The sequence below is a fragment of the Endobacterium cereale genome (assembly GCF_009617585.1).
In the GTDB taxonomy this organism is placed as follows: Bacteria; Pseudomonadota; Alphaproteobacteria; order Rhizobiales; family Rhizobiaceae; genus Neorhizobium; species Neorhizobium cereale.
Window position 1 is genome coordinate 1 of the sequence record NZ_WIXI01000033.1, and the last position, 50,469, is coordinate 50,469.

Here is a 50,469-nt window from a genome sequence, read left to right on the forward strand (position 1 = left end):
CACCCTCATGCCCTGCGCCGGCTCCAACTCGCCGGGACGCCTCCCGGTGTATCCACGATGGAACACGAGAATTGTAGGCACGGGTTTTGGGAGGGTGGACGAAGCCGGATCCAACTATTTTCCAAGCTATTGATTTGGCTTCGATCTATTTTCAGGGCGCCGTAAACATTGCGGCAAAATGTTCCATTTACGACACCGTGGTCGCAAGCAGGATCCGACCTGGATGCTCCGCATTTCATGCGACACAGCGGTTCAGCGGGAGAGAAACTTCGCTGCCTCAGCTCCAGTAGGAAACGGCGGTAAAATCGCGTTTGCCGAAACCGCGGGCCAGAAGGCAGGTGCGGGCGGCCTTGGCGGCGTCGCAATGGCCGGCAAACCAGACGTGGCAGGTGGCCGGCGTTTCGCAGCATTCCAGCGCTTCCACCAGATTGTCCACCGGCACGACACGGTCGTCGCCGGCAAGCTCGCAGAGATTTTCCTTGGAAACCTGCAGATAAGCTTTCACCTTGCCGGGAGCTGCGGCCAGCATGCGCGAAATCGCCGGCATCGCTGTCTCGTCGCCAAACAGAAGCAGCTCGCTCGAAGCCGGGCATCCGCCGCCGCCGGGGCCCATCAGGCCGACGGTCTCGCCGATCGGATTGCTGTCGGCCCAGTCGGATGTTGGGCTGCCCTGATGGCGAAAGATGTCGAATTCCAGCCAGTTGTCTTCGGCCGCAATGGTCGTGTAGACCGGCTTGTGCAGCGCATCCTCGCCTTCCGGCCAAACCGTACGACCATTGGCGGCGGTGCGCGGCCAGATGGGATTGCGCCCGCGCGGGCCGATCAGGATACGGAAATGCAGGCTGCCCGTGGCAAACCGCTCGGCGTCCGAGCCTTCAAGGCGAACGCGCAGATAACCGGGAGAGCGGCGTGATACCGAAGTCACCGTCATCAGTGACAGGCCGGGCGCCAGGGCACCTTCTTCCACCTTGTCCCACTGGATCGAAAGACCACTGCTTTCCAGCATTTCGGTCACACTGTCTTGCAGCGTGCGCAAAAGTCGTTCTTCCGGGGAGGTCAGTTTGAATGTGCCGCCTTCGCCTTCGAGGCAGATCTGGGCTTTGGAGTTCCAGACGCAAAGCGAGGTGCCATCGTCTTCCAGCGCCATATCCCACAGCACAGCGCGTGCCTTGAGAGCTTCCAGTGCTGCTGCCCCTGTTCCGACGATGCGGCCTTCGGTCTGATATGTCGCTGCCATGATCTCTGCCCGGACTGTCCGTTGCAGGTGTCATGTGCATTCCTGACTGTAAATGTCAAGAATGCGCCCGATCACATCGCATGTAAGCTGACCGGAAAGTGATCAGCGCAGCATTTTTGGTCCGCCCAGAACCTTGTCGTCGATTTCGCCGATCGCATCGAGGTCACGCCCGACATAATCGATCGAGCGCAGGATATGCCGCAGCACGTTGATGCGGGCGCGGCGCTTGTCGTTGGAGAGCACAACAGTCCAGGGGCTCTCGTCCTTGTGGGTCTTGTCCAGCATGGCGTCACGCTTGGCGGTGTAATCGTCCCATTTCGGCAGGCCGGCAATATCCATCGGCGACAGCTTCCATGTCTTCAATGGATCGTGGCGGCGATCGTGAAAGCGCTTCAGCTGCATTTCGTGGCCGATATCCAGCCAGAACTTGAAGAAGTGGATGCCATCATCGACGATCATCTGCTCGATATGCGGCACCGTCTTGATGAAGTCGCGATATTGCTCGATCGTGCAGAAACCCATGACCGGCTCAACCACGGCACGGTTATACCAGGAGCGGTCGAACAGGGTGATTTCGCCGGCACTAGGAAAATGGGTGACATAGCGCTGGAAATACCATTGCCCGGTTTCCTTGTCGGTCGGCTTGGCCAGCGCGACGATATGGGCGGAACGCGGGTTGAGATAGGAATGCAGGTTGAAGATCGTGCCGCCCTTGCCGGCTGCGTCGCGCCCCTCGAACAGCGCCATCATGCGCTTGCCGGTGGATTGCAGTGAATACTGCAGCTTGACCATCTCGACCTGCAGCGCGTGCATCTGCTTGTCGTAAGTCTCGCGCTTCAGCTTGTCTTCGTAAGGGTAACCGCCGGAGGACAGCGCCTTTTCCTCCACCCAGTCGGGCAGTTCGGGGTCATCGATATTGAAGATGCGCTTCTTGCCCTTGATGTCGAGTTCGACAGCGCGGCTCTGGTCAATATCCATCTGTTCCATCCTCTTGATCTGTGGTTTTCGATTTTGAAAACAAAGCTAGTGCAGTGCATGGCTTAATGCCAGTTGGCAAACGCACAGGCGCCTTCATCGTTCTGTTGCAAAGCTGTGCAAAATCACGAGGCAACGGCGTATCGATGCATATCTGTCATGATAGCGCTATAAGACCACCGGTTATCGTTTTGAGGGTGGCGATTTGGGAGCGCGCGTATGAGCGTGGTGGAAGCGGTGAGTAAAGACGGCAGACAGACAGGCATGCAGATGGCTTCGAAATTCCGACGCGGCTGGCCGATCTTCGTTGTCGCCACGCTTCTGGCGATCATTGCCTGGCTCTCGCAGGTCGATGGGCTGATGGTCGCGGCCGGCTGGCTGCTGCTGGTTTTGTCCATCTTCGCCATCCGTATCGGCTCTGCGGCCGTTGCCAATGCGCCCGCGAAAGAGGTTGTCGCGGAAGAGGCGGATGAGCAGCCACTCGACGAGGTGGTGACCGCTTATCGTGCGCTCGATATTCCGATCCTCATTCTGTCCAGCGATGCGACCGTGCTTTATCACAATCCGGCGGCGGAAAGGGCGCTGGGTGAGTTCGAGGTGGGATCGCACCTTTCGGCCCGCCTGCGTTCGCCCGGAATTCTCGACATGGTGCGCGATACGGTGGCGACCGGCGAACCGAACCAGATGGAGCATTCCGAAAGGCTGCCATCCGAGCGGGTCTATATTCTGCGCATCGCACCGCTTCTGGAAGAGGGCGCGCCCGTCGGCTCGTCACGTTTCTACGTCCTGTCATTCCGCGATATTTCAGAACTGCGCCGCCTCGATCGCATGCGTTCGGATTTCGTGGCCAATGCCAGCCACGAATTGCGCACGCCGCTCGCCTCGCTGCGCGGTTTTATCGAAACCATTCAGGGGCCGGCCAAGGGCGATGCCAAGGCGCAGGAAAAATTCCTCGGCATCATGCTCGATCAGGCCACCCGCATGAGCCGGCTGGTGGATGATCTCCTGTCGTTGTCGCGGCTGGAACTGAAATCTCATATCGCTCCTGATCAACGTGTCGATCTCGTCCCGGTCGTGGCTCATGTGCGCGATGCGCTTCTGCCACTGGCAAACGATCTCGGCGTCGATATCCGCCTGCATCTGCCGGAAGGCAAGGTCGACGTCATCGGCGATCGCGACGAACTCGTGCAGGTCGTGGAAAACCTCATCGAGAACGCCTGCAAATACGGTCAGGAAGGTGAGGTGGTCGATGTTCATCTCACCAAGCAGGAAGGGCAGCCGGTCGAATTCAGCGTCGTCGATCGTGGCCCGGGCATACCGGCCGAGCATGTTCCGCGCCTCACCGAGCGTTTTTATCGGGTCAGCGTGGCCGACAGTCGCTCCAAAAAAGGGACCGGTCTGGGGCTCGCCATCGTTAAGCATATTCTCACGCGCCACCGTGCACGGCTGATCGTGAAGTCGGAAATCGGCAAGGGAACCACGTTTACCGTGCGTTTTTGACATAAAAACCCGATGTGAGATTCACACGGTAAAAATAATCTATATAAATCAATAGGATGGATTGTCACAATTGTTTCATCGAAGTGACATAAAAGCTGAGGCCAAGGGCAGCTAAGACGTGCTGGCCGAAAGCCGGGAAGCGCGAAAATTACCGGCTCCAAACGCTTTTACAAACCCATACCGGGAGAACATCGATGAACATGTTGAAACTTTCCGCAGCAGCCCTGGTGGCTTCTGTTGCCTTTGCTGGCGCAGCCGTTGCTCGCGACCAGGTTCAGGTTGCCGGCTCCTCCACCGTTCTGCCTTACGCAAAGATCGTTGCTGAAACTTTTGCCGAAACCTTCCCGAACTTCAAGGCTCCGGTCATCGAGTCTGGCGGCACGGGCGGCGGTCTGAAGGCATTCTGCTCGGGCGTTGGTGAAGGCACCATCGACATCGCCAACGCTTCGCGCGCCATCAAGAAGGACGAACTGGCTGCTTGTAAGGCTGCCGGCGTCAACGACGTTCAGGAAGTTCGCATCGGTTACGACGGTATCGTCTTCGCTGCCGACTCTTCCAACGGCGACATGAAGATCACCCCGAAGGACCTCTACACGGCTCTGGCTGCCCAGGTTGTTGTTGACGGCAAGCTCGTCGCCAACCCGCACAAGAACTGGTCGGACGTCAACGCAACTCTGCCGAAGGGCCCGATCGCTGCCTACATTCCGGGCTCCAAGCACGGCACCCGCGAAGTCTTCGAAGAGAAGATCATGGCTGAAGGCTGCAAGGAAGCCGGCGCCACCGACGTCATCAAGGCTTCGATCACCGATGCCAAGGCAGCAGCCGCTGCTTGCGTTGCTGTTCGTAAGGACGGCGCTGCAGTCGACATCGACGGCGACTACACCGAAACACTCGCTCGTATCGCTGCCAACAAGACCGGCCTCGGCGTATTCGGTCTGGCCTTCTACGAAAACAACATGGACAAGCTGAAGGTTGCGACCGTTTCGGAAGTCGTTCCGTCGACCGAAACCATCTCTTCCGGCAAGTACCCGGTTTCCCGTCCGCTGTTCTTCTACGTCAAGAAGGCTCACCTGGGCGTTATCCCGGGCCTGAAGGAATACGTAGAATTCTTCCTGTCTGACGACATGGTTGGCCCGGACAGCCCGCTGGCTGAATACGGCTTGGTTGCTGCTCCGGACGATCAGCGCGAAGAAGCCCGCAAGGCCTTCGAATCCGGCAAGACCATGTAATTGAACGACCCGGCGCCGCTTTGAAAAAAGCGGCGCCGACTTCTTCTTCTTTGGCCTTTTGGTCGCCCGATCAGGGGCGGTCTTGGAGCGGACCCGCAGTGATGACTGCGTTGTGTAACCGCGAATAAATCGGTTCCGATGGTTGGAATTGTGCGGTAAGCGTGCCGCCGATGGCGGTAGGCCGGGGGATTGTGATGAGCACACCATTGATTTTGTTGGTACTGGCGATCTTTGCGATCGTCTGTTACGTCGTCGGGACACGGCGCGCCTTGGCCATTGCCGGCGGATTGTCCTCGAGGCTGCATTCCCGTCAGGGTTATTATGGCGCTTTTGTTGCCATATGCGCCACTGTGCCGGCTGCGGCTGTTCTTGTGATCTGGCTGATTGCCAGCCCCCTTTATATCAATTCCACCATCCATGACGGTTTTCCCGAAGAGGTGAAGGCCCAGTCGGAAGCGCAGCAGGGCCTCAGCTTCGGCATGGTCAACTCGCTGGCGCGCGGCATGGATGTGCTGACGCTCGAGGAAATCGATGCCGTCGGCGCCAACCCTGCCGAACTGCGCGCAGCGCTCGGTGCCAAGGGCGTGCCGCTGGCTGGCGATCCGGAACCTTGGATGGTTGCGTCCGCCGGTGATCTGAATGCCATGCAGAAGATCAGCAATCGCGTCATGACCGCGATCGTGCTGATGGTGGCGCTGGCCGGTGCCGGCCTCTCCTATGTTCGCATCGCCCCGCGTTTCCGCGCCCGTAACCGCGTTGAAAAGGTCATCCTTTCCGCGCTGGTCCTCGCATCGTCGATCGCCATCGTCACCACGATCGGCATCGTCATGTCGATGCTGACGGAAGCCGGTCACTTCTTCGGCCGCGTCCCGGCCTGGGAATTCTTCTTCGGTACCGTGTGGGATCCGCGCTTTGCGGCTGCTGGTGCAGGCGCTGCGTCGGATGGTCAGTTCGGTCTCATTCCGCTTCTGGCCGGCACGCTCTATATCGGCTTCGTCGCCATGCTTGTCGCCGTTCCGGTCGGCCTGTTCTCCGCCATCTACATGTCGGAATACGCATCGCCACGCGTGCGCTCGATTGCCAAGCCACTGCTGGAAGTTCTCGCCGGCATCCCGACCATCGTCTACGGCTTCTTCGCGCTCACCTCGGTCGGTCCGTTCCTGCGTGACATTTCTGCGCAGATCCAGGGGATCGCTACCGGCGAGTACGCCAACTTCATCCAGGCGCAGTCGGTTCTGACGGCTGGTTTCGTCATGGGCATCATGCTGATCCCCTACGTTTCCTCGCTGTCGGACGATATCATCACCGCAGTACCCCGTGCGCTGCGTGACGGTTCGCTCGGTCTCGGTGCCACCAAGTCGGAAACCATCAAGAAGGTCGTCATGCCGGCAGCTCTGCCGGGCGTCGTCGGCGCGCTTCTGATGACCGCCTCGCGCGCCATCGGCGAAACCATGATCGTGGTTCTTGCCGCCGGCGTTGCCGCCCGCATGCAGCTCAATCCGTTCGAGCCGATGACCACGGTGACCGTCAAGATCGTCAGCCAGCTGACGGGTGACCTTGAATTCACCTCGCCGCAGACGCTCGTGGCTTTCGCGCTCGGCATTACGCTGTTTGCGATCACGCTTTGCCTCAACATCTACGCGCTCTTCATTGTGCGCAAATACCGGGAGCAGTACGAATGACCGACGTGGTTTCTTCCCCCGCCGGCGTGCTCGACAAGCCCGCCCGCCGCGATATCGGCATCAAGCGCCGTTACCGTGCAGAGCGCCGCTTCCGCGCCTATGGCATCGCCGCCCTTTCTTTCGGCCTGCTGTTCCTGGCTCTGCTGCTGTGGTCGGTCGTTTCCAAGGGTTACACCGCCTTCCAGCAGACGATGATCACCGTTCCGGTCGAGTTCTCCGAGCAGATCATCGACAAGGATAATGAGCGCGCCACCGATCCGCAGAAGCTGATGACGGCGAACTACCCGATCGTCGCCCGCAATGCGGTTGCCAAGGCACTCGGTGTTGCCGAAAACGACACCGCCGGCCTTCGTGCCGTCAACCAGATGATTTCGAACGGTGTTCGCGGTCAGCTGCGTGACATGGTCGTCGCCAACCCGCAGATCATCGGTACCACCCAGACGGTTTCGCTGCTCGCCGCCGGTGACATCGACAGCGCCTGGAAAGGCCAGATCAATCTCGATGTGTCGGAAGACAACCGCAAGATCTCCGACCAGCAGGTCGGCTGGATGAAGCAGCTGGCGGAAGCCGGCGCACTCGGCAAGCATCTCAATGGTGGCATTTTCGTCAACGGCAATTCAAGCCGTCCGGAAGCGGCCGGCGTTGGTGTCGCGCTGATCGGTTCGTTCTACATGATGCTGATCGTGCTGGTGCTGTCGCTGCCGATCGGTGTCGCCGCCTCGATCTACCTCGAAGAGTTCGCGCCGAAGAACAGGCTCACAGACCTGATTGAAGTGAACATCAACAACCTCGCGGCCGTTCCCTCGATCGTTTATGGTCTTCTTGGTCTTGCCGTGTTCATCAACTTCATGGATCTGCCGCGCTCGGCCTCGCTGGTTGGCGGTCTCGTCCTGACGCTGATGACCCTGCCGACCATCATCATCGCCACCCGCGCGGCCCTGAAGGCGGTACCGCCTTCGATCCGCGCGGCAGCACTCGGGCTGGGCGCCTCGAAGATGCAGACCATCTTCCACCACGTCCTGCCGCTTGCCATGCCGGGCATTCTGACCGGTACCATTATCGGCCTGGCGCACGCGCTCGGTGAAACCGCGCCGCTTCTTCTGATCGGCATGGTCGCCTTCGTCGCCAACTATCCGACCACCCCGATGGATCCGTCCACGGCCCTGCCGGTGCAGATCTACATGTGGGCAAACGAGGCGGAACGCGCCTTCGTCGAAAGAACCTCGGGAGCAATCATCATCCTGCTCCTGTTCCTCATTGTCATGAACGTCGGTGCCATCCTGTTGCGCCGTCGCTTCGAACGGCGCTGGTAGAAGGAGCTCTGTTATGAACATGATGTCTGAAGCAGCAGTGGAAAAGGCGCTAGACAAGAAAATGAATGACATGTCCTACAAGATGATCGGCAGCGACGTATCCGTCTATTACGGCGAGAAGCGCGCCCTGTTCGACGTCAACCTCAACGTCCGCGAAAACACGGTAACGGCTCTCATCGGTCCGTCGGGCTGCGGCAAGTCGACCTTCCTGCGCACACTGAACCGCATGAACGATACGATCGAAGGCTGCCGCGTCACGGGCAAGATCACGCTCGATGGCGACGATGTCTACGACAAGGAAATCGACGTCGTGGAACTGCGTGCCCGTGTCGGCATGGTGTTCCAGAAGCCGAACCCGTTCCCGAAGTCGATCTACGAAAACATCGCCTACGGTCCGCGCATCCACGGTCTGGCCCGCAACAAGGCCGACATGGACCAGATCGTTGAAGCCAGCCTTCAGCGCGCCGGCCTGTGGACCGAAGTCAAGGATCGTCTGCATGAAGGCGGCACCGGCCTGTCCGGTGGTCAGCAGCAGCGTCTGTGCATTGCACGTGCCGTTGCCGTTTCGCCGGAAGTCATCCTGATGGACGAGCCCTGTTCGGCGCTTGACCCCATCGCAACCGCAAAGGTCGAGGAACTCATCCACGAACTGCGCGCCAATTACACGATCGTTATCGTCACGCACTCCATGCAGCAGGCGGCCCGCGTGTCGCAGCGCACGGCCATGTTCCACCTCGGCCAGCTGGTCGAGGAAAACGACACCGACAAGATGTTCACCAACCCTGATGACCAGCGTACGCAGGACTACATCATGGGCCGTTTCGGCTGATTTGGGTCTCTCGACCCGGATTGCCTGACTTACGACATCAAGGATCAGAAAAATGGTATCGACCCATATTCTTTCGGCCTACGACGAAGAACTGAAATATTTGAACCGCCGCATTTCCGAAATGGGCGGTCTGGCTGAGCAGATGTGCGGCGACGCGGTTCGCGCGCTCGTCAACTCGGATACGGCTCTGGCCCAGAAGATCATTTCCGACGACGTGATCCTCGATCACGCCGAGCGCGAGATCCAGGACAAGGCGATCGTCACCATCGCCCGTCGCCAGCCGGTTGCCGCCGACCTTCGCGAAATCATCGGCACGCTGCGTATCGCAGCCGACCTCGAGCGCGTTGGCGACCTTGGCAAGAACACGGCCAAGCGCGTCATCGCCGTGCAGGGCACCGGCGTTCCACGCAAGCTGGCCCGTGGCCTGGAGCATCTCTCCGAACTGGCTCTGGTGCAGCTCAAGGACGTTCTCGACGTGTTTGCCAGCCGTTCGGCTGAAAAGGCGGAAATCATCCGTCAGCGCGACGAGGAAATCGACGCGATGTACACGTCGCTGTTCCGCGAACTCCTCACCTACATGATGGAAGATCCGCGCAACATCACCTCGTGCACGCATCTCCTGTTCTGCGCCAAGAACATCGAGCGTATCGGTGACCACGCCACCAACATCGCCGAGACCATCTATTACATCAAGACCGGTGCCCAGCTCGAAGGCGAACGTCCGAAGGACGATACGGCAAACACGGTTGGTGCGCTCGTCGAGTGACGGGCGAAACGGAGCAGTAAAATATGCTACCCAAGATCGCGGTCGTTGAAGACGAAGAAGCGCTGAGCGTGCTTCTTCGCTACAATCTCGAAGCCGAAGGATATGAGGTCGAAACCGTTCTGCGCGGTGACGAGGCTGAAATCCGACTTCAGGAACGCGTTCCTGACCTCCTCATCCTCGACTGGATGTTGCCCGGCGTTTCCGGCATCGAACTCTGCCGTCGCCTGCGCATGCGTCCCGAGACCGAGCGTCTGCCGATCATCATGCTGACGGCGCGCGGCGAGGAAAGCGAACGTGTTCGGGGCCTGGCAACCGGTGCCGACGATTACGTCGTAAAACCGTTTTCCACGCCGGAGCTGATGGCCCGCGTCAAGGCGATGTTGCGCCGTGCACGCCCGGAAGTTCTCTCCAGCGTCCTGAAATGCGGTGACATTGAGCTGGATCGCGAGACCCATCGCGTTCACCGCAAGAGCCGTGAAGTGCGCCTCGGCCCGACAGAGTTCCGCCTGCTGGAATTCCTCATGGTGTCTCCGGGCCGCGTCTTTTCGCGCTCGCAATTGCTGGATGGTGTCTGGGGCCATGACATCTATGTCGATGAACGAACCGTCGACGTGCATGTCGGTCGCCTGCGCAAGGCGTTGAACTTCTCCAACATGCAGGATGTTATCCGCACCGTTCGCGGTGCCGGGTATTCCATGGAAGCCTGATTGGTTTCAACGATACTGAATGAAAACGACCCGAATGCGTTTGCATCCGGGTCGTTTGTCATTGTGCAGGCAGCATATTCAGCAAGTGCCGTTATTCGGCAGGAGCTTGCGCTTCGCGCCATTCCGGCAGCGGGAAGATCCTGTCATAGGCCATGTTGAAGACGAAGGCGTAGACCAGGTAGAAGGTCGCAAACGAGATATCCATCACCAGCGCCTGCCAGATGGTAACACCAAGATACCAGGCGATGAACGGCAGGAGCACGATCAGCAGGCCCAGTTCGAACAGGAACGTGTGGGCGACGCGCAGGGGTAGTGTCTTCAGCGTGCTGCCGCGGAATTTCTGCATCAGGTGATCGAAACCGAGATTGTAGACATAGTTCCAAGCCGTAGCGACGGTTGCCGAAACGATGCCGACGACACCGACATGTTCGACAGGAAGGTGGAAAACGAAGGACGCGAGCGGCGTGAAGAGCGCAAGCCCGATGATTTCAAAGCTGATGGCGTGACGAATACGATCGCGTGTGGTGCGCATGGTCAACCCCTTGGGTTTTGGCCGGGCCGTCCCGGTGTTTCATGCCCAATACGGGGGAGGTCGTCCTCGCGAGCAGTAAATAGGTGTTTGCCCATCTATTGGCAAGCGGCGTTACAGCAAACCTGCCTTGCATATAGGCAATTGCCGGATCGGTAGGCGCAAAAAAAGCGGGTCATAAACCCGCTTTTCGATTTCGTCCTCGTGTGTGCTCTTTCCGATCAGGAAGCGCGGGCCGATCAGGAAGCGCGGGCAACCGACTTGTTGCGGCGCTCGTTGACCGGCTGGTAGGCCATGCGGCCATGGTACTTGCAGTAAGGCGAGTTGTCCGGGGATTCAGCGCCGCAGAAGTGGAAGTCGTCCTTGAGGGGGTCACCCATCGGCCACTTGCAGGTGCGCTCGGTCAGTTCGGTCAGCGCCAGCTTGCGGTTGATCGGAACGACGATGTTGCCGGCAGGCTTGTAGACAGCGACTTCCTGCGTCGCGTCCATGTCCATCTCTTCACGCACCATGTTGGCGCCGACCGGACGCTGCACGGTACGGGTCTGCGGACGGGCTGCGAAATTGCTCTGCGGACGCGGTGCGGTCGTTGCTGCGCGCTTGGCCGGACGTGGCGCAGCGCTGGTGCTGCCGCCGGCTTTCGCTCGGCCGGGCAGGTTCAGGCGATGGACTTTGCCAATCACCGCGTTACGGCTTACGCCTCCAAGTTGAGCGGCAATCTGGCTGGCGCTCAAACCCTCGGCCCATAATTTCGTAAGGCGCTCGACGCGCTCGTCTGTCCAGTTCATGCTATCTCTCCGCCGTGAGGTGCTGAACGTGGCTTGAATCGGTCACCGATCCGGCGAATGAATCCGCCAGAAAATACTATATCTATACTTTTGGTGACTAAGTCCGCCGCATGCAGCCTAGTAATTGACGATTAACCTAGTGTGGGGCTGACTCCGTGGCAAGAGTCGGGCGAATCACCGCGAATCGATTTCCCGGTTTTCCCCAACTTGCTCATGGGGAGAGTCATATTTGTCACAGCTTTTGGGCGAGTGACCGTCGCGCGCAATAAAGACCTTTCCAAGGCATTGAAAGCTGTTTTGTTGACAGCACACAGCGAAATGCCGATAGTGCCCGCGCCGCCCTCAAAGGCGGCATTTTTAATTTCGGCGACATGGGTCGCCGTCTGATTTCGGTCAGTCTCAAGGAGTGAATTCGTCATGGCTGAAGCCGCGCTTTTCGACACCTTTGCTAGAGCTCCGCTGCGCTTCGAGCGCGGCGAAGGCGTTTGGCTTGTGACGGAAAGCGGCGAGCGATATCTCGATTTCGGCGCAGGCGTCGCGGTCACCTCCTGCGGCCATTCCAATCCGCATCTGGTCGACGCGCTGAAGTCGCAGGCCGAAAAGGTCTGGCATCTCTCCAACCTTTACGAAATCCCGGAGCAGGAGCGCCTTGCGCGTCGGCTGACGGAAGCCACATTCGCAGACAAGGCCTTTTTCACCAATTCGGGTGCGGAAGCGCTGGAATGCGCTATCAAGACGGCGCGCCGTTATCATTATTCCAAGGGCAATCCGGAAAAATTCCACATCATCACCTTCGAAGGTGCCTTCCATGGCCGCACGATCGCGACGATCGCTGCCGGTGGCCAGGAAAAGTACATGGAAGGTTTCGGCCCCAAGGCTCAAGGTTTTGATCAGGTGCCGTTCGGTGACCTCGATGCGCTCAATGCCGCCATCAACGAAAACACCGGTGCCCTGTTGATCGAGCCGATCCAGGGTGAAGGTGGCGTGCGTTCCGTTCCAAAAGAATTCATGCGCGAGCTGCGTCGCATCTGCGATGAAAAGGGCCTGCTGCTGATCCTCGACGAGGTTCAGACCGGCGTCGGCCGTACCGGCAAGTTTTTTGCCCATGAATGGTCGGGCATCACGCCGGACATCATGGCGATCGCCAAGGGTATCGGTGGTGGTTTTCCGTTCGGCGCCTGCCTTGCGACGGCGGAAGCTGCGTCCGGCATGAAGCCCGGCATCCACGGCACGACCTATGGCGGCAATCCGCTGGCCATGGCCTGCGGCAACGCCGTGCTCGATATCGTGCTGGCCGACGGCTTTCTCGACAATGTCCGTGATGTCGCGCTGGTCTTCCGTCAGGGGCTTGCAAGCCTGAAGGATCGTTTCCCTGAGGTCATCGAGGACGTCCGCGGCGAAGGCCTGTTGCTCGGCATCAAGGCCAAGGTGCCTGCCGGCGATCTCGTCACCGGCATGCGCGATGAACACATGCTGGCCGTGCCGGCTGGCGATAACGTTGTCCGTCTGCTGCCGCCGCTGGTGGTGACCGCGGAAGAGGCCCGTGAAGGGCTCGCACGCATCGAACGCGCCGCGGAAAAGATTTCCGCAGAACGTATGAAAAAATCGGCCTGAGGGGCAGGAGAGGGGACGCCGTTTCGGGTTCCCTCGTGAAGGGAATATTTGAAATGGCATCTCCCAAGCATTTTCTGGATCTTTCTGCAGTCTCGAAGCAGGATCTGCGCACGATCCTCGACGACGCCAAGGTTCGCAAAGCCGCCACCAAGGACGGCACGGCCGACAAGCCGCTGGCCGGCAAGATGCTGGCCATGATTTTTGAAAAGCCATCCACCCGCACCCGCGTTTCCTTCGATGTCGGCATGCGCCAGCTCGGCGGCGAGACGCTGTTCCTGTCGGGCACGGAAATGCAGCTCGGCCGCGCCGAGACGATTGGCGATACCGCCAAGGTGCTGTCGCGCTACGTCGATGCGATCATGATCCGCACCACCGATCACAAGCGCCTCATCGAGTTGGCCGAACACGCCACCGTGCCAGTCATCAACGCCTTGACCGACGACACGCATCCCTGCCAGATCATGGCCGACCTGATGACCTTCGAGGAACATCGCGGCTCCGTTGAAGGCAAGACCTTCGCCTGGACCGGTGACGGCAACAATGTGCTGCACTCCTTCGTCGAAGGGGCTGCCCGTTTCGGTTACACGATGAACATGGCCGTTCCCATGGGCTCCGAGCCGCACGACAAGTTCATGAACTGGGCGCGCAACAATGGCGGCAACGTCAAACTCTATCATGATGCCGAACAGGCGGTTGCCGGTGTGGACATGGTCGTCACCGATACCTGGGTTTCCATGAACCAGGAGCACAAGGCGCGCGGCCACAACATCTTTCAGCCCTATCAGGTCAATGACGCGCTGATGAAGCGCGCCAAGGACGATGCGCTGTTCATGCACTGCCTGCCCGCCCACCGCGGCGAGGAAGTCACTGACGCCGTCATCGACGGCCCGCAGTCGGTGGTCTTCGACGAGGCGGAAAACCGTCTGCACGCACAAAAATCGATCCTCGCATGGTGCTTCGGCGCCGTCTGAGGCCGGTCTATCGAGAGCAATGGCCGCATGCTTGAAACCGGCAGCGGCCCACACCATCTGTGGCACTTCAAGCACGCCGGGCGGCCAGGGTCGCGCCGGCGTTTCAATATATATGAGCGTCGTCTTTTTGCCCGGCCAGCGGTTCCGCTCGGCGGGTGCATATGTCAGATTGGCCAAAAAGACCGGCGCAGAAGGAGCGGAAAATGGCAGAAGCAACCGTTGAACTGAACGATCTCAGCCTTGCCGGTGACGATCGCGTCGTGCCTTTTCAGGTCGAAGGTCTCGATGTGCGTGGTCGTGCGGTTCAGCTCGGGCCGCTGTTGAACACCATCCTTGCCCGCCATGATTATCCGGCGCCGGTTGCGCGCCTGCTGGCGGAATCGCTCGTGCTGACGGCTCTGCTGGGCACATCGCTGAAATTCTCCGGCAAGTTCACCGTGCAGACCAAGGGCGATGGCCCGGTTGATCTTCTGGTCGCCGATTTTTCGACGCCGGATGCGCTGCGTGCCTATGCCCGTTATGATGAAGACGCGCTGGCCGCCGCCGTCGAGGCCGGCAAGACGCAGCCGCAGGAACTGCTGGGCGAAGGCATTCTTGCCTTCACCATCGACCAGGGCATGGGTATGCAGCCTTATCAGGGCATCGTGCCGCTCGATGGTTCAACGCTCGAAGAAATCGCCGGCGTCTATTTCCGCCAGTCGGAACAGATCCCCACCAAGGTACGCCTAGGTGTCGCCGAACTGATCGATCGTGATGAAGACGGCAATCCACGCCACAACTGGCGGGCTGGCGGCATTGTCGCGCAGTTCCTGCCGCAGGCGCCCGAGCGCATGCGCCAGCCGGACCTGCATGGCGGTGACGGCGACGAGCGCGAAGAAACGCACGCCGGCGACGACGCATGGTCGGAAGCCCGCATGCTGGTCGAAACGGTGGATACCGACGAACTGACCGACCCGCAGGTTGGCATCGAACGGCTGCTCTACCGCCTGTTCCACGAGCGCGGCGTGCGCATCTACGATCCGCAGACGGTTTTCGATCGTTGCAGCTGCTCGCGCGACAAGATCAAGGGCGTGCTTTCGGGCTTCACGGCTGAGGAAATCGCGGCCAGCGAGGAGAACGGCCAGATCGCTGTCTCCTGCGAGTTCTGCTCGACCACCTATCATTACGACGTGGCGGAATTCGCGGCGGCCTAACCCAGGCGCGGAATGCAACGAAAAAGCCGGCTGTGATGCCGGCTTTTTTCATGCGGATCGACAGTGCACTTAATTTAGGATGCGCAGCTGCCCCGGTGAATCCAGAGAAAACGCCGGGATATCGACGATCATCGTCTCGCCGTCATCGGTTTCCATCTGGTAATGGCCGAACATCATGCCCGACGGCGTGTCCAGAGGGCAGCCGGAGGAATATTCGTAGCTGTCGCCGGGCTGCAGGTGCGGCTGTTCGCCGACCACGCCGAGACCCTCGACCTCATCGACCAGACCGTTTTCGTCGGTAATGTGCCAATAACGCTGAACCAGCCGCACGGGCCGGGACGAATGGTTGGAAATAACGATACGATATCCCCAGACATAGCGGCTCTCGTCCGGATCGGATTGCTCCTCCAGATAATAGGGCTCGACTTCGACTTCGATATCTTTCGTTCGCGCACTATACATGCCCGATACACCTCATACTGATGTTATCGGTATCGTATAGAGTGTGGCTCACGTCAAGAAATCCCGGCCACATAGGGCTTTTGCGACCGGGATTCTATATATTAGGGATAACTGCCATGGTAAATGGCAGCATATTTGGGTGATACGTGATAGTTACGCGGAAATTTTCGCCAACGCCTGCGCAAAATCCTCAAGCAGATCTTCCGGATCCTCGATGCCGGCGGAGAAGCGCACCGTGCCGGCCGAGATGCCGAGTTCGGCGCGTGCCTCGTCGGTGAGGTTCTTGTGCGTCGTCGTCGCCGGATGGGTGATGATCGAGCGCGTATCGCCGAGATTGTTGGAAATGGTGACCACTTCCATGGCGTTCTGCAGCTTGAAGGCCGCTTCCTTGCCGCCCTTCAATTCGAACGCCACCAGCGTCGAGCCGCCGGTCATCTGCTTGGCGATGATGTCGGCCTGCGGATGGTCCTTGCGGCCCGGATAGATGACCTTGGCAACCTTGTCGCTATCGGCCAGGAAATCGGCGATGCGGCCGGCATTTTCCGTCTGCTGCTTGACTCGGATCGGCAGGGTTTCGAGACCCTTGATCAGCGTCCAGGCGGTGAACGGCGACATGGCCGGGCCGGTGTGGCGATAATAATCCTGCAGATGCTCGGTCACCCATTCCTTGTCGGAAAGAATGACGCCGGCAAGGCTGCGGCCCTGTCCGTCGATATGCTTGGTGGCGGAATAGACGACCACATGCGCGCCCAGTTCCAGCGGCTTCTGGAAAAGCGGGGTGGCAAACACGTTATCGACCACGACGCGGGCACCGACCTGGTTGGCGAGAGCGGCCACGCCGGCAATGTCGATCACTTCCAGCGTCGGGTTGGTCGGGCTTTCGAGGAAGAAAACCTTGGTGTTGGGCTGGATCGCCTTTTCCCAGTTTTCGAGATAGCGGCCATCGACCAGTGTGCATTCGATGCCGTAACGCGGTGCCAGCGTCTCGACGACCCAGCGGCAGGAACCGAACAGGGCGCGGGCGGCAACGATATGATCGCCGGCCTTCAGCTGGCAGAGAAGGGCGGCGGTGATGGCGGCCATGCCGGAGGCGGTCGCGCGGGCTTCTTCGGCGCCTTCAAGTGCGCACATGCGCTTCTCGAACATGTCGTTGGTGGGGCTGCCGTAGCGGGCGTAGATATAGCCCTCTTCCTCGCCCTTGAAACGCGCTTCCGCGGCTTCTGAACTGTCGTAGGTAAAGCCCTGCGTCAGGTAGATCGCTTCGGACATCTCGCCATATTGCGAGCGCAGCGTTCCGCCATGCACGAGTGTCGTTGCAGGGCGCCAATTCTTGTTCGGAGTTTTGCTCATGTACTGACCACCTTCGTGATACAAAAAAAACCGGCCGCATATGCAGACCGGTTTTCAACCCGGTCTTTTTAGCCACTTGTTTAACGTGGCTGCAAGCCGACCGGCCAAATCACCACGGGATAAAATTGGCTTAATCCCGCTGCGCGCTTGCGTCAATGGCTTTGATTTGGTTTTGTCCGCCATTCGAGACAGGGGCTTTTTGAGATGATCAGGACGACGGGAATTCTGGCTGACCGCGCAATCGCGGCGCTGTTCGAGACGAAACGTCTGATCTCAGAGCGCCCGCTCGACAGTGATCAGATACAGCCGGCCAGCCTCGACCTGCGTCTCGGCGCCAAGGCTTTTCGCGTCCGCGCCTCCTTCATGCCGGGTCCGAACAGTCTTGTGTCCGACAAGCTGGATCGCCTGAAGCTGCACGTGGTCGATCTCTCGGAAGGTGCGGTTCTGGAAACCGGCTGTGTCTATATCGTGCCGCTGATGGAACGCGTCGATCTGCCGGCGGACATGTCGGCCTCGGCCAATCCAAAAAGCTCGACCGGCCGCCTCGATATATTTACCCGCGTCATCACCGATTACGCCCAGGAATTCGACAAGATCCCGGCCGGTTACTCCGGCCCGCTCTATCTGGAAATCTCGCCGCGAACCTTCCCGATCGTCGTGCGTCAGGGCTCGCGCCTGTCACAGATCCGTTTCCGCATCGGCAATGCGTTGCTTGGTGAACCGGAACTGGCAAAGCTGCACGAAGACGAAACGCTGGTTGCCTCGCAGCAGCCCAACGTATCCGGCGGCGGCATCGCGCTGTCGATTGATCTGCGCGGCGACAAGGATGGCCTGATCGGTTATCGCGGCAAACATCACACGGCGGTGGTCGATGTCGACAAGAAAGCCCAGCACGACATTTTCGATTTCTGGGAACCGATCTACAGCCGTGGCCGCAACGAACTGATCCTCGATCCGGACGAGTTCTACATTCTCGTATCGCGCGAAGCCGTGCATGTGCCGCCGCTTTATGCCGCCGAGATGACCCCGTTCGATCCGCTGGTCGGCGAATTTCGTGTGCATTATGCCGGTTTCTTCGATCCCGGGTTCGGCCATGAGGCGGCCGGTGGCCGCGGCAGTCGTGCGGTACTGGAAGTGCGCAGCCACGAAGTGCCGTTCATTCTTGAAGACGCGCAGATCGTCGGCCGTCTTGTCTACGAACACATGCTGGAAGCGCCGGAAGGCCTTTACGGCTCAGGCCTCGGGTCGAACTATCAGGCGCAGGGGCTGAAACTGTCGAAACATTTTCGCGCCTGATTGTCGCGGTCATAGCGCTTGACAGTTGCAGTCTTCTGTTGGAAGGCTGGAAGGGCAGGCGGGTGTAGCTCAATGGTAGAGCAGCAGCTTCCCAAGCTGAATACGAGGGTTCGATTCCCTTCACCCGCTCCATTTCCATTGCAAACTTATTATAAACACATTCACTCTATAGACATCCGTCATCGGCATTGCTGATGAGCGCTGAAAAACATTCGCCGCTCGCAATAGCCGCGTCGCTTTAGACATTTGACCACGGATGTACTGGCAGGGTTGGTAAGCGATGATGAGGAAGGTCGGTGCGGTTTCGCCCCGGCCTTTTTTGTTGCCCGAAAATGCCCGCCTTTATCAGGCGGGCCGGGACTCCGTTGCCGATCGGCGTCTTAGAACACCGCCAGATAGCGCAGCAGCGAGATGATGCCGATGATGATCACGATGACCTGCACGATCTGTCGTGCGCGGCCGTCGATCGGAAGGCGCTGGACAAGATACAGCACCAGGAAGATGACGAGGAAGGTGATCAGAATACTGATAAGTACCGACATGAACTTTTTCTCTCCAAATTGAACCGCCCGTCCCGAGCGGTGACGCAGGAGTGGTAAATAGATAACCGGCTAACCACCATTTTGCATGGGATGCAGCAAGGAGTTGAGCGGGTGTTCTATTTCTTCGTCCCGATGGTCGCATCAACGGGGCGATGCGGCGTTTTGTTCCAGAAAAAAGGTTTTGTCCTCAATTCGTTGAGTGCTTTCCAGGCGGCAACGGAGGTCATCATCCAGTAGAGCGGCACAGCCGTCCACCGCCAGCCGACAAGTCGCCGTTCGTGTGAGGTCATCGACCGCAGGCCCAGTTGAACGAGCAGGATATAGCTGCCCAGAATGTTGACGCTGTCGATAATGGTCATCGGGTGGTGCAAAAGCCCGGCCAGAGCAGAAGGCGTGTAAAGAATGGCGTAAAGTCCGGCAGCAAATGCGACGAGCAGGAGCGGATGCAGCAGCGCCGATACCAGCATGCCACCGATCAGAAGATGAAATGCGAGCGCGCCGCGCCATCCCATTTGCCGCAGGTGGTCGGCAGGATTGCGGGTCGTTACCAGCCATGTCTGCATCCAGCCCTTGTACCAGCGTGTTCGCTGTCCCAGCCACACGCGCAGTGATGTCGGTGCGTCCTCAAGTGTCTGCCGATCTATGGTGGCGGTGCGGTATCCGCGCCGGTAAAGTCGCAAGCCAAGATCTGCATCCTCGGTTACGTTGAAAGGGTCCCAGCCGCCCGCATCGATCAGCGTTTTGGTACGGAAGTGATTGGATGTGCCCCCAAGCGGCAGCGGCAGACGATAAGCCGCCAGCATCGGTAACAGAGCACGAAACAGGCCGGAATATTCAAGCGCGAAAATGGCACTGAAGGCGGATTGCTGTGCATTGGTGATGACAAGCGGCGCCTGCAGGCAGGCAATATCGTCGTCGCTTTCACGGAAACGCTGGAATGCCTCGCGCAATTGCTGCGAATGTGGACGGTCCTCGGCATCGTAGATGGTGAGAAATTCGCCGCGTGCAGCCGGCAGCGCATAGGTCAGCGCCTTCGGTTTTGTCCTTGGCTGGCACGCTGGCACATGGACGATTTCGAAATGCGGCTTGAGCGGCAGGGCAAGCAGCGCTGTTATCGTCTCCGTGTCATCTGCCTCACAGATGAGCTTGATGTCGAGCAGGGCCGGAGGCCAGTCCAGTCTCTCAAGGCTATTCACTAGTTGCCCGACGACGTCGGCTTCCCGGTAAAGCGCTACCATGACCGTATAGACAGGCAAATCCGGTCGATCGATATTCGTGGTTCGCGTGGCCGGCCGCCGGCAGCGCTTCAGATGCAAAAGCGCTGCGATGCGCAGCAATAACGAAGAGAGGTAAAGCAGCGACAGAACGATGTGCAGCGCCGACAGGCTAGGTCCAGGCGCAAACAACAGCATGACAGCCAGCGCAACAATCAGGCCACCTGCCATGAAGCCTTGGGCGCCGGAAAGAACGATACGGGCGGAGCCATGCGCATGGGTCTCGAAAAGGTCGCTGACCGCTATCCTCGATCGCCGGGCGGCCCCTGCCAGCCAAACGCCCGAGCGGATCTGTGACGGTGTGGTAACGGCAAGCCCTTGCCGCAGCCCCGGCAGGCGATCGAGAAGTGCGGCGAGCGCAGAAAGCTTTGCCGCCTCAGGCACGATTGCCACTTGCGGCGCCTTTTTCGCATGCGTCAGGCGAATCTGGTTGGGATGCAGCAGCTGGATATCCAGATGATCCATATCGACAATGCTGGCGGGGTCTATTTTGGCAATGAAAGGCAGCCGCAGGAAACGTGCCATCGCGGAAAAATAGGCGTCCTCGCGGATCGACCCGTCGGCCAGAAGCTCGGCCTCGACGCTGGTGCCGTGGGCATCCGCTCGCTTGATCCATCGCTGGATCATCGGTTTGCCGAAACCGAGACCGCTCAAGGCGGCAATTTCTTCGCCTCTGGAACCATCGTGAAACGAGGAGGAAGCGGGCGCGCTGGCAGCCGTTGTGGTATGCCGCACCGGCGGCCCATGAAAATATTCCCCGACACGCATGCTTCTGCTAAACCCCACATAACAATAAGCCCCGGCATGTCTCGTTTCGGATCATACAGATGCACGCACTGGTTACATCCCCAAAAAGCCGGGGGCAGCTCGTAAGCCTGCTGTCCGGGTTCATCGCGGCGCTTGCGCTGACGGTTATCCCGGCCCTTCCTGTCGCTGCGCAACAGGCTGCAAGCGGCGATCTTCCTGTCATGTTCGATGCGCGCGAGCGCTTGCCGCGCCCGGACCTTTCCAATGTGCCACGCATTCGGGCACTGACCACGGTCGATTTTCCACCCTTCAGCTTTATCGATCAGACGGGACGGCTCACCGGATTCCACGTGGATTTCATTCGCGAAATCTGCGCCGAGTTGAAAGTTGAGGCCAAGTGCCAGATTCAGGCCATGCCCTATGCAGATCTTGAGCCGGCGCTGGAAAAGAGCGGTGCCGAACTCGTTCTGGCAGGCGTGGCCGTCACACCGGATCTGCGCCGCAGGTTCTCCTTCTCGCGGCCCTACATGCTCTTACCTGCACGTTTTGCGGTCAGCAAACGGATCGGGTTGACCGAGCACGCTTCGGTTGCGTTATCGGGTCGGCCGGTCGGTGTCGTAGCCGGAACGGTGCATGAAACAATGCTGAAGAACTTCTTTGCGAAGGTGCAGATGCGTCCGTTTGAAAACCCGGATGCCATGCTCGATGCGCTGAAACATGGCAGTGTCGATGCCGTGTTTGCGGATGGCCTGCGTCTGCCTTTCTGGGTGGCAAGCGAAGCGTCGGGCGGATGTTGCGCGCTGTTCGATGGTCCCTACATGTCGCAGCGTTATCTGGGCGAGGGCCTGTCGGCGATGTTCCGCCATAATGACACGGTTCTGCCGGCAGCTTTCGACAGTGCCGTCGCCGCGCTGTCGCGCAACGGTCGCCTGCAGGAAATTTATCAGCGTTATTTTCCGAACGGGCTTTATTGAGCCGCGGCTGAAATTACTGGCTCGCCCAGATGATGCGCGCGATCCACTCGACCTCGGTCATCTCGAACGTGCGGTTGGGATGCGCCGGATTGAGCGAGTTGAGTTCGATGGATTTGGCGCTCTGTCGCAGCAGAACCTTGGCCATCACTTCACCCTCGCGGGTTTTTACCACCACGCGGTCACCGCGCCGCACCTGCGCGCCGGGTTCCACGATCAGCCGGTCACCGTCGCGGTAAAGCGGAAGCATGGAATCGCCCTGCACCTCCAGCGCATAAACCGCTCCGCTTGTCGGGGCAGCTGGAAAATCGACCACGTCCCAGCCCTGACCGGCGGGAAAACCGCCATCATCGAAAAAGCCGCCGGCACCGGCCTGCGCAAACCCCAGAAGCGGAATGCCACTCGCACGGGGCGGATAGGTCACTTCGGATGTCGTTGCCGGTTGCGGCGTATGAACCGGTTCGGGGCCAAGGAAAGCCAGAAACTGATCGATGCTGGAGCCGGTGGCTTCCAGCACCTTGGCGATCGATTCCGTCGAAGGCCAGCGCATGCGGCCATCCGGCCCCTGCCGTTTGGACTTGTTGAAGGATGTCGGGTCGAGACCCGCCCGCCGGGCAAGACCGGAAGGGGTCAGTTGGTGGCGCTCAGCCAAGGCGTCGAGCGCACTCCAGATCGTCTCGTGTGACAGCATCGTTTTTCAAATCCTGCCGTGCCAGGTCCGCACGACATATGCCCGATGGCCATGGCAGCGCGATACGGCTTGTCTGAGGTTCCGCCTTTCCGCAGCGCCGGAAAGGCCTCGAATGCCTGGAACACGCAAGCACAGCCAGACGCTTCCGAACCTAGCCAAAACCGGGACCGGAGTAAAGGTGGAAAGGAATAAAATCCTGTCTTCGGTGCGTGTGATCGACGTGATCACGCGACCATGGCAAGATTAACCTGGCCGAGTTTGATCACAGCCTGTGTTCGGCTGTCGACATTAAGCTTTAACAGGATCGCCGAGACATGGGCCTTGATCGTCGCTTCCGATACGCCGAGCGCGTAGGCGATCTGTTTGTTAAGCAAGCCCTTTCCGAGCATGGTGAGTACCTTGCTCTGCTGCGGCGTCAGCGTTTTCATCCGCTCCATCAGCTCGGTCATGGCCGGGTCCGAACAGTGCTTTTGTGTGGATCCTGCAGCGCCTGTCCAGATACCCCCATCGAGCACGGTATCGACTGCCATGCGGATATCGTCCAGCCCTGCGGATTTGGAGATGAACCCGGATGCGCCAAGTTCAAGCGCCCGGCTGATCGTTGTGCTGTCGTCGCTGGCTGATACGACGATCACCGGCAGGCCCGGAAATTCGGAGCGCAGGGCCGTCAGACCTGAAAAACCGGAAACGCCGGGCATGTTGAGGTCGAGCAGCATCAGGTCGGTGTCCGGTTGATCGCCTGCCGCCTTGCGGGCCGCTTCGAAATCGCCGGCTTCGATGATTGTCTGTATATAGCCGATATCGTTCACCGCCTGTCGCAGCGCGCCGCGAAACAGGGGATGGTCATCCGCAATGATCATTGTCAGTGTGAGTGTCTGCATGCCCACGCCGCCTCCCAACAGCATAGTCTGCCTAATCTCCTCGCCATATTTCTAATACTGCCAGCCGTTCAGCACAAGGGCTTGTGCCGTCAGACTTCACAACTGTCAGTTCCAATCCGAACCGAACCTGACACAGGTCAGGTTCGGTTCGGTGCTGTCTGCTGTCGTTCTTCTTCCTGAAACTCCTGCACGAGCCCAAAGAACCGCCGCATGAAACGCTCCATGATCGACAGCGAGCTCTCTATCTCGTCTTCCGAAGGCAGGCCCGGTTTGGCGGCGGTCGTGCCCTGTCGGCCCTCCAGCGCGGTCACGCGTTTTTCCAGAAGCTCGAGTTCCTTTTCGTAGGCCGCACGCTCATCGGCGGCCATGCGGCAGGTCAGTTGCCCGCCTTCGTCGCGGCACAGCGTCAGCGCGCCGGTTTCCGTGTCCAGCCGCACGAAACCGCTTTCGGTCTTTTCCAGCCGGAACCGGTTCTGGCTGCCATCCTGCGCGAAGGCAGGCAAGGCAGCAGGCAGGGCAAACGCCGCAGCCATGCCAAGGGCGGCCCATGTCGTTGTGTATCGAAACATGTCTGTCTCCTGTTTTTCTAACGCAGTTTGCCGATGGATTGACCTTCGCCATGGACAAACCGCTGCCGTTGCGGCAAAGCCTCGGCAAACAATCATGGCCGGGAACGAATAATGAGCGACGTAATCTACAAGATCGTGACGGAAGACCTGTGGCTTGATGCCAGGGGAAAAGGCGTTTTTGATGGCGCCCCGGTCGATCTTGCCGATGGCTACATTCATTTTTCCACCGCAGCCCAGGCACAGGAAACCGCGGACAGGCATTTTGCCGGTCAGACGGGCCTGCTTCTGCTGGCGGTGGATATCGACCAACTGGGCGACAAGCTCGTCTGGGAGCCGTCACGTGGCGGCGCGCTGTTCCCGCATCTTTACGCCCCGCTACCATTGAATGCCGTGTTGTGGGAAAAACCTTTGGCCCTCGGCGCCGATGGCCGCCACCAGTTTCCGGAGATGTGAACATGATGGGCTTTTTGAAAAGCGCGACCCGCCGCGGTCTTTTCCTTCTCGATCCCGAAGCCGCGCACGGCATGTCGATCACGGCGCTGAAGACCGGTCTCGTGCCCTCCTGTGCGGCCAGACCTGATCCGCGCCTGCGCGTCAACCTCGCCGGTCTCGATTTTCCCAATCCGGTAGGTCTTGCCGCCGGTTACGACAAGAACGCCGAAGTGCCGGAAGCGCTGTTGAAACTCGGTTTCGGCCATGTCGAGGTCGGTACGCTCACCCCGAAGGCACAGGCCGGCAACCCGAAACCGCGCCTTTTCCGTCTGGTCGAGGATGAAGCCGTCATCAACCGTTTCGGTTTCAACAACGAAGGCCATGATCCGGCCTTTGCGCGCCTTTCCGGCATTCGCCGCAGCGGCATTATCGGCGTCAATATCGGTGCCAACAAGGACAGCGTCGATCGCATCGCCGATTACGTCGCCGGCATCCGCCGCTTCAATTCGGTGGCCACCTATTTCACCGCCAACATTTCCTCGCCCAACACGCCCGGTCTGCGCGACCTGCAGGCGCGTGAAAGCCTGGCAGCACTGTTGTCGGCCGTCATCGCGGCGCGAAATGAAGAGGCCCAAAAGTCGGGCCGCAAGGTTCCGGTTTTCCTGAAGATCGCGCCGGATCTGACCGAAGAGGGCATGGACGACATCGCCGCCGAAGTGCTGGCACATCAGCTGGATGGCCTGATCGTTTCCAACACCACGCTGTCACGCGACGACCTGATCGATCAGGCGCAAGCGGGCGAGGCCGGCGGCCTGTCCGGCAAGCCGCTGTTTGCGCGCTCCACCGCGGTTCTGGCAAAAATGCGCCAGAAGGTTGGCAAGGAATTGCCGATCATCGGTGTCGGCGGTGTGTCCTCTGCCGATACGGCCCTGGAAAAGATCAGAGCAGGGGCCGATCTCGTGCAGCTTTATTCCTGCATGGTCTATGAAGGTCCGGCCCTTGCCGGCCGGGTCGTTTCCGGTCTGTCGAAACTGCTCGATCGCGAGCAGGTCAATTCGGTGCGCGACCTGCGCGACAGCCGTGTCGATCACTGGGCGGCGGCAAAGCTCTGACGCGCCTTTGACGGCAGCATGGCGGCCAGAAACAGGCCGCGCATGCCCATGAACAGATTGAGTGCCAGCCACAGGCCGTGATTGCCGTAGGCCGGCACCAGAATGGCCACGGCCACACAGAAACCGGCGAGCGATGCCAGCATCATGTTGCGCATCGCCCGCGACCATGTGGCGCCGATAAAAACACCGTCGAGCTGGAAAGCCAATGCCCCGGTAACGCCGGTCAGCGCCGCCCAGGCAAGATGGCTCATGGCCTCTGCACGCACTGCTGGGGAGGTTGTCAAAATATCTATCAGCGATGAGCCGAAGGCGAAGAAGAACAGTGCCAACAGACACCCCATCGCCAGTGACCACAGGGCCGTCAACTTAAGTGCACGGTCGAAGGCCGGGCGGTAACGCGCGCCGATCGAGCGCCCTGCCAGCTGTTCGGCCGCACCCGCCAGCCCGTCGAGAAAGAACGAGCAGAGCATGAAAATGTTCATCAGAACGGCGTTTGCGGCCAGCGTCACCGCACCGAAGGAAGAGCCCACTCGCGTCATCAAGGCAAAGGCGATGTTGAGCACCAGCGAGCGGACGAGAATGTCCGCATTGAGGTGAAACAGCGCCTTCAGCCGATCACGGTCGAAAACGTCTGTACGGCTGGGCCGATGGCCCGGCATTTTGGCGAATTGCCGGAAGATGACGGTGAGGCCGGCCACCGCACCGATCACTTCCGCACAGGCCGTGCCCCATGCCACGCCATCCACCCCCCAGCCCAGATGCAGCCCGAGATAGATGGAGAGGATGACATTACTGCCGTTGATGATGACCTGCAGCAACAGGCCGAGCGTGCCCTGGCCGCGGCCCAGAACATAACCGAGAATTGCGAAGTTGATAAAGGTTGCCGGGCTGCTCAGCACGCGAATGCCAAAGTAGTGGCGGGTGACATCTGCAACGGCGGCATCGTCGGTCATCAGGCCGGGCGCATAGGCGAGGATCAGCGGCGTTGCCATCAGCATCAACAAGCCAAGCCCGATGGCGCTGATGAAGGCACGCCAGAACACCGCCTGTTCTTCACGGGCGTCGCCGCGGCCGAAAGCCTGTGCGGTCAGGCCCGTCGTCGAGGTGCGGAAAAAGCTGAGGCTGCCAAAGATCAGGTCGAACAGGATGGCGCCAATGGCCAAGCCCGCCAGTGCCGCCGGATCTCCGAGACGGCCAACCACACCGGTGTCGGTCAGTCCGATCAGCGGCGCGGTCAGGAAACCGAGCGTCATCGGCACGGCGATGGAAAGCACGCTTTTATGCGTGACATCGAAGGGTCGCACGGGGGCGTCCTCTACGGATTGTCCGGTGCCCTGCTGCCCCATGTTTCCAGCGCCCCCGCGCAGTTGTAACTTTTTAGCTGGAGAGGATCATCGACCAGTAAGGCCGTCCATCCTTGGCATAGGCCACGGCAACACCAAGTCCGCTATAGGAGCCCAGCATATTTTTGAGGTGTTTTGGGCTATCGATCCAGGCCTGAACGGCACGTTCGACCTCGTTCTGGCCACTGGCGATGTTTTCCGCTGCCGGCAGCGTCACGTCGCTGGCCTTCATGCGATTGTAAAAACTGTCGCCGAGGCCGATCAGGTGCTGCATCTCGTCGGCCTTGGCCATGCGTACGGCCTGAACAGCAGCCGCCTTACGCGACGCGTTGACGCTCGAAAGCGTCGACAGGCCGTTTTTCTTGCGAAGCTCGTTGACCAGCGGCAGCGCTGCCGCCGTCTGGTCGGTGGCGCCCGGCGTCGGCGCCAGAACGCTGACGGTGGAACAGCCAGCCAAGGCAAGGCCCATGCCGGAAAGGACGAGAAAACCCCGCCGGGAAGGCGTCAGAAATGTCGTCATGTCAGCGCCGGAAACTCATCAGTCGCAGCACGACAAAGATCGGGATGACCACGATCGCGCCGAGCAGAAGGTAATTGCCGACAGTGCCGAGCGCCTCAAAGCCGTTGTACCAGATATCGAGGAAATGATAGCGGATGCTGCCGACGATATTGTCGGGCGTATACCCGAGCCAGGCGAGAACGACGCCGACGATCAGGCAGACGACAACGAGCTTGATGGCTGTGCGGCCGGGGGAGTCACCGAGGAAACTGTTCACGGAAGCGGTCATCCTTGTTCATCTGGCTTGTTCATCTGCGGGAGTGCGACAGACATAATGGCCCTGTTGGTGCACCGCAAGCATGTGGGGCTCCTCCTCAGATAGAACTTGAGTTTTTTTATGACTTGCGCGAGATGGCGCAACTCCAATGAAAGTCACGCCGCCCATGAGTGCGAGCCAGTTCTCTTCCGGCGATGTGATTGCCGACCGCCGTGCCGATTATGCCCGCATGCTCGGCGAGAGCGATGAATTTGCAGCCGCCGCCGAACTAATGGAACAGGCACTGGAAATTACCCCGCAATGGGCAGCCGGCTGGTTTCGCCTCGGCGAATATCGCGAAAAGGCAGGCCTCACCGAACCGGCGATCAGCGCCTATCGGCAAACGCTGGCGCTCGATCCGGAAGACGTGTTTGCCGCCACGCTGAAACTGGCGCTTCTGGGCGCGGCAGATGTGCCGGAACAGCCGCCGAGCCGGTATGTCGAAAGCCTGTTCGACGATTATGCCGATCGTTTCGATACGGCACTGGTGGAAAAGCTGGATTATTCCGTGCCCGGTAAGCTGGCGGCACTGGTTCGGCCGCATGCACCTTTTGCCAGTGTGGTCGATCTCGGCTGCGGCACCGGCCTTTTTGGCGCGGAAATCCGTGACGTGGCGACCCGTCTAGAAGGGTTCGATATTTCCGCCAACATGTTGGCCCGTGCCGAACGCAAGCAGATCTATGATCATCTCGGCCAATCCGACCTGACGCTGCCTGCCGACCAATCCGGCCTGTTCGAGGGGCTGCAAAACCACCGCGCCGACCTCGTTTCCGCTGCCGATGTGCTGATGTATCTCGGTTCGCTGGAAACCGTGTTTCCGCTGGTGACCGAGCTTCTGGCGCCTGCCGGCCTGTTTGCGTTTTCGGTCGAGGATGCCGGTGGCGGCAACGGTTTTGTTCTGCGGGAATCGATGCGTTATGCGCATGCCGAGGATTACATTTTCGGCCTTTTGCAGACCTACGGTTATGATCTGATCGAAAGCGAAAAAACCGTCATTCGCATGGATGGCGGCAATGCTATCCACGGCATTCTGTTTCTGTCGCGCAAGGCTGGCTGAACGGCGCTTTCTTGCGTTTTGCTCACTGACGATCACGCCCTGTTGATGGCGCTTGATGAAGGCGCTATCGCGATGCACACTCACCGCAAAACAAGGGGACTATCTTGGCCGAAGAACAGAGCGTGCAAAAACGCCGGCTGGGCTTTTATAGCCTCGATCCGGCACGTCACACCAAGCTGGAAGATGCGCAAGGATTGTTCATCAGTTCGATGGTGGCGGCGCTCGGTCTTTATCTTCTCAGCCAGGCCGGCTTTCTGACCAGCGGCACAGCCGGCGTCGCCTTCCTGCTGCATTACGCTTTCGACATTCCTTTTGGCGTGCTGTTTTTCGTCGTCAACCTGCCCTTCTATTACCTGTCGTTCAAACGCCTCGGCCTCGGGTTCTCCTTCAAGACGTTTGTCGCCATCCTGATGGTTTCTTTCCTGACAGAGCTTGAGAAGAAGTTCATCGTCATCCAGCATCTAGATCCGTTCTGGGCGGCACTTCTCGGCGGCATCCTGATCGGCTTTGGTCTGCTCGGCCTTTATCGTCATCGCGCCTCGCTCGGCGGCATCGGCATTCTTGCCATCTACATTCAGGATCGTTTCAAGATCCCCGCCGGTCTGGTGCAGCTTGCTTTCGATCTCTGCGTCATGGCCGCCGCCTTTTTCGTGGTCAGCCCGATGACGGTTCTCTGGTCGCTCTTGAGCGCGGTTGTCCTCAACCTGCTGCTCACCATCAACCACCGTTCCGATCGATACATCGCGGTGCGCTGACCATGGCAAACGCGACCGACAAGAAAAGCCCGATCGGCTTCTGGGCCTCAACCTCGGAAAAACACTCGATTATCGAGGATGTGCAGGGCGTGGTCGCCGGTTCCATGCTGGCGGCGCTCGGCGTCACCATGCTGTCGGCAGCCCACCTTATGATCGGCGGCACTGCCGGCCTCGGTTTCCTTTTGCGGTATTCGGTCGATATCAGCTTTGGCGCCGCCTTCTTCCTGCTCAACCTGCCATTCTACTGGCTGGCCTACAAACGCCTCGGCCTCGTCTTCACCATCAAGACGTTCTCCGCCGTGGCGCTGACCTCAGTTCTGTCCGGACTGCTGCCAAAGCTGATCGGTTTTTCGACGATTGATCCGATCACCGCCGCCCTGTTCGGCGGCTTGCTGATCGGTTGTGGCATGCTCGTCTTGTTTCGCCACCGCGCTTCGCTTGGCGGTTTCGGCATTCTGGCTCTGTATCTGCAGGATCATTTCGGCTGGCGCGCCGGTTTTGTGCAGCTCGGTCTCGATTGCGTCGTGCTGATCCTGTCCTTCTTCGTCGCTAGCCCTTTCGTCATCGCCTGCTCTGTTCTGGCCGCACTGGCGCTCAATCTGACGCTGGCCATCAATCACCGTACGGATCGCTATATCGTTCGGTAACTGCCCTTCATTTCCGCAAGTGAAAGCTTATCTTTCATCTCGTGGATCGCATCGAACCGAAATCATCCGGCAATCAGGCCGTCACGCTGCCCCGGCCATTCGTAAAATGGTTTTCGGAAAAGGGTTGGCAACCGCGCGCCCACCAGCTGGAGCTTTTGGCCCGCGCACAAGCCGGCGAAAACATGCTGCTGATTGCGCCCACCGGTGCGGGCAAGACGCTGGCCGGTTTCTTGCCGTCGCTCACCGATCTCGTGGCACGTGGAAAAATCCCGCCCGGCTCAGCCTTTACCGGTATCCACACGCTCTACATTTCGCCTTTGAAGGCGTTGACGGTCGATATCGAACGCAACCTGATGAAGCCGGTCACCGAGATGGGACTGGCGGTGACGGTCGAAAACCGCACTGGCGATACACCGCAGGCCAAACGCCAGCGTCAAAAACTCAATCCGCCGGATATCCTGCTCACCACGCCGGAACAGGTGGCGCTGCTGCTCGCCAACAAGGAAGCGACACGTTTCTTCAAGGACCTGAAATACGTCGTTCTCGACGAGCTGCATTCGCTGGTCACCTCAAAACGCGGCCATCTCCTTTCGCTCGGCCTCGCGCGTCTGCGCAAACATGCGCCAAAAATGCAGACGATCGGGCTGTCTGCGACCGTCGCCGATCCGCTGGACCTGCAGCGCTGGCTAGTTCCGCAAGGTGAAACGCCCGCGCCGCCGGCAGGCCTTGTTCATGTCACGGGAGGGGCCGCCCCCGACATCACCATTCTGGGCACCGATAGCCGCATCCCCTGGTCCGGCCATGTCTCCACCTATGCCATCCCGGAGGTTTATGAGGAGATCAGGCGTCACAAGACGACACTGATCTTCGTCAATACCCGCTTTCAGGCCGAACTGCTGTTCCAGACGCTCTGGACCATCAACGAGGACAATCTGCCGATCGCGCTGCATCACGGCTCGCTCGATGCCGGCCAGCGCCGCAAGGTGGAAGCGGCGATGGCGGACAACAAGCTGCGCGCCGTTGTCGCCACCTCGACGCTCGATATGGGTATCGACTGGGGCGATATCGATCTCGTCGTGCATGTCGGCGCGCCGAAAGGGGCTTCACGCCTTGCCCAGCGGATCGGCCGCGCCAATCACCGCATGGATGAACCGTCCAAGGCGATCCTCGTGCCGGCCAACCGTTTCGAGGTGATGGAATGTCAGGCGGCACTCGATGCCAATTATCACGGCGCGCAGGATACACCGCCGGTGGGCGAGGGTGCGCTTGATGTGCTGGCCCAGCATGTGCTCGGCATGGCCTGCGCCGAACCCTTCGATCCGATGGAACTCTATGACGAGATCACCTCGGCCTCGCCTTATGCCACCCTCACATGGGAAATGTACGAGCGTATCGTCGATTTCGTCGCCACCGGCGGTTATGCGCTGCGCACCTATGAACGGTACGCCAAGATCAGGAAAATGGAAGACGGCCGTTGGCGTGTCTCCAATCCGCAGATCGCCCAGCAATACCGCATGAACCTCGGCACGATTGTCGAGGCCGCCGAACTCAATGTTCGCCTCGTCAAGCGTAATGCCAAAGGCACTTTGGGCCGGGGCGGCATGTCGCTCGGCAAGGTGGAAGAGTATTTTCTGGAACAGCTGGTGCAGGGCGACACGTTTCTGTTCGCCGGCAAAGTGCTGCGTTTCGAAGGTATTCGCGAAAACGAATGTCTGGTTTCCAATGCCTTTTCGCTCGACCCAAAGATCCCGGCCTATGCTGGCGGCAGGTTTCCGCTCACCACCTATCTGGCCGATCAGGTGCGCGCCATGCTGGCTGATCCCGATCGTCGTGTGGCCCTGCCGGATCAGGTCCGCGACTGGCTAAATATCCAGCTCGAACGCTCCATGCTGCCCAAACAGGACGAGTTGCTGATCGAAACATTCCCGCGCGGAAAACGCTTTTTCATGATCGCCTATTGTTTCGAGGGGCGGTTGGCGCACCAGACACTCGGCATGCTGCTCACCCGCCGTCTGGAACGCGCCGGCGCGCGCCCGCTCGGGTTTGTAGCCACCGATTATTCACTGGCCATCTGGGGGTTGAACGATCTGGGCGCGATGATCGCGGATGGTTCATTGAGCCTGTCGGACCTGTTCGACGAGGACATGCTGGGCGACGATCTGGAAGCCTGGCTGGACGAGAGCTACATGCTCAAACGCACTTTTCGCAATTGCGCCGTCATTTCCGGCCTGATCGAACGCCGCCATCCGGGCAAGGAAAAGACCGGCAGACAGGTGACGGTGTCGACCGATCTGATCTACGACGTGCTGCGTTCCCACGAGCCGGATCACGTGCTTCTGGAGGCAACGCGGCGCGATGCGGCGACGGGGCTTTTGGATATCGGCCGTTTGGGCGATATGCTGGGACGAATCAAGGGCCACATCACTCACCGTGACCTCGATCGTGTATCGCCCTTAGCGGTGCCGATCATGCTGGAAATCGGCAAGGAAAGCGTGCCCGGCGAAGCGCAGGATGCGGTGCTGCAGGAAGCCGCGGATGAGTTGATTGCTGAGGCGATGTCTTGAAGGCTTGTGCCTGGGTCCTCGGGTCAAGCCCGAGGATGACCAAAGAGAGGGAGTGCCTAATATGGAGACTGCGAGGGAGCACAGCATCCAAATGTTTCGGTAAGCCGCAGCAGTTCTTTGGGTAAATCTATTTCCCTTCCCGTCGTCATCCTCGGGCTTGACCCGAGGATCCAAACCCAAGCACACGAGATCGACCGAAACCGAAAGACGAACCAGCCGTGATGAACCGCCTCGGGCTTCTCGCCCACACCACGATCACCACACCACCCGCCACCGAGGACATTCTCGTCCACGGAATTGCGGCCGTGTGCGATCCGCTCGGCGGTCTCTACCTGCCCGAAACCGGCATGCTGATCGTCTCCGATCTGCATCTGGAAAAGGGCGCCGCCTTTGCCCGTCGCGGCATGATGCTGCCGCCCTATGACACGATCGCCACGCTCAACATCCTCGCCGCCGTCATCGCTCGCTATGATCCCAAAGTGGTCGTCTCGCTCGGCGACAATTTTCACGATCGCCGCGGCTCGGAATTCCTGCCCGCCGACCTGCGCGCGATGATCGCCGAGATGGCGCGCGGTCGCGACTGGATCTGGATCAACGGCAACCATGATCCCGACGGCACCACCGATCTGCCCGGCATCAGCACCGACGAACTCGTTTATGGCGGGCTCGTTTTCCGTCACGAACCGAGCCTGATATCGGGCAGGGGAGAAGTCGCTGGTCACCTGCATCCATCGGCGACCGTGCGTCGCCGCGAAAAATACGTGCGCCGCCCCTGCTTTGCGACCGACGGCCACCGTCTGCTGATGCCGGCCTTCGGGGTTCTGACCGGTGGTCTGGATCTAAACCACAAGGCCATGCAGGGCATTTTTGCACGCGATACACTGGTCGCACACCTGCTTGGCCGCGACCGGATCTATTCGGTCCGCTATGGTAATCTTATGGGGTGAGGCACGATCAGGCGAAGCCTGATTGATCGATCCAGTGAATCGATTAAGGTGCCGAACGCCCTGAGCCAAAGCGAAGGGCCGGGCAGCGCAGCGCAGAGACCCGAGACATTGCAGAGCCACCCTTGTCGGCTCCCTCCGGTGCAATACATCGCCTCCCATGTCGAAATCGAAACCCGCGCCCGTCAAAGCAAAACCGCTCTTTTATCCGTTCGATCACACGCCACCTTCAGCCGAAGCGTGCCTCGATGCCGTCTATGAAGCATTCGACCACTATACGATCGCCGCGCCCTTCTGCCGCCAGTGTTTCGAGCCGGAGCAGGAAAGGGTGATGCTGCTTTCACGGGATACTCGCAGGGCCGACGCCAAAGTCTTCGACATGATCTATTTCGAGCACCCCAATTGTTCGGGCGGCCCGGATACGTTTTGGCACTGGCTGCCGCGTGGGCTGGAACTAAGCTTTTTCGGCGATCTCGGCTCCGCGCCATTTCCGCAGCAGATGATCCGCGTCGGGCTTGCGGCCTTGCCCGAGCAGGAACTGCATGCATTGCGCCGGCTGTTTTGCCGGATCGCCCTCAACTGGCTGCAGAATTTCGATTATGCGCCGCTCGGCGTGCAGGCCGAGATGGATGACGCCGGTCTGCCCTTCTGGCACCGGCAGAGCATCACCGTCGATATCTTTGTCATCCTGATCATGTTGCGGACCGAGCCGAGCGACGTCCTCAAGGTTTTTCTGGATAGCGATCGCAATGAAGCCTGGAGTGTCGTCTGGGAGCTTTTTCAGCAGGGCAGTTTTTTCATCGAAAAGGAAAGCTATTACGCGCTTGACGACAAGGCGGATGAGGAGCCCATGCGCGAGGCCGTGGCCACCCTGCATCGGCGCACCCGTACCGAAGTGTTCCAACTGGTCGACCGCCCGTTCCTCCTGAAAAAATGGATGGCCGCCAGCGAGAGCAATTCCTACCTCGCCGACGATCTCGCCGATCTGGAGGCGCTGTATAACGTCTACCACAACAGCCAGACAGACGAGGAAAGGGCGGAAGACGAACGGCTGATGCGGATCGGTTTCAAGCTCGATCCGCCGCCGTCCTCATGATCGTCACCGATAAACCAGAACCGGCGTCTTCGTCAGCGCCAGAACTTTCAGCGTCACGCTGCCCAGCATGAAGGCCGAAATACCCGAACGCCCGCGCGAGCCGATGGCGATCAGGTCGCAGGCGTGTTTGGCCGAAACATCGACGATCACCTGGGCCGGGTTGGTGTTGGTGATCTTTTCCACGTCGACGCTTACGCCGCGTTGTTCGGCGGCCGCTTTTGCTTCCGCCAGAATGCCGTCCGCCGCCTGATCCACCTGCCTGTCATATTCGGCATAGGCGATTTCGAGGCCGGACGGATTGAGGGTGATTGCCTGAAGCGGCTCCACCACCACCAGAACGGTGGCCCTTGCATTCATCTCGACGGCGAGGTCGAGCGCCTTTTCCAGCGCTTCTGTCGCCAGTTCCGAACCGTCGGTGGGGATCAGGATATGTTTGTACATCGTGTCGCTCTCCTGGTTTGGATAGCAGCATGATCCTGTGGCGACGGATGCTCATTGACATTGCTCAAGTGGCACGCGCCCATGGATCTTCACCATGTTTCAGCCACCGCAGCGTATCACGCCAGAAACCATCGGCATGGCGGGAATGAAACAGGCTGAAATGGCCGATGGCGTCCAAGCCGTAAAACGAAGGCTCCAGTAGAACTTCCATCTGTTTGGCACCGGTATAATAGGCAAGTGTCCGCCGAACGGCGGCAGGTGTGCCGAGTTCATCATCGCTGACCGCCACCGCAAGGATCGGCGCTGTCATCGCTGCGAAGCGTGCAAGCACCTCGCGCCGTTGATGGGGCGGATGCGTATCCTCCATCCGGGCATGCCGAAAACTCCATTCGTTGGCCACACCGGCCGGCAGGTCCTCCAGCCATTGCAGCTGTTTGCCGGGAAAGTAGCCGAAAAGCGCTGTTAGTGCCGGCATGGCGACGTGCCATTTTAGGAAAAGCCGTGGCCGATGCGCGGCGGCATAATCGCGCCAATAGGCATATTGCGCGCCCATGGTCAGCATGCGGTCGATCCGGCTGGCCATGGGGGACAGGCCAGGCAGGTAACCACCGATGCTGTGACCCACCACGTAAAGCGGCAGGTCCGGCCGTCGCCCGGTCATGAACCGCAGCGCGGCGTCAAAATCCTGCTCGCCCCAGTCCCGCCAGCGATAACCGCAGCCGCGCAACCGCTCCGGCCGGGAAAGGCCGATGCCACGGTAATCATAGGTGAGCACGTCAAATCCTTCGGCGGAAAGGAAATCGGCGTAATAATGATAATAACGGGCAAGCACACCGGTCGCTGGATTGATGATGACGCTCGCGGTGGCTTGCTCTTTCGCTGGCCACAGATGCCCGCCGAGTTCGAGCCCGTCGCGACATCGCAGCGTCACAGGTTCACCAACGGGGCGAGGCCGCACCTCCCTTGGCCGCATGTCTGCCATTGGTCTCCTCCCCAAACCTTTTCAGGCACGGCAGAAGATAACCGCAGACGTTTTTGGTGCAATCAGACCAAAGAAGGATGCGGCACCGCCTCAGCCGACCGTGTAGGTTAAAAGCACCGCACCCTTCCCGGTCCTGTCGGAGGAGACAAGCGTCAGTTTCCGATGCGCATCGGCGTTTTTGAACAACGGATTGCCCTTGCCGAGAAGAACCGGCACGATACACAGCCGGTATTCGTCGATAAGGTCGGCCTCCAGCAGAGAGGCCACCAGTTCGGCGCTGCCGAAGACAAATATGGTTTTGCCGTCCTCCTGCTTCAGCCGCGTCAGTTCCGCCACCGGATCGGTGACGACGCGGGTGTTGTTCCAAGCCGCATCCGTCAGCGTTTTGGAGACGGCCAGCTTGGCAATCGAGTTCATCATGTCCTTGATGCGGCCGGGCTCCTGCGCTTCAGGCCAATAGGCGGCCATGCCCTCATAGGTTTTTCGGCCGAAAACGAGCAGATCGCCTTCCTCACCAAATTTTTCCGAAAGTTTTTCGAGCTCCGGTCCCCAGGCCTGCTCATGGAAGGAAAGGTCCCAGGGCTTTTCGCCCTCGAAATAACCGTCCAGCGTCATCAAATTCCACACCACCAGCTTGCGCATGCCATCATCCTCCATCGCAGGTAAACCGATTGCAGCTTGAAATTGGTTGAAGGCTAGTTTGACCGATTGTAATATGCAAGCGGTTTTGGAGAATGGTATGGAAGACGGATTTCGCTCAGGCTGCCCGATTAACCTGACGCTGGAGGTTCTGGGCGATCGCTGGAGCCTGATCGTCATCCGCGACATCATGTTCGGCAATCGCCGGCATTTTCGCGAACTTCTGCAGAATTCCGAGGAAGGCATTGCCTCCAATATTCTGGCCAGCCGGCTGAAACGCCTTCTCGAGCATGGCTTGCTCACACGCGTGGATGATCCCAGCCACAAGCAGAAAGGCATCTACAGCCTCACCGAAATGTCGATAAGCCTGATCCCGATCTTCGCCGAAATGGGAGCGTGGGGAAACCGCTTTCTGCCGGTTTCGGAAGAACTCTCCATCCGCGCGCAATTGCTGGAAGAGGGCGGCCGTCCGCTCTGGAATGATTTCATGCAGGAACTGCGCGTGCTGCATCTGGGCGCCATCCGCGATCCGCAAACACCGTCGGTGTTCGGACAATTACAGGCTGCCTATCAGGCGGTTGTCGCCTCCAGAGAAGGTAGCTGAGGCCGCCGATACGGTCTCAGCGCGCCAGCTTCGCAAAACCCTTGGCAAGGATCGGCCCGGTTGGCCGTCCGGTCGGTGAGCCGCCGGCCTGTTCCAGTGTGATTTCGTAAAGCTGCGTATCCTGCGGCTTTGGCAGGGCAGAGCCGCTGAGCCTTGCCGAATGCCTGTCATCCAGAAGCCCAAGCGACATCGGCCCCATCTCTCGCGAAGGCAGGGTCCAGACCTGCATCGTCTTGTCGGCCGGCACCGCAAAATCGGTCAACAGCTTGACACTGGCCGTGTCATTGCCGAAATCCTCGACCACGGCCTGCACGTCGCCCGCCTCGTTGACGAGCACCGCCACCACCAGTGGCTCGACCGTGCGCGTCACGCTCCAGATCAGTCCGCCCGCCAGTATCAACGATGCGGCCATCGCTGAAATCGCGGCGGCACGCCAACCGGAGCGGGTGTTGTCATTGCCGGCAGAAGGCAGGCGCGGCGAAACCGAGCGGATGGAAGCGCTGTCGGCATTTTTCGGCAACTGCCTGTCGATCGCATCCCAAAGTGCGGGTGAAACGCTTGTCGGCTCGATGTTGGTATCGAGAGGCAGAAAGCGGTCCCGGGCCTTTGCAATGGCATCGGCAAGCGCAGCATTGCTCTCGATTTCCGCATCAATACGGGCAGCCTCTGCCTCGTCCAGAAGACCCAGCACGTATTCATCGGCGATTGTCGGAATGTGGGCGGGGCCGATCTTCATGCCATGCACTCCCGCAGCGACAGCAGCCCGCGCCGTATCCAAGATTTCGCTGTTCCGAGCGGCAGTTTCAGCCGGCCGGCGATTTCGCCATGGGTATAACCGCCGACATAGGCCATCAGGATGCCGCGCCGCTTTGTGTCATCCAGCCCGCCAAGGCATTCCTTCAGGCGGCTGTCGCGGTCCAGCCGGTGCCAGGCCGCCATGATCTCTTCCTGCTGTTCGCTGTCCTGTAGCGCTTCCAGCCGGTCTTCGCCGACAAGATCCTCGCGTTTGCCGTCGCGCAGCATGTTGAGCGCGCGGTTGCGCACGATCGCATAGATCCAGCCACGTGCCGAGCCGCGTTCAGGTGCGTATTGATGGGCATGGGTCCAGATGCGGATAAAGGCTTCCTGCACCACTTCCTCGGCCAGGTCGCGCCGTCTGACGATGCGTTGCGCCACCGCCACCAGCTTTCCGGCCTCATGGTCGAAGATCGAGCGCAGTCCGTTTCGGTCACCGGAGGCACAGGCCGCAAGTGCTATTGCCAAATCCGTCGTCTGGTCTGTCGCCAAGGCCAAGCCGCTCTCTCCTCGTGAGCATTCGCGTGGATGCGAATATTCCAACTCTGCTGTTGCCATGGCGAACATGCCTTCGTCCAGTCTCGAAAGGGTGATCGGCGGCAAGGGTGCCGTATGGTCCAGACACGCCGCAGACGAAAACGGATGCATTCGAAAAAATATTTTTGCGGTCTGCATCCAGACGCCCCCTCTCGTGTGTCTACCCATCGAGAGACTTGAAAAGGCCGTGTGCCAAAAGCGCTCTCGACGAGATCGAAACAAACGGGAGAAAGCCATGAATATCGCTCGCACCGCTCTGATCGCATCCACCATGCTCGCCGCCTCGGCCGTCACCGCGTCCGCGGCACCGGTGCTCGGCCTTGCTGGTGACAAGACACTGGTCATGTTCGACACGGCAAAGCCGGAAGTTACCAAGACGATGGACGTGACCGGCGTCGAAAAGCTGGTCGGCATCGATTTCCGCCCCGGCAACAAGACCGTGATCGGCGTTACGCCGGAGCATACGATCGTTTCCATCAATCTCGAAACCGGTGCTGCCACCGAAGTCGCCAAGATGGACAAGATGCTGACCATGACGGAAGCGCCTGTCGTCGTCGACTTCAACCCGATGGCCGACCGTCTGCGTTTCATGAGCGGCACGACCAACCACCGTGTTCACCCGGATACCGGTGCCGTGACCGTCGATGGCGTTCTGGCATTTGAAGAAGGCGACATGCACAAGGGCGAAACCCCGAACATCGTCGCTGCTGCCTACACGAACTCGATCGGCAAGCCGGAAAAGACGGCGATGTACAATATCGACGCCACGATCGGCGCGCTGATCCAGCAGACCAAGCCGAATGACGGCACGCTGAAGGCGATCGGCAAGCTCGGCATCAAGGACAAGCCGGCTACCTACGCCTTTGACATCCAGGGTGAAGAGGGCGGCAAGAACACCGCTTATCTGGCTGCCGGCAAGATGCTCTACACGGTCAATCTGGAAACCGGTGCAGCCACGGAAGTCGGTGCAATCACCGGCACGGACAAGGAAGTCCGCGACATCGCCATCCTGCCGGCGATGTAATTTTCGCCTAAAATGCCCCATCCGCAGCGGCGACGTTGCGGATGGGGAAGGTGACGGCCGGCGGGCCGAAGCGGACATAAAAACAGAGGACGGCGGCATTAACGCACAGAATATTCCCATCTCTTCGAGAGCCGCACCGCTTACACCTCAACTCGAAATAAGATGGTCGCGTTCGAAAGAACTACGGCAGAACTGGACTTACAAGCCGAAATGACGGTCGATGGAGATCACCGGCCGTCACAAGGCGGGTGGGCCTGCTACGGTTTGATTTCCACCGTGACCTCTTCGAGCTTGCCGCTGAAATCGAACGGGGTCGTGTAGTCGTAGGTCACGGGAGTGCCCGTATCGATTCCTACATCCTGGTTCTCCGAGAGCGAGTATTTGAACGGCGTTGTCTTTTCTATTTTGCCAGCGCCGATCTGTTTACCGTTCAGCAACAAGGTCACGGTTCCGGCCCGTCCGAACTCTTTGCCTCCCTCGTAGGCGAAATCCATCTTCAGGTCGTGCTTTCCCGAGGGGATCGCCGTGTCGCTGGACACCGAGTAATGCTCGGCATCGATATAGTTGTGGGCCGTGACGAGCTTTCCGTTTTTGAGGTAGAACGCCCAGCCTCCGGTGTTGCCGCCTTGCGTGAAAATCATGCCGTTGGCATTGTCACCGATCTCGACCTTAGCTCCGACGGAGAACGACTTGTTCTTCAAGTCGGGTGCCGAAGCCTCAGGTAGTCCTGCAAGCACGCCTTGATAGACGAACTTGCTTCTTCCGCCTGCAAGATTGGGCTTTCCGGTCAATTCACCGCTGAACCGCTCCGCACCGCGCCAGTCAAGCGGCAGGGCCTTGTTGACCGATGCTTCGGCCCACCACAGGGCGCTAAGCTCCTGCAGCTTCTCGGGGTGTTGTTCGGCGACGTTCTTTGCCTGGGTGAAATCGTCGTCCAGATTGTAAAGTTCCCACGTCGCCTTGAACGGATCGAACTCGCCGCGTTCCGCGACCCAGGGCTCAGAAGCCAGCGAGGCTGCCCACCATCCGTCCTTGTACATGCCGCGATTGGCAAACATTTCAAAATACTGGCTGGTGCGCGTCTCCTTCGCCTTGGGGTCGGTCAGGGTGCTGAGGAAACTCTTGCCCTGAATCGGAACCTGTTCGGTTCCGTTGACGCTACGCGGCTCGGGAATACGGGCCGCATCGAGGATGGTCGGTGCGATGTCGATGACGTGCTCGAACTGGGTTCGAATTTCGCCGCCCTGCCTGTACTTCTCAGGCCAGCGGACAATCATGGGGTTGCGTACGCCACCCAGATGGCTTGCCACTTGCTTGGTCCACTGGAACGGCGTGTCCATCGCCCAGGCCCATCCCGCCGGAAAGTGATTGAAATGTTTTTCCGTGCCGATCTCATCGATATGGGCGAGCATTTCCTTGTGGTTCATCAGGTAGTTATTGAAGAACGCGTTCTCATTCAACGTTCCGTCGAAGCCACCCTCCGCCGAGGAGCCGTTGTCGCCCACGATATAGATAATCATCGTGTTATCGGCGTCAGGCAGCGTCTCGACATAGTCGAGGACACGGCCCACCTGTTGGTCGACATGATATCCGTAGGCGGCGAAAACCTCCATCATCCGCGCATAGAGCTTTTTCTGGTCGCTGTTGAGGCTGTCCCATGCCGGGAGGCTTTGCGGCCGTTCGGTAAGGACCGCATCCTGCGGAACGACGCCCATCTTCTTCTGCCGTTCGAAGGTCTGTTTGCGGTATTCGTCCCACCCCCTGTCGAACTTGCCCTTGAACATTTCGATCAGTTCCTTGGGAGCCTGATGCGGGGCATGGGTGGCGGCGGGAGCGAAATAGCAGAACCAGCTCCTTTCCGGTTCGATAGCCTCAGCATCCTTGAGCCATTGGATGGTGTGATCGGCAAGATCGACGCTCAGAAAGTAGTCATCTTTATTGGGCGTACCCAGCGGGGTCTGGTTCTCGAAGATATAGGGCCTGACCTGATTGGTATCTCCCGCCATGAAACCATAGAAGTAGTTGAAGCCTAGACCGTTCGGCCAATGATCAAATGGCCCCTGCATACTCGTTTCGTAGATCGGCGTGTTGTGGTTCTTGCCAATCCATGCCGTGTTGTAGCCGTTCTGGCGAAGGATTTCCGCTACGGTTGCCGTATCCTTGGGAATGATCCCGGTATAGCCGTCATACCCGGTTGCCAGTTCGGTGATGATGCCCGTGCCCGCGACCTGATGGTTACGTCCCGTCAGGAGAGCGGCACGGGTGGGCGAGCAGAGCGCAGTCGTGTGGAATCGAGTGTAAAGAAGCCCGTCCTTGGCCAGCGCTTCCATGGCAGGCGAAGGCACGCCTCCACCAGCGACAGAGAACTGCCCAAAGCCTACATCGTCCAGCAGGACGAGCAAGACGTTCGGGGCACCATCCGGAGCTTGAAGGCGCTTGGGAAATTGAGCCTGATCAGAGTTCTTGTAGGTTGTGCCGATGTTTCCGTCGAACTTGTGTTCGGCAGGGGGAAGGATGACCTGCCGCTGGTTCGCGCTGTCAGCACCTTGGGCGAGAGCGCAGGTCGCTGGTATCAACGCGGTCAACGCGGAAAGAAGCGTATGTACGGCGGAACGTCGAGTGCTCATGAGATCGTCCTCTACAGGTGTTGAATTTACATGCAGCGTTCTCTTTGTTGTCACAGCGGCCTTGCGGCGAGCCCCGCGCCGCGACCGCAAACATTCCAAGGCGAGCCTTGGCTTTTATCAGCCGTCATCGACACGCTTTCGGATGCTACACACAGCCATGCATCAGCATCTTCACCGTGAAGGGTGAGTGGATATTGGATGCAATCAAGTCGGGCGATGGAAGTACGTTACAGTAAACGTAGGAGGTATTCGGAACCAGAACCTGTCCGCAGTAAGCGCTGCCCCAGTCACGCGTTTATCAAGATGCTTCTGTCATTTCGGTGGCTGCCGCTCTGCGACCGGAGCAGCAACGGTGTCAACAGCGGCCATCGGATGAACAAGCCCTCGCGTCGGCTTACAAGGCAGCATGCTGGTGGGCACACCTAACTATTTTCCCGATGGTGAGACCGCCCTGCGTCGGACGCCAAAAAATTTACGTCCGGGATGGCGATTTACCGTAACGTACTTCTGGAAGTCCCCATGTCGCGGCAAGCTGCTGACGCGTTAGTCCTCTGACACTTCGCGGCACCGAAAGGCAGGACATTATGAAAACCGTTTTAGCAGCAGCGTTGCTGACCTTGGTTTGCACTGGAGATTTTGCCAGCGCTCAAGCACTTCAGAACCCAAGGGTGAAGTCAGCCGACGACATCAGTGGCATCCCCGATGGCACTGTGATGACTCAGGAATTCGCTTCCGTTGCGGCCAAGGATATCTACGTCTGGGGCTGGCCGATTGTGAATGCCTTCCACAGGCGTTCTGGTTTTGCCACTGTGCCAGAGCCGGGTCTGAAGGACGGCATCGTGCCCATCGCCCCAACTGGCTATGTCTCGATGCTGACGGACTACATCGCACCTGAACAGCGCTGGGTGGCTCATCCCAATCAGGACGTGACGTATGGGTTTGGCTTCGCAGCGGTCGACAAGGACCCGGTGGTCGTGCAGGTTCCGGACTTCGGCGACCGCTTCTGGGTTTATGCTCTTTACGATGCGCGCAGTTCTGAATTTTCCAACCTCGGCAAACAATATAAAACCAAGCCGGGCACGTATCTGGTCGTCGGTCCGAAATGGAAGGGCAAGATTCCCAAAGGCATCACCGGGGTGATCCACTCGCCGACCGACCTTGTCGCCATGGGCCCGCGCATCTTTATGAATGACACTGACGAAGATCGTGCGGCCATCCAGAAGGTCTTAAAACACGTCGTCATTTATCCTCTGAGCAAATACACTGGAAAGCCAGTCACTATGGACTGGAAGAACATTCCGAAGTTCAAGAGCGATGACAACAATTCCTCAGCTGAAACCCAGTACGTTGATCCGAACACGTTCTTCGATGAGTTGCCTGTCGTCCTAAAGGATGTGCCACCGCTACCTGGTGAGGAAGCGCGGTATGCTATGATCGACGCGGTGTTGGCGGCGGCGAAGAAGGACCCCAAAATCGCGGCAGCCATCAAGCAAGCTGCCAATGACGCTGAGAAAGACCTGATAGGGCCATTGCAGAACTTCCGCACGAATGGCGTCGCACTCAACGGAGGTTGGAACACACCGCCGAATGGGGCTGCATGGGGTTACGACTACCTGACCCGTGCGGCGACTGCGAAGTCGAATATGTACACCAATCAACCCTCCGAGACCCGGTATTTTTTTCTTGAAGTCGACGACAGTGGCGATCGTTTGAAGGGTGACAGCAATTACACAATCACCTTCCCGAAGGGGAAGACGCCGCCAGTCAACGGCTTTTGGTCATTGACCATGTATGGTCCCGAGCACTTCTTCGAGAGCAATGATCTAAAGCGCTATTCAGTTGGCACAAAGAACGTCAAGGACATGAAGATGAACGCGGATGGTTCGCTGACGGTCTATATCCAGCACAACTCTCCGGGAAAGGACAAGGAGGCGAACTGGTTGCCGGCACCAGCCAGTGAGTTTGACATGACGCTACGGACATATTGGCCCAAGCCCGAGGTGAATTCCGGTGGGTGGACGCCGCCCGCAGCCGTCAAGGCAGACTGACCACTCAGCACCACGAGGCGCGAGGAAGAGGCGATCTTCCCGTAATCCGACGCGCCTCCGTCTACGGCGATGTTGGAACGAAATACGGCCGTGCAAGGATATTCGTTTGTCAGGACGGTCGGTTCCACATCGTAGAAGTTCGTTGACCTGCGTCTGTTTGTGACCATGCGTGATGGAGTTGAGCATAGCGCTCAGATAAGGGAAGTGAGCCTTGTCACCAACGACATCCGCATGACCGTTCATGGCGCCTAGCCACCCGCCACCACTCACTTCTTCCGGAACATCAAACTCGCGCCCCAGCCCGTCACCAGCGCGATCATCACGCATAAAATGCCGTAGGCGATTGGCTGGTTGTGGGCGGCGTCGGTGATCTGCTGTTCGATGCCGGTCTTGTTGACGCGCAGCGGCAACTCGCGTTCTGCCAGCAGCGTGCCGCTCTTGAACAGATAGGCGCGCACCATGTGGACACCATCCGGCACGTTGGCCGGCAGGCGCAGGCTGGCGCGAAACAGGCTGGAAGAGACGAAGCGAACACCGCCAAAGTCGTGCTGGTAGAGTCCGCCCGCAAGTTTCAGGCGACGATAGGCCTCGCGAAATTCGGTCAGGTTGCCGGCATTGCCGACATAGCCAGTCGGCGACAGGCGCATATGGTCGGTGCCGATCGGCAATCCGCCTTCGCTCGAAAGGATGTCGTCGATCTGCCGGGTCGCCGCCACCGAATAGGATGCCGGCACCTGTTCGAAGGTCATGGATTCCGTATTGACCCAGATGCCGAGCACACGGCTTTTCTTGCGCACCGTGGCATAATCCAGCGGACCTTCCAGCGTCACCACCACATCATACTGTCCGATGGCGAGCAGCAGTTCGTCGGCATTGGTCAGCGCGCCGAAAATGGTGAGGTCCGCGCCGCGAAAGTCGGAGGCGATGGCGATTTCGTTGGTCGAAGTGCCGATCTCCAGCCCTTCCTTGGCCGTCGTCGCTTCTCCAAACGGCACCTGTGCTGCGACCGGCTGGACAATGAAGGCAAGGGCGGCGATGAAGGTAAGGGCGGCGGCGAAGGCGAAACGACGAAGAACAGAACCAGTCAGCATCAGAAGGCTCCGATGCTGACGGAATAGAGATCGGCCGGCGTTACCACCAGCGTCACGGCAAGGCGCAGGGCCACAGCGAGAACCAGAAGGGCCAGCAGCGCGCGCAGCTGTTCGCCGCGCAGTTTCTGGCCGACCCGCACGCCATATTGCGCGCCGATCACGCCGGCCACCATCAGGATGGTGGCAAGCACGATGTCGACGGAATAGTTGGTCGCCGCCTGCACCATGGTCGTATAGGCGGTGACGAAGATGATCTGGAACAGCGATGTGCCGACAACCACATTGGTCGGGATACGCAACAGATAGATCATCGCCGGCACCATGATGAAGCCGCCGCCGACACCCATCACCGATGTCAGCACGCCGATGGCAAAACCCAGCGCCACGACCGGAATGGCCGACAGATAAATCTTTGATTTCTTGAAGCGCATCTTGAAGGGCAGGCGATGCACCCAGCTGTGGTGACCGGGCCGCTTCAGCGTCACCTGTTCTTGTCTGGCGGCGCGGCGCAAGGCGCGCACACTTTCATTCAGCATCAGCGTGCCGACGGTGCCGAGCAGAAGAACGTAAAGAATGGCGATGATGAGATCGAGCTGGCCGATGCTGCGCAGCCAGGAGAAAACCCAGATACCCGCCGTCGCCCCCAACAGACCGCCGACCAAAAGCACCGTACCGAGCTTGATATCGAGCGTGCCACGCCTAAAATGGGTGATCGCGCCGGAGACCGAGGAAGCCACGACCTGGTTGGCGCCGGTGGCAACCGCCACGACCGGCGGGATGTTGTAGAAGATCAAAAGAGGCGTGATCAGAAAACCGCCGCCGACGCCGAACATGCCGGACAGAAAGCCGACCGCCGCACCCATGCCGAGGATGATGAAAATGTTCACCGAAAGCTCTGCAATCGGCAGATAGACAGTCACGGTCAACCTCGAACGGCTTCGCCGTCGCGGGCGGTGGTCGCGTTCGGTAACCGCCCGTTGCGGCGATGAAAAAACAATGCCGGCCAAACGTCTGGTAAGACGCGGCCGGGCCCGATTGTCATGCGCCCGCTCATTAAACAGGTCAATCCATAAGCTTGGATTAATACGGCATTTTTCCGTTCAATGAAGGGGCTCATGATGTGCAAAGGCGCGCGAACCTTTCGGCCGCGCGCCTTTTCAAAATCATTGATGCCTGATCAGCCCTGATTGGTGGCCAGAAGCTTGCGCACCAGCGGTTCGCTGACCTTGCCGTCCGCCTCCATGCCATTGGCCTTCTGGAACGAACGGATGGCGGCAACGGTCTTGTTGCCCATCTTGCCATCCGGCGCACCGGCATCGAAGCCATTCTTGTTCAGGATGGCCTGGATGTTGCGGATCGCCTTTTCCATGTCGACCGAAGCGGTCTTTTCGCCCTTGCCGACCCATTCGTCCGGCAGGTTCACACTGTTGGCATTCGGATCCACCGGCTTGACCTGCCACTGTGCGGCAGCCGCCTTGGCGGCTTCCAGCTGTGTCGGAGACATGGCATTGCCCACTTCGTCGCGCTTCTGCGCCGCATCCTGATCGCCGCCACGGGCCGCAACTGAAAACCACTTGTAGGACGCATCGAGGTTCTGTGGCACGCCGTTTCCGCGTGCATAGAGGATGGCGAGGTTGAACTGGCTGTCGGAAACGCCGAGATCGGCGGCCCTTTCGAACCAGCTGACGGCCTTGGCATAATCCGGCGTGCCGGCGGCACCCGATGCGTAAAGCACGGCGAGATTGTGCATGGCGCTGGCATTGCCGGCATTCGCGGCCTGCTCGTAGAAGGTCATCGCCTTGCCGAAGTCTCGGCTGACGCCGGTGCCCTTTTCGTAAAGGTTGGCGACACGGTATTGCGCTGGTGCCAGACCGCGCTGCGCGGCCATCTCATACCAACGCACGGCTTCCGGCAGGTTTGTCGCAACACCGCGACCATCCTGATAACGCGCGCCGATCTCGAACAGGGCCAGCGCATCACCGTCCGCAGCCGCATCGGCAAGCGATTTCGGCCCCATCGTGGCCGGAATCTCGATTGTTGCCTGCGGCGCAGCGGTTGCCGGTGCAGTCTCTGCAAAAGAGGAGACACCAGACGCTGCCGCACCAAGCTGTGTTTCCTGCTGCGTGTCATCCAGTGGCGCCTGCGCCACGCCGGGCACGGGCGCAGATGCCTCGTCACCTTCCGTCGGGGCAGCGCTCTGCGATGTGGCGGCGGTTGTATCCTGCAAGGATGTATCCGCCTCGCTGGCCGCCATGCCAATTGACGGCTCTCCCTCGGCCCGGTTTTCACCGGGTTCCACCATGCCCACTTCCGGCGGGGCTGCGGGGGCATCGTCGCCCCGCGTCAGGGTGTTGACGAGCGGCATTGCCATCAGCGCCAGAAGAACGGCGCCGACTGCCAGCAAGATCGGCTTGCGGTGCCTGGAAAACGCGCTGGCCAGTCCACTGGAGGCCTGCGGTTTCAGCGCCGCTGCACGCCCGGCCTTCACGGCATTTTTCTTGGCCTGCTTGTCCTTGCCGCGCGAACCGGCGGAAACAGCAAGCGTCGGGTCGGTTTCCATGGCGGCCGCCTTGGCGGCACGTCGGGCAGCGGCGATGTAATCGACGCTCTCGCCATCGGCCGTCGCAGTGTTGGCCGCCTGACCTGTCTGGCTTGCACGCACACGTTCAAGAATTTTCTTCACGTCCGGCATGCCGGAGCCCGGTTCCAGCGGTATGTTCTGCTGTTCCGGCAGCAGCATGTCTGCAGGGTCGATTGAAGGCGTCGGCTCGACCAGCGCGCGGCCGCTTGCCGTCGGCTCCGCTTCCCGATGACCGGACAGAAAACGTTTCATGCCACCCAGCAGGCTGCTGCGGGATTTGTCACCGGCCGCGATCTCACGACCTTCCTTGTCGGCGGTGCGCTGGGCGTTTTCCAGATCGTCGCTGGCGTCGCCATTGTCCAACAGCCCGCTTTCCAGATCGTCGGCAAACAGAGCGCGTTCATCCAGCCGATCATCGGTCGGCAGGGCAACGGAACTATGCAGGTCTTCACAGCCGGCAAACATTGGCACAGTCGCCTTCGGCATGGCAGGAGCGGCAGGCGCATGGGCAACAGGGGCAGCCTGCATGGACGTTCTGCCCGGCGCGGGCGCGGGCGCGGGAGCCGGGCGCGCCGGCTCGTAAACCGCCTGGTTGCTGCCTTGGCGCGCAATGCTGCCTTCCATCGTATCCAGCCGGTCGGCAATGCTGACCAGCGTCCGGTGCAGCATTTCAAACGTCTGGTGTGTGCGTTCTTCCGAACCGCGGGTCAGGTCTTCCAGATGGCGCAGGTCTTCGGCAAGAGCCGTAAGCGCGCCCATGTCCGGCGCCGCACCGCCTGACGCCACGCCGTTGCGGGCATAGGCTTCCACCACGGCCTCGGCGGCCTGGCGTGCTGCCTCGATCACATATTCGTCGCTGGTCGCCATATATCCTTCGATGGCCGACATGCGCTCCTCGAAGGCGGCGGGCAATTCGAAGGCTTCCGCGGCAGGCTTCGGTTCGCTGATCAAGCGCGAAAGATTGGCGATCTGGTCTTCGAGATTGCGCAGCGCATCGTTGTCGCCCGAAGGAGCCGCGGCCGCATCGTCCAGACGCGCGGCGATATCGCTCAAACGACCTTCCAGACGGCCGAACAAGGCGTTGTCGACTGGCGCCGTGGGCTGGGCGACCTCGATTTCCTCGATACGGCGCGAAATATAGTCCAGACGCTCGGCCAGCGCGTCGTTGACCGAACCCTGTTCCAAAGCGTCGATCTTGCGGGAAATGTCGGACAGATAGCCGGTCAGTTCGGCCGGCTGGGCCGGCTGCTGCACGCGTTCCATCAGGATGGCGAGGTCTTCCAGACGTTCGTCCAGACGCATCGCGCCCTGTTCGCGGGAAAAGTCGTCGATCTTGCGGGCCAGCGCCTCGATGCGCACGCCCATCTCGTCGTCCACGGAGCTGGAGGCAGGAATGGCGGACTGCAGGGCATCGCGGTGCATGGCGTCGATCTGGTCGGCAAGGCCTTCGAGCCGGCTTTCCAACCGTCCGATCATGCCATGGTCGAGTGCGGCATCGGCAGAAGCACGGCTGCTTGCGGCCAGCGCACGGCTGATCTCGTCCAGGCGCCGGTCGAGCACGGAAAACTGCTCGACGATCATCGGGTCGTTATGCGGCACCATGTTGTTGCCGAGTTGTTCGACGGCTGCCGCCAGCGTCAGCAGCTTGTCTTCCAGCGCAAGGATCGACCTGTTGTCGCCAACGGCGCCCAGCTGCGTCTTGATGTCGTCGATCCGGTAGGCCAGCGCCACCAGTTCCTGGCGCAGCGCCTGCGGGTCGGCATCGAGCACGCGCTCTTCCAGACCCAGAAACTGGGTTTCCATGCGCTGTACGGTATCTTCGCGGGCCAGTCCCTGCATGGCGGCGCGCAGGCCTTCGAATTCTTCGCGCAGATCGTCCGTTTCGGGCGCGCCGCGATGGTTGAGACTGCCGATGCTGTCTGCCAGCCGGGCAAGGTCATTGCGCATGTCGTCGGCAAAATGACGGTCCTCGGCGATCGCCCGGATGGAGCGGATTTCCGTGCGCAGTCCGTCCATCTCGCGGGCAACGCCCTGCGAAATATCCTGCTTCAGGTCCTGCCGAAGGCTGACCAGCGCCTCGGCAATATCGTTCATGATCGCATCAGGCAGCACGGCAGGCGCCGCCGCGCGGGCCGCCACGGCGGATGCCAGCGGGCGGTTCTGCGCAACGGGCGGCAGCGGACGGCTTTCGGCGCGGGGCGCGCGGTTATCGGCATAGG

47 protein-coding genes, 1 tRNA gene and 1 riboswitch are annotated in these 50,469 nt (G+C 59.7%); of the genes, 24 read left to right on the top strand and 24 right to left on the bottom strand.

Annotation, left to right across the window (positions count from 1 at the left end):
- Positions 1-277: 277 nt before the first annotated feature.
- Both GAO09_RS05200 and ppk2 read right to left on the bottom strand, forming a co-directional pair.
- Positions 278-1,237: a siderophore-interacting protein gene (locus GAO09_RS05200; protein ID WP_153352989.1), complete on the bottom strand. Its 960-nt coding sequence runs from the start codon at positions 1,235-1,237 to the stop codon at positions 278-280.
- Between the two features lie 102 nt (positions 1,238-1,339).
- Positions 1,340-2,215 carry a polyphosphate kinase 2 gene (gene ppk2, locus GAO09_RS05205; protein WP_153352990.1) on the bottom strand — a complete coding sequence of 292 codons (876 nt, stop codon included), beginning with the start codon at positions 2,213-2,215 and terminating at the stop codon, positions 1,340-1,342.
- A gap of 216 nt (positions 2,216-2,431) precedes the next feature.
- Between ppk2 and phoR the strand changes: the two genes are divergently transcribed.
- From phoR to phoB, 7 genes are all read left to right on the top strand, one after another.
- The gene (phoR, locus tag GAO09_RS05210; protein ID WP_235937937.1) at positions 2,432-3,712 is read left to right on the top strand and encodes a phosphate regulon sensor histidine kinase PhoR; all 1,281 of its coding nucleotides are present in this window, start codon (positions 2,432-2,434) and stop codon (positions 3,710-3,712) included.
- 194 nt (positions 3,713-3,906) lie between these two features.
- Positions 3,907-4,941, top strand: a complete 1,035-nt coding sequence (locus GAO09_RS05215) for a PstS family phosphate ABC transporter substrate-binding protein (protein ID WP_153352991.1) — start codon at positions 3,907-3,909, stop codon at positions 4,939-4,941.
- A 194-nt stretch (positions 4,942-5,135) separates the two neighbouring features.
- Positions 5,136-6,623 carry a phosphate ABC transporter permease subunit PstC gene (gene pstC, locus GAO09_RS05220; protein ID WP_153352992.1) on the top strand — a complete coding sequence of 496 codons (1,488 nt, stop codon included), beginning with the start codon at positions 5,136-5,138 and terminating at the stop codon, positions 6,621-6,623.
- Positions 6,620-7,936: a phosphate ABC transporter permease PstA gene (gene pstA, locus GAO09_RS05225; RefSeq protein WP_153352993.1), complete on the top strand. Its 1,317-nt coding sequence runs from the start codon at positions 6,620-6,622 to the stop codon at positions 7,934-7,936. Before pstC ends, pstA begins: the two co-directional genes overlap by 4 nt.
- Positions 7,937-7,949: 13 nt before the next feature.
- On the top strand, positions 7,950-8,765 hold the full coding sequence (gene pstB / locus GAO09_RS05230; protein ID WP_153352994.1) for a phosphate ABC transporter ATP-binding protein PstB: 816 nt from the start codon (positions 7,950-7,952) through the stop codon (positions 8,763-8,765).
- A gap of 52 nt (positions 8,766-8,817) precedes the next feature.
- Positions 8,818-9,531 (top strand): phosphate signaling complex protein PhoU, encoded by a 714-nt coding sequence (gene phoU, locus GAO09_RS05235; protein WP_153352995.1) that lies wholly within the window; start codon positions 8,818-8,820, stop codon positions 9,529-9,531.
- Positions 9,532-9,554: 23 nt separating this feature from the next.
- Positions 9,555-10,238, top strand: a complete 684-nt coding sequence (phoB, locus tag GAO09_RS05240; protein WP_153352996.1) for a phosphate regulon transcriptional regulator PhoB — start codon at positions 9,555-9,557, stop codon at positions 10,236-10,238.
- Between the two features lie 91 nt (positions 10,239-10,329).
- Here the strand turns inward: phoB and GAO09_RS05245 are convergent, their stop codons facing one another.
- The 3 genes from GAO09_RS05245 to GAO09_RS05255 form a co-directional block, all read right to left on the bottom strand.
- Entirely contained in the window at positions 10,330-10,770 is a 441-nt protein-coding gene (locus tag GAO09_RS05245; RefSeq protein ID WP_153352997.1) for a PACE efflux transporter, read from the bottom strand.
- A 236-nt stretch (positions 10,771-11,006) separates the two neighbouring features.
- The gene (locus GAO09_RS05250; protein ID WP_153352998.1) at positions 11,007-11,555 is read right to left on the bottom strand and encodes a GcrA family cell cycle regulator; all 549 of its coding nucleotides are present in this window, start codon (positions 11,553-11,555) and stop codon (positions 11,007-11,009) included.
- A 131-nt stretch (positions 11,556-11,686) separates the two neighbouring features.
- Positions 11,687-11,974, bottom strand: coding sequence for a hypothetical protein (locus tag GAO09_RS05255; protein WP_153352999.1), 288 nt, complete (start codon positions 11,972-11,974; stop codon positions 11,687-11,689).
- Between GAO09_RS05255 and GAO09_RS05260 the strand changes: the two genes are divergently transcribed.
- The 3 genes from GAO09_RS05260 (at position 11,973) to GAO09_RS05270 (ending at position 15,333) form a co-directional block, all read left to right on the top strand.
- Positions 11,973-13,169: an aspartate aminotransferase family protein gene (locus tag GAO09_RS05260; protein ID WP_153353000.1), complete on the top strand. Its 1,197-nt coding sequence runs from the start codon at positions 11,973-11,975 to the stop codon at positions 13,167-13,169. The genes GAO09_RS05255 and GAO09_RS05260 overlap by 2 nt on opposite strands.
- 53 nt (positions 13,170-13,222) lie before the next feature.
- Positions 13,223-14,140, top strand: coding sequence for an ornithine carbamoyltransferase (gene argF, locus GAO09_RS05265; RefSeq protein WP_153353001.1), 918 nt, complete (start codon positions 13,223-13,225; stop codon positions 14,138-14,140).
- A 203-nt stretch (positions 14,141-14,343) separates the two neighbouring features.
- Positions 14,344-15,333 carry an Hsp33 family molecular chaperone gene (locus GAO09_RS05270; RefSeq protein ID WP_153353002.1) on the top strand — a complete coding sequence of 330 codons (990 nt, stop codon included), beginning with the start codon at positions 14,344-14,346 and terminating at the stop codon, positions 15,331-15,333.
- 69 nt (positions 15,334-15,402) lie between these two features.
- On the opposite strand, the gene apaG is transcribed toward GAO09_RS05270, so the two are convergent.
- Both apaG and GAO09_RS05280 read right to left on the bottom strand, forming a co-directional pair.
- Entirely contained in the window at positions 15,403-15,795 is a 393-nt protein-coding gene (apaG, locus tag GAO09_RS05275) for a Co2+/Mg2+ efflux protein ApaG (RefSeq protein WP_153353003.1), read from the bottom strand.
- Between the two features lie 153 nt (positions 15,796-15,948).
- A complete protein-coding gene (locus GAO09_RS05280; protein ID WP_153353004.1) occupies positions 15,949-17,145 on the bottom strand; it encodes an O-succinylhomoserine sulfhydrylase in 1,197 nt (398 codons plus the stop codon).
- Positions 17,146-17,192: 47 nt separating this feature from the next.
- A riboswitch (SAM riboswitch) is annotated at positions 17,193-17,271 on the bottom strand.
- A gap of 78 nt (positions 17,272-17,349) precedes the next feature.
- On the opposite strand from GAO09_RS05280, the gene GAO09_RS05285 reads away from it, so the two are divergent.
- A complete protein-coding gene (locus GAO09_RS05285; RefSeq protein WP_153353005.1) occupies positions 17,350-18,441 on the top strand; it encodes a 2'-deoxycytidine 5'-triphosphate deaminase in 1,092 nt (363 codons plus the stop codon).
- Positions 18,442-18,499: 58 nt separating this feature from the next.
- Positions 18,500-18,573, top strand: a tRNA-Gly gene (locus GAO09_RS05290).
- A gap of 248 nt (positions 18,574-18,821) precedes the next feature.
- Here GAO09_RS05290 and GAO09_RS05295 read toward each other — a convergent pair.
- Together GAO09_RS05295 and GAO09_RS05300 are read right to left on the bottom strand one after the other, a co-directional pair.
- Positions 18,822-18,983, bottom strand: a complete 162-nt coding sequence (locus GAO09_RS05295) for a Thivi_2564 family membrane protein (protein WP_153353006.1) — start codon at positions 18,981-18,983, stop codon at positions 18,822-18,824.
- A 116-nt stretch (positions 18,984-19,099) separates the two neighbouring features.
- The gene (locus tag GAO09_RS05300; RefSeq protein WP_324184937.1) at positions 19,100-20,992 is read right to left on the bottom strand and encodes a glycosyltransferase; all 1,893 of its coding nucleotides are present in this window, start codon (positions 20,990-20,992) and stop codon (positions 19,100-19,102) included.
- A gap of 92 nt (positions 20,993-21,084) precedes the next feature.
- On the opposite strand from GAO09_RS05300, the gene GAO09_RS05305 reads away from it, so the two are divergent.
- Entirely contained in the window at positions 21,085-21,978 is an 894-nt protein-coding gene (locus GAO09_RS05305) for a transporter substrate-binding domain-containing protein (RefSeq protein ID WP_153353008.1), read from the top strand.
- A gap of 13 nt (positions 21,979-21,991) precedes the next feature.
- Here the strand turns inward: GAO09_RS05305 and GAO09_RS05310 are convergent, their stop codons facing one another.
- From GAO09_RS05310 to GAO09_RS05320, 3 genes are all read right to left on the bottom strand, one after another.
- On the bottom strand, positions 21,992-22,666 hold the full coding sequence (locus GAO09_RS05310; protein WP_153353009.1) for a LexA family transcriptional regulator: 675 nt from the start codon (positions 22,664-22,666) through the stop codon (positions 21,992-21,994).
- 224 nt (positions 22,667-22,890) lie between these two features.
- Entirely contained in the window at positions 22,891-23,547 is a 657-nt protein-coding gene (locus GAO09_RS05315) for a response regulator transcription factor (RefSeq protein ID WP_153353010.1), read from the bottom strand.
- A 137-nt stretch (positions 23,548-23,684) separates the two neighbouring features.
- Positions 23,685-24,116 (bottom strand): hypothetical protein, encoded by a 432-nt coding sequence (locus GAO09_RS05320; protein WP_235937938.1) that lies wholly within the window; start codon positions 24,114-24,116, stop codon positions 23,685-23,687.
- Positions 24,117-24,227: 111 nt separating this feature from the next.
- Here GAO09_RS05320 and GAO09_RS05325 point away from each other — a divergent pair, with 111 nt between their 5' ends.
- Positions 24,228-24,569: a DUF952 domain-containing protein gene (locus GAO09_RS05325; protein WP_153353011.1), complete on the top strand. Its 342-nt coding sequence runs from the start codon at positions 24,228-24,230 to the stop codon at positions 24,567-24,569.
- 2 nt (positions 24,570-24,571) lie between these two features.
- On the top strand, positions 24,572-25,660 hold the full coding sequence (locus tag GAO09_RS05330) for a quinone-dependent dihydroorotate dehydrogenase (protein WP_153353012.1): 1,089 nt from the start codon (positions 24,572-24,574) through the stop codon (positions 25,658-25,660).
- On the opposite strand, the gene GAO09_RS05335 is transcribed toward GAO09_RS05330, so the two are convergent.
- From GAO09_RS05335 to GAO09_RS05345, 3 genes are read right to left on the bottom strand one after another with little or no spacing between them, the layout of a single operon-like run.
- The gene (locus GAO09_RS05335) at positions 25,636-27,006 is read right to left on the bottom strand and encodes an MATE family efflux transporter (protein ID WP_153353013.1); all 1,371 of its coding nucleotides are present in this window, start codon (positions 27,004-27,006) and stop codon (positions 25,636-25,638) included. The two genes, GAO09_RS05330 and GAO09_RS05335, sit on opposite strands and share 25 nt — an antisense overlap.
- A gap of 31 nt (positions 27,007-27,037) precedes the next feature.
- Complete coding sequence (locus GAO09_RS05340; RefSeq protein ID WP_153353014.1) at positions 27,038-27,523, bottom strand: CAP domain-containing protein; 486 nt, start codon at positions 27,521-27,523, stop codon at positions 27,038-27,040.
- 1 nt (position 27,524) lies between these two features.
- Entirely contained in the window at positions 27,525-27,791 is a 267-nt protein-coding gene (locus GAO09_RS05345) for a DUF6460 domain-containing protein (RefSeq protein WP_153353015.1), read from the bottom strand.
- Between the two features lie 154 nt (positions 27,792-27,945).
- Here GAO09_RS05345 and GAO09_RS05350 point away from each other — a divergent pair, with 154 nt between their 5' ends.
- From GAO09_RS05350 to GAO09_RS05375, 6 genes are all read left to right on the top strand, one after another.
- Complete coding sequence (locus GAO09_RS05350; RefSeq protein WP_153353016.1) at positions 27,946-28,875, top strand: class I SAM-dependent DNA methyltransferase; 930 nt, start codon at positions 27,946-27,948, stop codon at positions 28,873-28,875.
- A gap of 101 nt (positions 28,876-28,976) precedes the next feature.
- Positions 28,977-29,630: a YitT family protein gene (locus GAO09_RS05355; protein WP_410768145.1), complete on the top strand. Its 654-nt coding sequence runs from the start codon at positions 28,977-28,979 to the stop codon at positions 29,628-29,630.
- Between the two features lie 2 nt (positions 29,631-29,632).
- Positions 29,633-30,277 carry a YitT family protein gene (locus tag GAO09_RS05360; protein WP_153353017.1) on the top strand — a complete coding sequence of 215 codons (645 nt, stop codon included), beginning with the start codon at positions 29,633-29,635 and terminating at the stop codon, positions 30,275-30,277.
- A gap of 41 nt (positions 30,278-30,318) precedes the next feature.
- Entirely contained in the window at positions 30,319-32,841 is a 2,523-nt protein-coding gene (locus tag GAO09_RS05365) for a ligase-associated DNA damage response DEXH box helicase (RefSeq protein ID WP_410767926.1), read from the top strand.
- Between the two features lie 221 nt (positions 32,842-33,062).
- Positions 33,063-33,788 (top strand): ligase-associated DNA damage response endonuclease PdeM, encoded by a 726-nt coding sequence (gene pdeM, locus GAO09_RS05370; RefSeq protein WP_153353033.1) that lies wholly within the window; start codon positions 33,063-33,065, stop codon positions 33,786-33,788.
- Positions 33,789-33,945: 157 nt separating this feature from the next.
- The gene (locus GAO09_RS05375) at positions 33,946-34,881 is read left to right on the top strand and encodes a hypothetical protein (protein WP_153353018.1); all 936 of its coding nucleotides are present in this window, start codon (positions 33,946-33,948) and stop codon (positions 34,879-34,881) included.
- Positions 34,882-34,884: 3 nt separating this feature from the next.
- On the opposite strand, the gene GAO09_RS05380 is transcribed toward GAO09_RS05375, so the two are convergent.
- The 3 genes from GAO09_RS05380 to GAO09_RS05390 all read right to left on the bottom strand — a co-directional run bounded on the left by GAO09_RS05380 (position 34,885) and on the right by GAO09_RS05390 (position 36,946).
- On the bottom strand, positions 34,885-35,322 hold the full coding sequence (locus tag GAO09_RS05380; protein ID WP_153353019.1) for a universal stress protein: 438 nt from the start codon (positions 35,320-35,322) through the stop codon (positions 34,885-34,887).
- Between the two features lie 64 nt (positions 35,323-35,386).
- The gene (locus GAO09_RS05385) at positions 35,387-36,304 is read right to left on the bottom strand and encodes an alpha/beta hydrolase family protein (RefSeq protein WP_153353020.1); all 918 of its coding nucleotides are present in this window, start codon (positions 36,302-36,304) and stop codon (positions 35,387-35,389) included.
- Positions 36,305-36,394: 90 nt separating this feature from the next.
- Positions 36,395-36,946 (bottom strand): dihydrofolate reductase family protein, encoded by a 552-nt coding sequence (locus tag GAO09_RS05390; protein ID WP_153353021.1) that lies wholly within the window; start codon positions 36,944-36,946, stop codon positions 36,395-36,397.
- 97 nt (positions 36,947-37,043) lie between these two features.
- On the opposite strand from GAO09_RS05390, the gene GAO09_RS05395 reads away from it, so the two are divergent.
- Positions 37,044-37,547: a winged helix-turn-helix transcriptional regulator gene (locus tag GAO09_RS05395; RefSeq protein WP_153353022.1), complete on the top strand. Its 504-nt coding sequence runs from the start codon at positions 37,044-37,046 to the stop codon at positions 37,545-37,547.
- Between the two features lie 16 nt (positions 37,548-37,563).
- Here the strand turns inward: GAO09_RS05395 and GAO09_RS05400 are convergent, their stop codons facing one another.
- Both GAO09_RS05400 and GAO09_RS05405 read right to left on the bottom strand, forming a co-directional pair.
- Positions 37,564-38,283, bottom strand: coding sequence for an anti-sigma factor (locus GAO09_RS05400; protein WP_153353023.1), 720 nt, complete (start codon positions 38,281-38,283; stop codon positions 37,564-37,566).
- Positions 38,280-38,834 (bottom strand): sigma-70 family RNA polymerase sigma factor, encoded by a 555-nt coding sequence (locus GAO09_RS05405; RefSeq protein WP_235937941.1) that lies wholly within the window; start codon positions 38,832-38,834, stop codon positions 38,280-38,282. Before GAO09_RS05405 ends, GAO09_RS05400 begins: the two co-directional genes overlap by 4 nt.
- 280 nt (positions 38,835-39,114) lie before the next feature.
- Between GAO09_RS05405 and GAO09_RS05410 the strand changes: the two genes are divergently transcribed.
- A complete protein-coding gene (locus GAO09_RS05410) occupies positions 39,115-39,903 on the top strand; it encodes a DUF4394 domain-containing protein (RefSeq protein ID WP_153353024.1) in 789 nt (262 codons plus the stop codon).
- A 257-nt stretch (positions 39,904-40,160) separates the two neighbouring features.
- Here the strand turns inward: GAO09_RS05410 and GAO09_RS05415 are convergent, their stop codons facing one another.
- Positions 40,161-42,530 (bottom strand): arylsulfatase, encoded by a 2,370-nt coding sequence (locus GAO09_RS05415; RefSeq protein ID WP_153353025.1) that lies wholly within the window; start codon positions 42,528-42,530, stop codon positions 40,161-40,163.
- A gap of 584 nt (positions 42,531-43,114) precedes the next feature.
- Between GAO09_RS05415 and GAO09_RS05420 the strand changes: the two genes are divergently transcribed.
- Positions 43,115-44,578, top strand: a complete 1,464-nt coding sequence (locus GAO09_RS05420; RefSeq protein ID WP_153353026.1) for a DUF1254 domain-containing protein — start codon at positions 43,115-43,117, stop codon at positions 44,576-44,578.
- Positions 44,579-44,844: 266 nt separating this feature from the next.
- Here the strand turns inward: GAO09_RS05420 and GAO09_RS05425 are convergent, their stop codons facing one another.
- The 3 genes from GAO09_RS05425 to GAO09_RS05435 all read right to left on the bottom strand — a co-directional run.
- Complete coding sequence (locus GAO09_RS05425) at positions 44,845-45,669, bottom strand: TIGR02186 family protein (RefSeq protein WP_153353027.1); 825 nt, start codon at positions 45,667-45,669, stop codon at positions 44,845-44,847.
- On the bottom strand, positions 45,669-46,589 hold the full coding sequence (locus tag GAO09_RS05430; RefSeq protein WP_324184934.1) for a sulfite exporter TauE/SafE family protein: 921 nt from the start codon (positions 46,587-46,589) through the stop codon (positions 45,669-45,671). Before GAO09_RS05430 ends, GAO09_RS05425 begins: the two co-directional genes overlap by 1 nt.
- A 257-nt stretch (positions 46,590-46,846) precedes the next feature.
- Positions 46,847-50,469, bottom strand: a 3,623-nt coding sequence (locus tag GAO09_RS05435; RefSeq protein WP_153353028.1) for a peptidoglycan-binding protein, incomplete at its 5' end; no start/stop codon positions are given.

What these genes read in the sequence shown, in the direction of transcription:
- GAO09_RS05200 (WP_153352989.1), bottom strand. Translation starts at nt 1,237, where the DNA reads ATGGCAGCGACATATCAGACCGAAGGCCGCATCGTCGGAACAGGGGCA.
- ppk2 (WP_153352990.1), bottom strand. Translation starts at nt 2,215, where the DNA reads ATGGATATTGACCAGAGCCGCGCTGTCGAACTCGACATCAAGGGCAAG.
- phoR (WP_235937937.1), top strand. Translation starts at nt 2,432, where the DNA reads ATGAGCGTGGTGGAAGCGGTGAGTAAAGACGGCAGACAGACAGGCATG.
- GAO09_RS05215 (WP_153352991.1), top strand. Translation starts at nt 3,907, where the DNA reads ATGAACATGTTGAAACTTTCCGCAGCAGCCCTGGTGGCTTCTGTTGCC.
- pstC (WP_153352992.1), top strand. Translation starts at nt 5,136, where the DNA reads ATGAGCACACCATTGATTTTGTTGGTACTGGCGATCTTTGCGATCGTC.
- pstA (WP_153352993.1), top strand. Translation starts at nt 6,620, where the DNA reads ATGACCGACGTGGTTTCTTCCCCCGCCGGCGTGCTCGACAAGCCCGCC.
- pstB (WP_153352994.1), top strand. Translation starts at nt 7,950, where the DNA reads ATGAACATGATGTCTGAAGCAGCAGTGGAAAAGGCGCTAGACAAGAAA.
- phoU (WP_153352995.1), top strand. Translation starts at nt 8,818, where the DNA reads ATGGTATCGACCCATATTCTTTCGGCCTACGACGAAGAACTGAAATAT.
- phoB (WP_153352996.1), top strand. Translation starts at nt 9,555, where the DNA reads ATGCTACCCAAGATCGCGGTCGTTGAAGACGAAGAAGCGCTGAGCGTG.
- GAO09_RS05245 (WP_153352997.1), bottom strand. Translation starts at nt 10,770, where the DNA reads ATGCGCACCACACGCGATCGTATTCGTCACGCCATCAGCTTTGAAATC.
- GAO09_RS05250 (WP_153352998.1), bottom strand. Translation starts at nt 11,555, where the DNA reads ATGAACTGGACAGACGAGCGCGTCGAGCGCCTTACGAAATTATGGGCC.
- GAO09_RS05260 (WP_153353000.1), top strand. Translation starts at nt 11,973, where the DNA reads ATGGCTGAAGCCGCGCTTTTCGACACCTTTGCTAGAGCTCCGCTGCGC.
- GAO09_RS05255 (WP_153352999.1), bottom strand. Translation starts at nt 11,974, where the DNA reads ATGACGAATTCACTCCTTGAGACTGACCGAAATCAGACGGCGACCCAT.
- argF (WP_153353001.1), top strand. Translation starts at nt 13,223, where the DNA reads ATGGCATCTCCCAAGCATTTTCTGGATCTTTCTGCAGTCTCGAAGCAG.
- GAO09_RS05270 (WP_153353002.1), top strand. Translation starts at nt 14,344, where the DNA reads ATGGCAGAAGCAACCGTTGAACTGAACGATCTCAGCCTTGCCGGTGAC.
- apaG (WP_153353003.1), bottom strand. Translation starts at nt 15,795, where the DNA reads ATGTATAGTGCGCGAACGAAAGATATCGAAGTCGAAGTCGAGCCCTAT.
- GAO09_RS05280 (WP_153353004.1), bottom strand. Translation starts at nt 17,145, where the DNA reads ATGAGCAAAACTCCGAACAAGAATTGGCGCCCTGCAACGACACTCGTG.
- GAO09_RS05285 (WP_153353005.1), top strand. Translation starts at nt 17,350, where the DNA reads ATGATCAGGACGACGGGAATTCTGGCTGACCGCGCAATCGCGGCGCTG.
- GAO09_RS05295 (WP_153353006.1), bottom strand. Translation starts at nt 18,983, where the DNA reads ATGTCGGTACTTATCAGTATTCTGATCACCTTCCTCGTCATCTTCCTG.
- GAO09_RS05305 (WP_153353008.1), top strand. Translation starts at nt 21,085, where the DNA reads ATGCACGCACTGGTTACATCCCCAAAAAGCCGGGGGCAGCTCGTAAGC.
- GAO09_RS05310 (WP_153353009.1), bottom strand. Translation starts at nt 22,666, where the DNA reads ATGCTGTCACACGAGACGATCTGGAGTGCGCTCGACGCCTTGGCTGAG.
- GAO09_RS05315 (WP_153353010.1), bottom strand. Translation starts at nt 23,547, where the DNA reads ATGCAGACACTCACACTGACAATGATCATTGCGGATGACCATCCCCTG.
- GAO09_RS05320 (WP_235937938.1), bottom strand. Translation starts at nt 24,116, where the DNA reads ATGTTTCGATACACAACGACATGGGCCGCCCTTGGCATGGCTGCGGCG.
- GAO09_RS05325 (WP_153353011.1), top strand. Translation starts at nt 24,228, where the DNA reads ATGAGCGACGTAATCTACAAGATCGTGACGGAAGACCTGTGGCTTGAT.
- GAO09_RS05330 (WP_153353012.1), top strand. Translation starts at nt 24,572, where the DNA reads ATGATGGGCTTTTTGAAAAGCGCGACCCGCCGCGGTCTTTTCCTTCTC.
- GAO09_RS05335 (WP_153353013.1), bottom strand. Translation starts at nt 27,006, where the DNA reads ATGGGGCAGCAGGGCACCGGACAATCCGTAGAGGACGCCCCCGTGCGA.
- GAO09_RS05340 (WP_153353014.1), bottom strand. Translation starts at nt 27,523, where the DNA reads ATGACGACATTTCTGACGCCTTCCCGGCGGGGTTTTCTCGTCCTTTCC.
- GAO09_RS05345 (WP_153353015.1), bottom strand. Translation starts at nt 27,791, where the DNA reads ATGACCGCTTCCGTGAACAGTTTCCTCGGTGACTCCCCCGGCCGCACA.
- GAO09_RS05350 (WP_153353016.1), top strand. Translation starts at nt 27,946, where the DNA reads ATGAGTGCGAGCCAGTTCTCTTCCGGCGATGTGATTGCCGACCGCCGT.
- GAO09_RS05360 (WP_153353017.1), top strand. Translation starts at nt 29,633, where the DNA reads ATGGCAAACGCGACCGACAAGAAAAGCCCGATCGGCTTCTGGGCCTCA.
- pdeM (WP_153353033.1), top strand. Translation starts at nt 33,063, where the DNA reads ATGAACCGCCTCGGGCTTCTCGCCCACACCACGATCACCACACCACCC.
- GAO09_RS05375 (WP_153353018.1), top strand. Translation starts at nt 33,946, where the DNA reads ATGTCGAAATCGAAACCCGCGCCCGTCAAAGCAAAACCGCTCTTTTAT.
- GAO09_RS05380 (WP_153353019.1), bottom strand. Translation starts at nt 35,322, where the DNA reads ATGTACAAACATATCCTGATCCCCACCGACGGTTCGGAACTGGCGACA.
- GAO09_RS05385 (WP_153353020.1), bottom strand. Translation starts at nt 36,304, where the DNA reads ATGGCAGACATGCGGCCAAGGGAGGTGCGGCCTCGCCCCGTTGGTGAA.
- GAO09_RS05390 (WP_153353021.1), bottom strand. Translation starts at nt 36,946, where the DNA reads ATGCGCAAGCTGGTGGTGTGGAATTTGATGACGCTGGACGGTTATTTC.
- GAO09_RS05395 (WP_153353022.1), top strand. Translation starts at nt 37,044, where the DNA reads ATGGAAGACGGATTTCGCTCAGGCTGCCCGATTAACCTGACGCTGGAG.
- GAO09_RS05400 (WP_153353023.1), bottom strand. Translation starts at nt 38,283, where the DNA reads ATGAAGATCGGCCCCGCCCACATTCCGACAATCGCCGATGAATACGTG.
- GAO09_RS05410 (WP_153353024.1), top strand. Translation starts at nt 39,115, where the DNA reads ATGAATATCGCTCGCACCGCTCTGATCGCATCCACCATGCTCGCCGCC.
- GAO09_RS05415 (WP_153353025.1), bottom strand. Translation starts at nt 42,530, where the DNA reads ATGAGCACTCGACGTTCCGCCGTACATACGCTTCTTTCCGCGTTGACC.
- GAO09_RS05420 (WP_153353026.1), top strand. Translation starts at nt 43,115, where the DNA reads ATGAAAACCGTTTTAGCAGCAGCGTTGCTGACCTTGGTTTGCACTGGA.
- GAO09_RS05425 (WP_153353027.1), bottom strand. Translation starts at nt 45,669, where the DNA reads ATGCTGACTGGTTCTGTTCTTCGTCGTTTCGCCTTCGCCGCCGCCCTT.